The sequence below is a fragment of the Pseudomonas sp. genome (assembly GCF_049301935.1).
GTDB lineage: Bacteria > Pseudomonadota > Gammaproteobacteria > Pseudomonadales > Pseudomonadaceae > Aquipseudomonas.
In genome coordinates this window covers 1-56,737 of the sequence record NZ_JBAQLP010000099.1, presented here as the reverse complement: position 1 = coordinate 56,737, position 56,737 = coordinate 1, and the positions used below count along the sequence as shown (strand labels likewise).

Annotated in this window: 53 protein-coding genes and 2 pseudogenes (1 of these 55 cut by a window edge); 35 read left to right on the top strand and 20 right to left on the bottom strand. The window is 62.7% G+C overall.

The window, feature by feature from the left end; translation table 11 throughout:
• The 8 genes and pseudogenes from WA145_RS13320 to WA145_RS13285 all read left to right on the top strand — a co-directional run.
• Positions 1-242, top strand: the 3' portion of a protein-coding gene (locus WA145_RS13320; RefSeq protein ID WP_422582041.1) for an alkene reductase. 808 nt of this gene lie to the left of the window's left edge; the window shows 242 of its 1,050 coding nt (coding positions 809-1,050); its start codon lies beyond the left edge, outside the window; the stop codon is at positions 240-242.
• Between the two features lie 535 nt (positions 243-777).
• Positions 778-2,112 carry an imelysin family protein gene (locus tag WA145_RS13315; protein WP_422582040.1) on the top strand — a complete coding sequence of 445 codons (1,335 nt, stop codon included), beginning with the start codon at positions 778-780 and terminating at the stop codon, positions 2,110-2,112.
• Between the two features lie 278 nt (positions 2,113-2,390).
• Complete coding sequence (locus tag WA145_RS13310) at positions 2,391-3,806, top strand: di-heme oxidoredictase family protein (RefSeq protein ID WP_422582039.1); 1,416 nt, start codon at positions 2,391-2,393, stop codon at positions 3,804-3,806.
• Positions 3,807-3,816: 10 nt separating this feature from the next.
• On the top strand, positions 3,817-4,878 hold the full coding sequence (locus tag WA145_RS13305) for an imelysin family protein (protein ID WP_422582038.1): 1,062 nt from the start codon (positions 3,817-3,819) through the stop codon (positions 4,876-4,878).
• A 1-nt stretch (position 4,879) separates the two neighbouring features.
• A complete protein-coding gene (locus tag WA145_RS13300) occupies positions 4,880-5,974 on the top strand; it encodes a DUF1513 domain-containing protein (protein WP_422582037.1) in 1,095 nt (364 codons plus the stop codon).
• 192 nt (positions 5,975-6,166) lie between these two features.
• A pseudogene (locus WA145_RS13295) lies at positions 6,167-6,859 on the top strand (methyl-accepting chemotaxis protein); the annotation flags it as partial.
• A gap of 165 nt (positions 6,860-7,024) precedes the next feature.
• A complete protein-coding gene (locus WA145_RS13290; protein ID WP_422582057.1) occupies positions 7,025-7,792 on the top strand; it encodes a methyl-accepting chemotaxis protein in 768 nt (255 codons plus the stop codon).
• A gap of 171 nt (positions 7,793-7,963) precedes the next feature.
• On the top strand, positions 7,964-8,155 hold the full coding sequence (locus WA145_RS13285; protein ID WP_422582036.1) for a hypothetical protein: 192 nt from the start codon (positions 7,964-7,966) through the stop codon (positions 8,153-8,155).
• Positions 8,156-8,173: 18 nt separating this feature from the next.
• Here the strand turns inward: WA145_RS13285 and WA145_RS13280 are convergent, their stop codons facing one another.
• Positions 8,174-8,899 carry a hypothetical protein gene (locus tag WA145_RS13280; RefSeq protein WP_422582035.1) on the bottom strand — a complete coding sequence of 242 codons (726 nt, stop codon included), beginning with the start codon at positions 8,897-8,899 and terminating at the stop codon, positions 8,174-8,176.
• A gap of 312 nt (positions 8,900-9,211) precedes the next feature.
• Between WA145_RS13280 and WA145_RS13275 the strand changes: the two genes are divergently transcribed.
• From WA145_RS13275 to WA145_RS13265, 3 genes are all read left to right on the top strand, one after another.
• Positions 9,212-9,937 carry an endonuclease gene (locus tag WA145_RS13275; RefSeq protein WP_422582034.1) on the top strand — a complete coding sequence of 242 codons (726 nt, stop codon included), beginning with the start codon at positions 9,212-9,214 and terminating at the stop codon, positions 9,935-9,937.
• Positions 9,938-10,033: 96 nt separating this feature from the next.
• A complete protein-coding gene (locus tag WA145_RS13270) occupies positions 10,034-10,615 on the top strand; it encodes a DUF1415 domain-containing protein (RefSeq protein ID WP_422582033.1) in 582 nt (193 codons plus the stop codon).
• Positions 10,616-10,775: 160 nt separating this feature from the next.
• On the top strand, positions 10,776-11,132 hold the full coding sequence (locus WA145_RS13265; protein WP_422582032.1) for a hypothetical protein: 357 nt from the start codon (positions 10,776-10,778) through the stop codon (positions 11,130-11,132).
• Between the two features lie 69 nt (positions 11,133-11,201).
• Here the strand turns inward: WA145_RS13265 and WA145_RS13260 are convergent, their stop codons facing one another.
• A complete protein-coding gene (locus tag WA145_RS13260) occupies positions 11,202-13,385 on the bottom strand; it encodes a putative bifunctional diguanylate cyclase/phosphodiesterase (protein ID WP_422582031.1) in 2,184 nt (727 codons plus the stop codon).
• A gap of 382 nt (positions 13,386-13,767) precedes the next feature.
• Between WA145_RS13260 and WA145_RS13255 the strand changes: the two genes are divergently transcribed.
• The gene (locus tag WA145_RS13255; RefSeq protein WP_422582030.1) at positions 13,768-14,316 is read left to right on the top strand and encodes an REP-associated tyrosine transposase; all 549 of its coding nucleotides are present in this window, start codon (positions 13,768-13,770) and stop codon (positions 14,314-14,316) included.
• A 58-nt stretch (positions 14,317-14,374) separates the two neighbouring features.
• A complete protein-coding gene (locus tag WA145_RS13250) occupies positions 14,375-15,220 on the top strand; it encodes a DUF2971 domain-containing protein (protein ID WP_422582029.1) in 846 nt (281 codons plus the stop codon).
• 126 nt (positions 15,221-15,346) lie between these two features.
• Here the strand turns inward: WA145_RS13250 and WA145_RS13245 are convergent, their stop codons facing one another.
• The 3 genes from WA145_RS13245 to WA145_RS13235 form a co-directional block, all read right to left on the bottom strand.
• The gene (locus WA145_RS13245; protein ID WP_422582028.1) at positions 15,347-16,129 is read right to left on the bottom strand and encodes a gamma-glutamyl-gamma-aminobutyrate hydrolase family protein; all 783 of its coding nucleotides are present in this window, start codon (positions 16,127-16,129) and stop codon (positions 15,347-15,349) included.
• Between the two features lie 323 nt (positions 16,130-16,452).
• The gene (locus tag WA145_RS13240; protein WP_422582027.1) at positions 16,453-17,949 is read right to left on the bottom strand and encodes a CoA-acylating methylmalonate-semialdehyde dehydrogenase; all 1,497 of its coding nucleotides are present in this window, start codon (positions 17,947-17,949) and stop codon (positions 16,453-16,455) included.
• A 99-nt stretch (positions 17,950-18,048) separates the two neighbouring features.
• On the bottom strand, positions 18,049-19,395 hold the full coding sequence (locus WA145_RS13235) for an aspartate aminotransferase family protein (RefSeq protein WP_422582026.1): 1,347 nt from the start codon (positions 19,393-19,395) through the stop codon (positions 18,049-18,051).
• 137 nt (positions 19,396-19,532) lie between these two features.
• Between WA145_RS13235 and WA145_RS13230 the strand changes: the two genes are divergently transcribed.
• The 5 genes from WA145_RS13230 (at position 19,533) to WA145_RS13210 (ending at position 23,596) form a co-directional block, all read left to right on the top strand.
• Positions 19,533-20,450: a LysR family transcriptional regulator gene (locus tag WA145_RS13230; RefSeq protein WP_422582025.1), complete on the top strand. Its 918-nt coding sequence runs from the start codon at positions 19,533-19,535 to the stop codon at positions 20,448-20,450.
• Between the two features lie 168 nt (positions 20,451-20,618).
• Positions 20,619-21,290 carry a TetR/AcrR family transcriptional regulator gene (locus WA145_RS13225; RefSeq protein ID WP_422582024.1) on the top strand — a complete coding sequence of 224 codons (672 nt, stop codon included), beginning with the start codon at positions 20,619-20,621 and terminating at the stop codon, positions 21,288-21,290.
• The gene (locus WA145_RS13220; protein WP_422582023.1) at positions 21,290-21,874 is read left to right on the top strand and encodes an IMPACT family protein; all 585 of its coding nucleotides are present in this window, start codon (positions 21,290-21,292) and stop codon (positions 21,872-21,874) included. Before WA145_RS13225 ends, WA145_RS13220 begins: the two co-directional genes overlap by 1 nt.
• Before the next feature lie 159 nt (positions 21,875-22,033).
• A complete protein-coding gene (locus WA145_RS13215) occupies positions 22,034-22,492 on the top strand; it encodes an REP-associated tyrosine transposase (protein ID WP_422582056.1) in 459 nt (152 codons plus the stop codon).
• A 156-nt stretch (positions 22,493-22,648) separates the two neighbouring features.
• Entirely contained in the window at positions 22,649-23,596 is a 948-nt protein-coding gene (locus tag WA145_RS13210; protein ID WP_422582022.1) for an adenosine deaminase, read from the top strand.
• Positions 23,597-23,646: 50 nt separating this feature from the next.
• On the opposite strand, the gene WA145_RS13205 is transcribed toward WA145_RS13210, so the two are convergent.
• From WA145_RS13205 to WA145_RS13195, 3 genes are all read right to left on the bottom strand, one after another.
• Positions 23,647-24,114 (bottom strand): copper chaperone PCu(A)C, encoded by a 468-nt coding sequence (locus WA145_RS13205; RefSeq protein ID WP_422582021.1) that lies wholly within the window; start codon positions 24,112-24,114, stop codon positions 23,647-23,649.
• Positions 24,115-24,271: 157 nt separating this feature from the next.
• Positions 24,272-24,658, bottom strand: coding sequence for a DUF2946 domain-containing protein (locus tag WA145_RS13200; protein ID WP_422582020.1), 387 nt, complete (start codon positions 24,656-24,658; stop codon positions 24,272-24,274).
• A gap of 81 nt (positions 24,659-24,739) precedes the next feature.
• Positions 24,740-25,657 (bottom strand): LysR family transcriptional regulator, encoded by a 918-nt coding sequence (locus tag WA145_RS13195; RefSeq protein WP_422582019.1) that lies wholly within the window; start codon positions 25,655-25,657, stop codon positions 24,740-24,742.
• A gap of 80 nt (positions 25,658-25,737) precedes the next feature.
• Here WA145_RS13195 and WA145_RS13190 point away from each other — a divergent pair, with 80 nt between their 5' ends.
• The 3 genes from WA145_RS13190 to WA145_RS13180 all read left to right on the top strand — a co-directional run bounded on the left by WA145_RS13190 (position 25,738) and on the right by WA145_RS13180 (position 29,081).
• Positions 25,738-26,055 carry a putative quinol monooxygenase gene (locus WA145_RS13190; RefSeq protein WP_422582018.1) on the top strand — a complete coding sequence of 106 codons (318 nt, stop codon included), beginning with the start codon at positions 25,738-25,740 and terminating at the stop codon, positions 26,053-26,055.
• Between the two features lie 9 nt (positions 26,056-26,064).
• Positions 26,065-27,081, top strand: coding sequence for a zinc-binding alcohol dehydrogenase family protein (locus WA145_RS13185; protein WP_422582017.1), 1,017 nt, complete (start codon positions 26,065-26,067; stop codon positions 27,079-27,081).
• A 158-nt stretch (positions 27,082-27,239) separates the two neighbouring features.
• Positions 27,240-29,081 (top strand): PAS domain S-box protein, encoded by a 1,842-nt coding sequence (locus WA145_RS13180; protein ID WP_422582016.1) that lies wholly within the window; start codon positions 27,240-27,242, stop codon positions 29,079-29,081.
• Positions 29,082-29,362: 281 nt separating this feature from the next.
• Here WA145_RS13180 and WA145_RS13175 read toward each other — a convergent pair whose 3' ends face one another.
• The 3 genes from WA145_RS13175 to WA145_RS13165 form a co-directional block, all read right to left on the bottom strand.
• Positions 29,363-30,547 carry a multidrug effflux MFS transporter gene (locus tag WA145_RS13175; RefSeq protein ID WP_422582015.1) on the bottom strand — a complete coding sequence of 395 codons (1,185 nt, stop codon included), beginning with the start codon at positions 30,545-30,547 and terminating at the stop codon, positions 29,363-29,365.
• Positions 30,548-30,720: 173 nt separating this feature from the next.
• On the bottom strand, positions 30,721-33,837 hold the full coding sequence (locus WA145_RS13170) for an efflux RND transporter permease subunit (RefSeq protein ID WP_422582014.1): 3,117 nt from the start codon (positions 33,835-33,837) through the stop codon (positions 30,721-30,723).
• Between the two features lie 12 nt (positions 33,838-33,849).
• The gene (locus tag WA145_RS13165; RefSeq protein WP_422582013.1) at positions 33,850-34,989 is read right to left on the bottom strand and encodes an efflux RND transporter periplasmic adaptor subunit; all 1,140 of its coding nucleotides are present in this window, start codon (positions 34,987-34,989) and stop codon (positions 33,850-33,852) included.
• Between the two features lie 138 nt (positions 34,990-35,127).
• Here WA145_RS13165 and WA145_RS13160 point away from each other — a divergent pair, with 138 nt between their 5' ends.
• Positions 35,128-35,772, top strand: coding sequence for a TetR family transcriptional regulator (locus WA145_RS13160; protein WP_422582012.1), 645 nt, complete (start codon positions 35,128-35,130; stop codon positions 35,770-35,772).
• On the opposite strand, the gene WA145_RS13155 is transcribed toward WA145_RS13160, so the two are convergent.
• Entirely contained in the window at positions 35,759-35,971 is a 213-nt protein-coding gene (locus WA145_RS13155; RefSeq protein WP_422582011.1) for a heavy-metal-associated domain-containing protein, read from the bottom strand. The two genes, WA145_RS13160 and WA145_RS13155, sit on opposite strands and share 14 nt — an antisense overlap.
• A gap of 149 nt (positions 35,972-36,120) precedes the next feature.
• Here WA145_RS13155 and WA145_RS13150 point away from each other — a divergent pair, with 149 nt between their 5' ends.
• On the top strand, positions 36,121-38,502 hold the full coding sequence (locus tag WA145_RS13150) for a heavy metal translocating P-type ATPase (RefSeq protein WP_422582010.1): 2,382 nt from the start codon (positions 36,121-36,123) through the stop codon (positions 38,500-38,502).
• A 154-nt stretch (positions 38,503-38,656) separates the two neighbouring features.
• Entirely contained in the window at positions 38,657-39,055 is a 399-nt protein-coding gene (cueR, locus tag WA145_RS13145) for a Cu(I)-responsive transcriptional regulator (protein WP_422582009.1), read from the top strand.
• 117 nt (positions 39,056-39,172) lie between these two features.
• On the opposite strand, the gene WA145_RS13140 is transcribed toward cueR, so the two are convergent.
• Together WA145_RS13140 and tesB are read right to left on the bottom strand one after the other, a co-directional pair.
• A complete protein-coding gene (locus WA145_RS13140; protein ID WP_422582008.1) occupies positions 39,173-39,760 on the bottom strand; it encodes an HAD family hydrolase in 588 nt (195 codons plus the stop codon).
• Positions 39,757-40,626, bottom strand: a complete 870-nt coding sequence (gene tesB, locus WA145_RS13135; RefSeq protein WP_422582007.1) for an acyl-CoA thioesterase II — start codon at positions 40,624-40,626, stop codon at positions 39,757-39,759. The genes WA145_RS13140 and tesB overlap by 4 nt, the downstream gene beginning before the upstream one ends.
• A 184-nt stretch (positions 40,627-40,810) precedes the next feature.
• Between tesB and WA145_RS13130 the strand changes: the two genes are divergently transcribed.
• The 3 genes and pseudogenes from WA145_RS13130 to WA145_RS13120 all read left to right on the top strand — a co-directional run.
• Positions 40,811-41,731, top strand: a complete 921-nt coding sequence (locus tag WA145_RS13130; RefSeq protein WP_422582006.1) for a histone deacetylase — start codon at positions 40,811-40,813, stop codon at positions 41,729-41,731.
• Between the two features lie 58 nt (positions 41,732-41,789).
• Complete coding sequence (ampC, locus tag WA145_RS13125) at positions 41,790-42,956, top strand: class C beta-lactamase (protein WP_422582005.1); 1,167 nt, start codon at positions 41,790-41,792, stop codon at positions 42,954-42,956.
• 91 nt (positions 42,957-43,047) lie between these two features.
• Positions 43,048-43,179 (top strand): annotated as a pseudogene (locus WA145_RS13120) (histone deacetylase); the annotation flags it as partial.
• 71 nt (positions 43,180-43,250) lie between these two features.
• On the opposite strand, the gene WA145_RS13115 reads toward WA145_RS13120, so the two are convergent.
• The gene (locus WA145_RS13115) at positions 43,251-43,862 is read right to left on the bottom strand and encodes a TetR/AcrR family transcriptional regulator (protein ID WP_422582004.1); all 612 of its coding nucleotides are present in this window, start codon (positions 43,860-43,862) and stop codon (positions 43,251-43,253) included.
• A 142-nt stretch (positions 43,863-44,004) separates the two neighbouring features.
• On the opposite strand from WA145_RS13115, the gene WA145_RS13110 reads away from it, so the two are divergent.
• From WA145_RS13110 to WA145_RS13095, 4 genes are all read left to right on the top strand, one after another.
• Positions 44,005-44,556 carry a carboxymuconolactone decarboxylase family protein gene (locus WA145_RS13110; protein ID WP_422582003.1) on the top strand — a complete coding sequence of 184 codons (552 nt, stop codon included), beginning with the start codon at positions 44,005-44,007 and terminating at the stop codon, positions 44,554-44,556.
• An 84-nt stretch (positions 44,557-44,640) separates the two neighbouring features.
• Entirely contained in the window at positions 44,641-45,324 is a 684-nt protein-coding gene (locus WA145_RS13105; protein WP_422582002.1) for a haloacid dehalogenase type II, read from the top strand.
• A 73-nt stretch (positions 45,325-45,397) separates the two neighbouring features.
• Complete coding sequence (locus WA145_RS13100; protein ID WP_422582001.1) at positions 45,398-45,799, top strand: DoxX family protein; 402 nt, start codon at positions 45,398-45,400, stop codon at positions 45,797-45,799.
• Positions 45,800-45,907: 108 nt separating this feature from the next.
• Complete coding sequence (locus WA145_RS13095) at positions 45,908-46,750, top strand: DMT family transporter (RefSeq protein ID WP_422582000.1); 843 nt, start codon at positions 45,908-45,910, stop codon at positions 46,748-46,750.
• A gap of 14 nt (positions 46,751-46,764) precedes the next feature.
• Here the strand turns inward: WA145_RS13095 and WA145_RS13090 are convergent, their stop codons facing one another.
• Positions 46,765-47,898, bottom strand: a complete 1,134-nt coding sequence (locus tag WA145_RS13090; RefSeq protein ID WP_422581999.1) for an aminotransferase class V-fold PLP-dependent enzyme — start codon at positions 47,896-47,898, stop codon at positions 46,765-46,767.
• A 114-nt stretch (positions 47,899-48,012) separates the two neighbouring features.
• Between WA145_RS13090 and WA145_RS13085 the strand changes: the two genes are divergently transcribed.
• From WA145_RS13085 to WA145_RS13075, 3 genes are all read left to right on the top strand, one after another.
• Positions 48,013-49,260 (top strand): TIGR03862 family flavoprotein, encoded by a 1,248-nt coding sequence (locus WA145_RS13085; protein WP_422581998.1) that lies wholly within the window; start codon positions 48,013-48,015, stop codon positions 49,258-49,260.
• Positions 49,261-49,356: 96 nt separating this feature from the next.
• A complete protein-coding gene (locus WA145_RS13080; RefSeq protein ID WP_422581997.1) occupies positions 49,357-50,358 on the top strand; it encodes a response regulator in 1,002 nt (333 codons plus the stop codon).
• Positions 50,359-50,369: 11 nt separating this feature from the next.
• Positions 50,370-50,831 (top strand): PAS domain-containing protein, encoded by a 462-nt coding sequence (locus WA145_RS13075; RefSeq protein WP_422581996.1) that lies wholly within the window; start codon positions 50,370-50,372, stop codon positions 50,829-50,831.
• 2 nt (positions 50,832-50,833) lie between these two features.
• Here the strand turns inward: WA145_RS13075 and WA145_RS13070 are convergent, their stop codons facing one another.
• From WA145_RS13070 to WA145_RS13055, 4 genes are all read right to left on the bottom strand, one after another.
• Positions 50,834-52,174, bottom strand: a complete 1,341-nt coding sequence (locus tag WA145_RS13070; RefSeq protein ID WP_422581995.1) for a DEAD/DEAH box helicase — start codon at positions 52,172-52,174, stop codon at positions 50,834-50,836.
• Positions 52,175-52,322: 148 nt separating this feature from the next.
• Positions 52,323-53,417, bottom strand: a complete 1,095-nt coding sequence (gene zapE / locus WA145_RS13065) for a cell division protein ZapE (protein ID WP_422581994.1) — start codon at positions 53,415-53,417, stop codon at positions 52,323-52,325.
• A gap of 439 nt (positions 53,418-53,856) precedes the next feature.
• Positions 53,857-55,203, bottom strand: a complete 1,347-nt coding sequence (locus WA145_RS13060; RefSeq protein ID WP_422581993.1) for a tryptophan--tRNA ligase — start codon at positions 55,201-55,203, stop codon at positions 53,857-53,859.
• A gap of 145 nt (positions 55,204-55,348) precedes the next feature.
• Positions 55,349-55,978 carry an alpha/beta hydrolase gene (locus tag WA145_RS13055; RefSeq protein WP_422581992.1) on the bottom strand — a complete coding sequence of 210 codons (630 nt, stop codon included), beginning with the start codon at positions 55,976-55,978 and terminating at the stop codon, positions 55,349-55,351.
• A gap of 152 nt (positions 55,979-56,130) precedes the next feature.
• Between WA145_RS13055 and WA145_RS13050 the strand changes: the two genes are divergently transcribed.
• A complete protein-coding gene (locus WA145_RS13050) occupies positions 56,131-56,568 on the top strand; it encodes a YhcB family protein (RefSeq protein WP_422581991.1) in 438 nt (145 codons plus the stop codon).
• The last annotated feature ends 169 nt before the right edge of the window (positions 56,569-56,737 follow it).

The window sequence follows — 56,737 nt, the reverse complement described above, 5'->3', positions numbered from 1 at the left end:
TGTCGCCCAGCCTGAAGGAGGCCTTCGGCGGCGTGTTTATCGCCAACGAGCGGTTCAGCAAGGCGCAGGCCAATGCCTGGTTGCAAAGCGGTAAGGCCGATGCCGTGGCTTTCGGTATTCCGTTTATCGCCAACCCGGACCTGCCCGCGCGCCTGGCGCAGGATGCCGAGCTGAACACCCCACAGCCGGAAACCTTCTACGGCAAAGGCCCAGTCGGCTACCTCGACTACCCAACACTGTAACTCTGGGGTTTAACAGGCTGTTGAAAACTAGCTGCGTTGGCAATCCCGCGTTAAAAGCGGCCTCGGCAAGCCGCTTGCGGCTAACGCGCTTTAGCGCGGCCGAAGGGCGAACGCAGTGAGTCATGCTCATTTACAACGCGTAAACTGCGCTTTTTCGGCGCGTTGACCAGCCGTTGGCTGTGACTACGTAGCGTCTTGTCTTGCCTGCCTCGCCTGGTTTTTTTCAGCGGCCTATTAACCGATAAACCCATCGGCCAATCCAGCTGTGTGCAATCAGCTCGATTGGCCGACGTTATCTGTCGCGCAAAAATCAGTTACCACCCGCTTTGGCCATCAGCCCACGCCTGAGTGGTTCTTGAGGGTGGCTGTGCGGGCATTTTGACCCTACCGAATGGTCCGCTCGCAAACTTTGTCCAGGGCCCGCGGTGAAAAAGCTGCATTGACCCTTTGCGCAAAATGAAAATCTTTCGCATTATGTTTTGGTTTTTGTACCCGCTTGCGTGGGTACTTACTCTCACCAGCAAAGGATTTCGCCATGCTCCGTATGCCCCTGGCCTCTGCCAGCCTGCTTGCCATCGCCATTTCACTCGCCGGTTGCGGTGAAGATAAAACGCCTGCCAGCCAAGCCGCCGCACCTGCTGCCAGCAGCGTCAGCGCCCCGGCAGCGGCCACCAGCCAAGTCGATGCCGCCGCCGGCAAAGCCGTGGTCAGCCACTACGCCGACCTGGCCCTGGCCGTATTCAGCGACGCCGCCAGCACCGGCAAAACCCTGCAAGGCGCCATCGATGCCCTGCTCGCCAACCCGAATGACGACACCCTGAAAGCCGCCCGCGAAGCCTGGCTGGCTGCCCGCGTGCCCTACATGCAGACGGAAGTGTTCCGCTTCGGCAACGCCGTGGTCGACGACTGGGAAGGTCAGTTGAACGCCTGGCCGCTGGACGAAGGCCTGATCGACTATGTCGCCAAGGACTACCAGCACGCCCTGGGCAACCCTGGCGCACAAGCCAATATCATCGCCAACACCGAGCTGCAGGTCGGCGAAGACAAGCTCGACGTCACCACCATCACCCCGGAACTGCTGGCCAGCCTGAATGAACTGGGCGGCTCCGAAGCCAACGTTGCCACCGGCTACCACGCCATCGAATTCCTGCTCTGGGGCCAAGACCTGAATGGCAGCGGCCCGGGTGCCGGCGAGCGTCCAGCCAGCGACTTCGTCGTGGGTGAAGGCGCCACCGGCGGCAACAACGAGCGCCGCCGTGCCTTTATCAAAGCCGCCGCCGACCTGCTGGTCAGCGATCTCGATGCGATGGTTGTGCAGTGGCAAGCCGGCAACGCCGACAACTACCGCGCCACGCTGGAAGCCGAGTCGGCCGAAAACGGCCTGCGCAAGATGCTGTTTGGCATGGGCAGCCTATCCCTCGGCGAACTGGCCGGCGAGCGCATGAAAGTCGCGCTGGAAGCCAACTCCACCGAAGACGAGCACGACTGCTTCAGCGACAACACCCACAACTCGCACTTCTACAACGGCAAAGGTATTCGCAACGTCTACCTGGGCGAGTACAAGAAGATCGATGGCACCACCCTGACCGGCCCAAGCCTGTCGTCGCTGGTGGCCAAGGTTGACGCCGCCGCTGACAGCACCCTGAAAGCCGACCTCGAAGCCACCGAAGCCAAGCTGCAGGCTCTGGTCGACAGCGCGGGCAACGGCCAGCACTTCGATCAACTGATCGCCGCCGACAACGCCGAAGGCCAGCAGATCGTTCGTGACGCCATCGCCGCCCTGGTCAAGCAGACCGGCGCCATCGAGCAGGCAGCCGGCAAGCTGGGGATCAGTGATCTGAATCCGGATACCGCTGACCACAGCTTCTAACCGTGTAGGACTTGCTGCAACTCGCAAAGTCCGAATTGTTAGTGCATAGAAAGCCGCGACGCCTTAACGGAGTCGCGGCTTTTTATTTTATGGCTATGCAAGCAATGGGTAGGTTGGGTTGAGGAGCAACGCGACGAAGCCCAACGAGACAGGCCATGGGTAAAGGGCTTTTAATGCCTGCGACCTTTGACCGCCATCGATAATGCAAATCCGTCTTATTTAAAACGGGCCAGGCTGTTAAGATCGGCCGCCTGTTTTTCTGTTGCGGATGTCCTTTCATGTTTGCGCCGCATCGCATTGCGCTGTTATTGGCCTTGGGCCTGAGCCTGGCCGCCTGCGATAAAACTCCTCAGTTCAGCCAAGCCGAGCCCGGCGAAGCCCTGTCCGCCGGGAGCGCCACCGTGCGCAAGGCCGACCAGAATGCCTTTTCGCTGCCTTCGGCCAACCTGTCGCCGTCACGGCGTCTGGATTTCAGCGTCGGCAACAGCTTCTTTCGCAATCCCTGGGTCAGCGCGCCAGCCACCACCACCGCGCGTGACGGTCTCGGCCCGCTGTTCAACACCAACGCCTGCCAGAACTGCCATATCAAGGACGGCCGCGGCCATCCGCCGGCCGCCGATGCACAGAGCGCGGCGTCGATGCTGGTGCGCCTGTCGATACCGGCGGGCAGCGAACATGGCGAAATTATCCAGCGCCTCGGCGTGCTCGCCGAACCCACCTACGGCGGCCAGCTGCAGGATATGGCCAACCCGGGCGTCGCCCCCGAGGCCAAGGTGCGCGTCAGCTACAGCACGCAGCAGGTCAGCTTTGCCGATGGCACACAGGTCGAGCTGCGCACGCCCAGCCTGGACATCAGCCAGCTCGGCTACGGCGACCTGCATCCCGACACGCTGTTTTCCGCCCGCATCGCCCCGCCGATGATCGGCCTGGGCCTGCTCGAAGCCATTCCCGCAGCAGCCATCCTGGCCAATGCCGACCCGGATGACCGCAATGGTGATGGCATTTCCGGGCGCGCCAACCAGGTCTGGGACCGCGAGCAGCAACGCACAGTGCTCGGCCGTTTCGGCTGGAAGGCCGGCCAGCCCACACTCAACCAGCAGAATGCCGAAGCCTTTGCGGGCGACATGGGCCTGACCAGCACGCTGGTGGCGCATGACAACTGCACTGCGGCGCAGACCGACTGCCGCAGCGCCCCCCATGGCGGCGAGCACGAGGTCAGCGACAACATCCTCGCCAGCGTGCTGTTTTACACCCGTAACCTCGCTGTGCCGGCGCGGCGTGGCGCCGATACGCCGCAGGTGCTCGCCGGCAAAAACCTGTTCCACCAGGCCGGCTGCCAGGGCTGCCATACCCCGCAATTCACCACCGCGGCCGACGCCGCCGAGCCAGAACTGGCCAACCAACTGATTCGCCCCTACAGCGACCTGCTGCTGCATGACATGGGCGCAGGCCTGGCCGACCATCGCCCGGAATTTCTCGCCAGTGGCCATGAGTGGCGCACCCCGCCGCTGTGGGGCATCGGCCTGACCGAAACGGTCAACGGCCACACCCAGTTTCTGCATGACGGCCGCGCGCGCAACCTGCTGGAGGCCATTCTCTGGCACGGCGGTGAGGCCGAGGCGGCCAGGCAGCAGGTACTGACTTTCACTGCCGACGAGCGCGCCGCGCTGTTGGCTTTTCTGAATTCGTTGTAAGGAGCCGCAGATGATCCGCTCACCCCTCACGCTCGCCCTGCTCAGCCTCACGCTCTCCGCCTGCAGCCCCAGCGACCCGCAGCAGCAGGTCAGCCGCGCGCTCACCGATGGCGTGTTGCTGCCGATCTACAGCGCCTGGAGCGAAGCCGACCGCCAGTTGGCCGCCAGCGGCCAGGCCTTCTGCGCCGGCCAACAGAACCTCGCCGAAGCCCGCCAGGCCTTTGCCAGCGCGCAGAGCGCCTGGGCCGCCGTGCAACCAGCAGCGTTCGGCCCCTTGGCCGAAGGCAACCGCGCCTGGCAGGTGCAGTTCTGGCCGGACAAGAAGAACCTGGTGGCGCGCCAGGTCGAGGCGCTGGTCAACAGCAAGCCGGCGCTGACCCCGGCCGATCTGGATAAATCCAGCGTGGTGGTGCAAGGCCTGACCGCCTATGAATACCTGCTGTTCGATCCGGCCATTGACCTGAATGTCGCCGAGCAGAAAGCCCGCTACTGCCCGCTGATCATCGCCATTGGTCAGCACCAGCACGTGCTGGCCGCCGATGTGCTGAGCCAGTGGCAGGCCAAAGACGGCATGGCCGCGCTGCTCAAAGACTTCCCCAATGCGCGCTACGCCGAAGCCCCGGAAGCAGTGGCCGAACTGCTGCGCACCCAGGTCAGCGCCATCGATGGCCTGAAGAAGAAACTCGGCACGCCACTCGGCCGCCAGAGCAAAGGCCAGCCGCAGCCCTACCAGGCCGAAGCCTGGCGCAGCAAGGCTAGCCTGGCCAACCTCGCGGCCAGCCTGGCCAGCGCCGAGCGCATCTGGCTGGGGGCCGATCAGGATGGCATCCAGGCGCTGCTTGGTAGTGATCAGGACGAACTGAAACAACGCATCAACGCCGCCTACAGCGACACCCGCCAGCGCCTGGCCGCAGCCCAGCGCCCGCTCGGTGAGCTGCTTAGCGACGAAGCCGGCCGCACCGAGGTGAATGCCCTATACGACAGCCTGAATACCCTGCATCGCCTGCATGAATCCGAGCTGGCCAAGACCCTGGGTATCCAGCTGGGCTTTAACGCCCATGACGGCGACTGATATGCAGCGCAGAACCTTCCTCGGCCTGGGCACCGCCGCCCTGGCCGCCAGCGCTTTCGGCGGCTGGACATTAATGCACAGCGGCGCGCAACCGCTGCTGCTGTCGGCGCGCAACGACAGCGCCGGCAAGCACTTTGCGGTGGGCTACCGGCTGGATGGCAGCCAGGTGTTTGCCACCCAGGTCAACGAACGCTGCCACGATGTGATCGGCCACCCGTTTCTGCCGATGGCGCTCTTTGTCGGCCGCCGTCCGAGCACCCAGAGCTACCTGATCGACACCCGCGATGGCCGCCTACTGCACACCCTGAATTCGCCCAAGCAGCGCCACTTCTACGGCCACGCGGTGTTCCACAAGGACGGCGAATGGCTGTACGCCACCGAGAACGACACCTCCGATCCCGGCCGCGGCGTACTCGGCGTCTACCGCCTGCAAGGTGAACAGCTGCTACGCAGCAGCGAACTATCGACCCACGGCATCGGCCCGCACCAACTGCTCTGGCTGCCAGACGGCGAAACCCTGGCGGTGGCCAACGGCGGCATCCGCACCGAGGCCGATAGCCGGGTGGAGATGAACCTCGACGCCATGCAGTCCAGCCTGGTGCTGCTGCGCCGCGACGGCAGCCTGCTCAGCCAGGAACAGCTGCCGCAGCGAATGAATAGCGTGCGCCATATGGCTGTGGCCAGCGATGGCACCCTGGTGACCGGCCAGCAATATATGGGCGAGGTCGGCGATGTGGTGCCGCTGCTGGCAATCAAGCGTCCTGGCCAGCCCTTCCAGCACTTCCCGGTGGCCGACGCGCAGCGCCAGCTGATGAACCAGTACACCGCCAGCCTGGCGATCCATAGCGAGCTGCGCCTGCTGGCCTTGACCGCACCGCGCGGCAACCGCGTATTTATCTGGGACCTGGACAGTGCCGAGCTGCGCCTGGATGCGCCGCTGGCCGACTGCGCCGGCGTTGGCGCGGTGGCGGATGGCTTTGTGGTCAGCAGCGGCGTCGGCCGGTGCCGCCTGTACGACTGCCGTAGCACGCAGATCAGCAGCCAGCCCCTGCAACTGCCCGCCGGCCTCTGGGACAACCACCTGCGCCTGGTCTAAACACACCGCCCGTAAGCCCGTAACACACCTGCGACAGGTTAAAACGGCGCTGTCGCAGAGCCGATCTATACTGCTAGCCTGCCGCTGCTTCCAGGCACCTGGTCCAGGCGATACCGGGCGATCGGGATCTTCGCAGTGAGGGCGCATTCTGCGTCACTGGCATCCAGCCTCCCATCCACAGGGGTGTTACCCATGTTTCTGCAAAAATCCTTGCGCGCGCAAATTCTCGCCCTGCTCGGCGGCAGCCTGGCGCTGATTCTGGTCACGGCACTGGCCTGCTTCAGCTTCCTCTCCAGCGGTATGCAGGCTTACCGCGGCCTGCTTGAGGGCCCGCTGGAGGCCTCGGCACTGATCGATGAGACCAACCTGAACTTCAAAACCCAGGTACAGGAGTGGAAAAACGTCCTGTTGCGTGGCAGCGACAAAGCTCAGCTGGACAAATACTGGAGCCAGTTCGAGGCGCAGGAACGCAAGGTTCAGGACGCCCTGGGCACATTGAGCGAGCTGGCCGGTGCCGACCGCACGCTGAAAACCCAGGTCGATGCATTGCGCAGCGAACACCAGACGCTCGGGGCCAACTACCGCAAAGGCCGCGATGCCTTTGTTGCCGCCGGTGGCGACGCTGCGGTCGGCGATAAGGCCGTGTCCGGCATTGACCGCAACACCGCGCAGCAACTGGAAGCCCTGTCCAGCGAGCTGCACAAGCAGAGTCTGGAGCAGGCCAGCCTGATCAATGCCGCGGCCGAGCGCACCATCACCTTCGGCACCCTGCTGATGCTTGGCGCCACCGTGGTGATCGCGCTGTTCAGCCTGTGGCTGATCAACCGTAACCTGATCAACCCGATCCGCGAGCTGATCGAGCATATCGCCCAGCTTAGCCAGGGCAACTTCGGCCAGCATGTAGACGCTACCCGCCAGGACGAGCTGGGAAAACTCGCCGTGGCCGCAAACATCCTGCGCGATTTTCTCGCCGACACCTTTACCCGCTTGAAGCGCAGCACCGCTGATCTGGATATTGCCAGCGGCGAGCTCAACTCGATTGCCACCTTGATGGCCCAGGGCACCCGCGAGCAGTTCTCGCGCACCGACCAAGTCGCCACCGCCATGCATGAAATGTCCGCCACCTCCCAGGAAGTCGCCCGCCACGCCGCCGAAGCCGCCGGCGCGGCCGATGCCGCCGACACTGCCGCGCGCCAGGGTGAAATGGTGATGCAGGCGACCATCCAGACCATCACCGACATTCGCAGCGAAATCAGCAACACCTCGGAGGTGATTCGCCGCCTGGAAGCCGACAGCGGGCGCATCGGCAAGGTGCTGGAAGTGATTCGCGGCATCGCCGAGCAGACCAACCTGCTGGCGCTTAACGCCGCCATCGAGGCTGCCCGTGCCGGCGAGCAGGGCCGTGGCTTTGCCGTGGTGGCCGATGAAGTGCGCACCCTGGCGCAGCGTACTGCCGAATCCACGGCGGAAATCCACCAGATCATCGACACCGTGCAAACCGGTGCGGTGAATGCCGTGCGCGCCATCGAAAGCGGTCAGCAGCGCAGCGAGCAAGGCGTGACCCAGGTCACCGATGCCGGCGCTACGCTGCAGCTGATCACCCGCGCGGTGGAGGCAATTCGCGATATGAACCGGCAGATTGCCACCGCCGCCGAAGAGCAGACCTCGGTGGCCGAGGACATCTCGCGCAACCTCACCGAGATCACCGCCATCGCCACTGCCAATCAGGAGAACGTACAGCGCACCGAAAACGCCGGACAAAACCTGCATACCCTGTCCGGGCAACTCAATGAGGTCACCCAACGCCTGAGTGCCTGAAGCCGCGTAGAACCATCCGCCCAATGCCAGCCGATGCCGGCATTGGGCCTAAAAGGCTTTGCTCCATCAGCCGACGCAGTGCTAATCGCCTACGCAGGCTTCTTATCGAGCAAAAAGACTGATGCTTCTTACCAATGCAGGCCCTCACCTAGCCCGTTACCCGGAGCCACCATGCGCAGCCTTACCGCCCTTCTGTTGTCCACCAGCCTGCTACTGAGCGCCTGCGGCCTGGGCGAAACAGCCGCCACCACCAGCCTGCAAGCCGAACAGGCCGCACAACTGCAACAGCAGACCGAACAGCTCAAGCAACAGATCGAAGCAGCCAATGCACAGAGCGCCAAACGCCTGGAAGAGGCCTATTGAACAGCGGCGGCTACAGCACTACTGCACTGGCAGGAAGTGCAGAAATAACAGCCCCTGGGCATAACTCACGCCCATGCGCCGGTAGCGTTCATCCAGCACATCGGTGAGCAGGTCCAGGCGCGCGACGATCTTGCCGAACTCCACGGCATAGCTGAGGTTATGCCCCTCGGCGGAAATCTCGTTGGACAGCAGCCAGGGCTTGCCCCCGGCGTCCGTACGTTGCGCGAGCATCCAGCTGGCCTTCTCGAAATTACGCGCGGCGTTATGGATAAACTGTGGGTTCAGGGTATCGCTCAGGTAATACTCGGTGCGCCCGCCGTGAGCGGTAATCAGCATGCTCGCCAGCGAATAGATAAACGCCCCGACCCGGTCGCCCTGGTACTCGGCGCTCAGCGCATAGCCCAGCGCGGCGATATCGCTACGCCCGCCCAGTTGCGGCAGTGGTTGATCCAGCTCGATGGCGCGGTGTACCGCACGCTTGGCCGACTCGACATCGGCCAGGCCGGTTTTACGCCACTCGCGCGGGTTGCGCAGGTACAGCTTGTCCATCAAACGGTAGAGGCTGTTGAGGTTATTGCGCATGCCCAGGGTGGCCATCCGGTCGGCATGGCTCTGGAAGAACTCGCTGGGTTTGATCGGGCTGCGGTTGCTGACGATGGTCTGGTGGTCCTGGCGTGTTGAACAGCCGCTGACAACCAGCACCAGCACCAGCACCAGCACTACAGGCAATTGTCGCAACGCCACGGCGTGGACGCCCACCCAACCAGGGCACTTATGTAGCCATCGCCGGTGCTGCACGGTACTCATCAGAGGAGCTCACCCGCTGCGGTGTGATGGGGTAACGCTAGCAACAAAATCCAGATTGACCAGTTTTCCTCCCCGAATACATGACTTTCAGCACAATCAAGCACCTAGCTACATAAGCTCAGGTGGACTGCCAACAGAGGGCATCCTGTGTAACAGGTTGCTAACCGCTTATCAGGATGCCGTCGAAAGCCCCGTCGCAGAGCGCTTTAACCGGTATGATCCGCAGCTTTTTTGGCTGCCGAGTTACCCATGCTGCGTCTGCTTGTGCTGTTCTGCCTGTTAGCCACCCTGCCCGCCTTCGCCGATGCCCCGAAAACCTTTAGCGCCGCCAAAAAAATCGCCTGGCGGCTGTATGCCGAACGGCCCACCACCTTCTATTGCCAGTGCAGCTACAGCGGCAACCGGGTCGACCTCGACAGCTGCGGCTACAGCCCACGCAAACAGCTGCGCCGCGCGCAACGCCTGGAGTGGGAGCACGTAGTGCCGGCCTGGGTGATTGGCCATCAGCGTCAGTGCTGGCAGAACGGCGGCCGCAAGAACTGCGCGCGCAACGACGCCCGCTTCAAGGCCGCCGAAGCCGACCTGCATAACCTGGTGCCGAGCATCGGCGAAGTGAATGGCGACCGCTCCAACTACGCCCTCGGCATGCTCGGCGACAAGCCCACGCAGTACGGCGCCTGTCCGATGCTGGTCAACTTCAAGGCGAAAACCGCCATGCCGCCGATCCACGCTCGCGGCGCGGCAGCGCGTATCTATCTATATATGGTCGAGCGCTACCAGCTGCGCCTGTCCACGCTCGACCGACGCACCTACGAAGCCTGGAACCGCCAATACCCAATCAGCGAATGGGAGCGCTGGCGCAACCAGCAGGTCGGCTGCGTGATGGGCCACGGCAACCCTTATGTCGGCGCCATCGACCTCGGCCAATGCAGCCCGCTGCGCCGCGCCGGCAACCCGCAACAGCCTAGCGGCTAAGCCTCGCGACCCAGCCTTTGTCCAGCAGGTCCGAAGCACCCTGCACGGCGCTATTGGCGCTAAACTTCATGCCACACCAGCCCGAGCTCTTGCATCATGCCCAACCCCGCCACCCCGAGCGCCGCCAGCGCCATTGCCGAAACCCGCGCCTGGGTCGAGCGCGCCGTGATCGGCCTGAACCTCTGCCCATTCGCCAAAGCGGTGCAGGTCAAAGGCCAGGTTCGTTATGTGGTCTGCGCCAGCGCCGAAGCCGAAGCCCTGCTCGCGATGCTGATCGATGAACTGCAGCACCTGGCCAACTGCCCCGCGCAGCAAACCGACACCACCCTGCTGATCCACCCCGCGGCGCTCAGCGACTTTCTCGACTTCAATGATTTTCTCGCCGTGGTCGACGATACCCTCGACGAGCTCGGCTACAGCGGCACCCTGCAAGTGGCCAGCTTTCATCCGCAGTTCCAGTTTGCCGACACCGGCGTCAATGATGTCAGCAACGCCACCAACCGCTCGCCCTACCCGACCCTGCATATCCTCCGCGAAGCCAGCATCGACCGCGCCGTCGCCGCCTTCCCCGACCCGCAGGCGATCTTCGACGCCAATATCCAGACCCTGGAAGACCTCGGCGCAGACGGCTGGGCCGCCCTGCAGGCGCAGTGCCGCCAGGATGCAGAAGGCCGCTAAGGGCCGTAAAACCGCCTTACCTGCCGCTTTACTGGCTGCTACAGCGATGCTGCCGCTGGTCTTTTTTACACAGTCTTTACACGCGCGCCGGGAATACTGCGCAACGCGCAGTGTCGAAACTGCAAGCCGGACAAGACCGGTTTGCAGAGGAGTTTCGATCATGCTGTCGCGCATCCCCCTTATCACCAGCCTGGTGGCCAGCCTGATGCTGATCGCCCAGGCCCCGGCGCAGGCCTCCAACCGTGACGCAGCGATTGCCGGAGCCGTGGTGGGTGCGGTGATTGGCGGCGTTATCGTCAGCCAGAGCCGCCACGTAGAGGTCTACGCCCCGCCACCGCGTGAGTACTACCCGCCACCACCGGCCTATTACCCGCCAGTACGGGTGTACTACGAGCCCAGAGCGGTCTATTACCAGCCGGCCCCGGTGTATTACGTGCAGGAACGCCCGCGCCACAAACGCTGGCATGGGCACAAACACCACCGCCACCACGGCCGTGGCCATGGCTATCGCTGGTAAACCAAAGGGTCGCGCCTGCTGGCTCAGCACACAGCAGGCGCCGCGCATCTAACGAAGCGCTTGCTCCGACTACTCGCCAGCGACGGCCCGCTGACCCAGGTAACGACGGGTGAAGTCGGCGGCGCGCATCGGCCGGCCATACAGGTAGCCCTGGCCTTCGTCGCAGGCATAGTGGCGCATAAGCCTGGCCTGCTCGTGGGTCTCGATGCCCTCGGCAATCACTTCAAGCTGGAACCCGGCCGCCAGCCGGCTGACCGCCTCGATGATGGCCTCATCGCGCAGGCTGCGGTCGACTCCGCTGACGAAGGAACGGTCGATCTTCAAGCGGCTGACGGGATAATCCTTAAGCATGCTGAGCGACGCGAAACCGGTGCCAAAATCATCGAAGGCAACGCCCACGCCCAGGGCGCGCAGGTAATGCAGCGGCTGCATGATGCGCTGCTCGTTGCGCAGAATGGTGTTCTCGGTAATTTCCAGCTCCAGAGCGCTGGGCGGCAGATTGAATTCGGCCAGGATGGCCTCGACCATGCCTGCGAAATCACGGGTGCGAAACTGCGCCGCGAACAGGTTCACACCGATCCGAAAGTCGCTAAGGCCCATGCTGCGCCACTGCGCAGCCTGCTGGCAGGCCGTACGCAGAATCCACTCGCCCACCGGTATGGCCAACAGGCCGGCTTCCAGCACCGGCAAAAACGCCGCTGGCGCTGTCACGCCCTGGGTCGGATGGTTCCAGCGAATCAGCGCCTCGGCCCCACACAGCGAACCGTCGGCCAGGTTGACCTGCGGCTGGTAATACATCTCGAATTCCTGACGCTCCCAGGCCTGGCGCATCGACGAACTGATCGCGCCCTTGCGAGAGGCCGTTTGGCGCAATTCCGGGTTGAAGATATTCACCAGATGGCGGCCGTCGGACTTGGCCTGGTAAAGCGCCAGGTCGGCATTGCCCAGCAATTGCTCATCACTTTCACCGGTGCCGCAGTGGATCGCCACGCCCACACTCGCGCCGATGAAAATGGGCTGATCATCGAACTCGATCTGCTCCTCGATCACCCCAATCAGCTCCAGGCCCAAAGCCCGTGCCTGCTCGTGATCGGTGCTGCCGGTCACAAACACCACGAACTCGTCGCCGCCAAGCCGGCTGACCAACTGCTCCACCGGCACCGCACGGCGCAAGCGCGCCGCCACCACCTGCAACACGAAGTCACCGGCGCTATGCCCCAGGGTGTCGTTGACATCCTTGAAGCCATCCAGATCGATCAGCAGCAAGGTAGCCGGTTGTTGCGCGGCCAGCGCCTCCTGGATGCAGCGTTTAAGCCGCGCACGGTTGGCCAGCCCGGTCAGGTAATCGTGTTCTGCCGCATGCTTGAGCTGCTGCTCCAGCTCGGTGCGCGCGGTAATGTCACGGATGATCGCGCCAAAATAGCGCTCACCCTCCTCCTGCCACTGCGACAACGACAACTCGATGGGGAACTGCGAACCGTCGCGCCGCAGCGCCTGCACATTGACCGACGAACCAATCAGCCGCGGCGCGCCACCACCGACAACCCGTGCAACCCCGGCGGCGTGGGACCCGCGCATCGGTGCCGGGATGATCAAATCCAGCTTCTGGCCGATGGCCTCCTGCGCCGAGTAGCCGAACAGCGTCTCGGCTGCCTCGTTCCAGGAGGTGATCAGGTTGCGGCTGTTGGCGCAGATGATGCCGTCGGGTGAAGTGGCCGCAATATGCCGAAAGCGGCTGCGCACCTCATGGCCCTCACGCGCGAAACAGCGCTGGTCGATGTACTCGCTGAGTAGCGCAGCCAAGTCCTTGAGGATCTGCTCGTCGCGCACGGAAAAATCATGCCGCGGTTTCTGGTCGATCACACACAGGCTGCCCAGCGCATGACCGTCGGCCGTGAACAGCGGAAACCCCGCATAAAAGCGAATATGCGGTGCGCCCGTGACCAGTTCATTAGCGCTGAAGCGCTCATCCTGCTGGGCATCCGCCACAACAAACACCGTCTGTCCCATGATCGCGTGGGTACAGAAGGACAGCTCGCGGCTCATCTCGCAGACATCCAGCCCCACTCGCGCCTTGAAGAACTGATGGTCGCGGTGCACCAACGACACCAGGGCTATCGGCACATCGAAAATCCGCGCGGCCATCTGCACCACGCGATCAAACTCGCGCTCCGGCGCGGAGCCCATCAGTTCAAGCGCGTCCAGCGCACGTATGCGCGCGCCATCGTTAACCGGGCGTGGGTAATCGCTCATGTTCAAGGCCTGCGCAGAGAATGCCTTCACTCTAGTGTAAAAATCCCCCCGTGGCGCCCACTACCAGGTTCAGGCTGGCCATTCAGGTCGCCAGCAAACACCGCAACATGCTTTTTGCTTTTCAAACCGCGATCTCGCAAACGACGTCAAACGCCCCATCAGGAGGCCGAAACCTAGCGCAGCGCAGTAACAGCCGCAGGCTGGCCCGCAGGGCGAGCGCTGCGAGTCAACCATTAGACCGGGCAACATAGAAGCGGCAAGCACACACACATCGCCAAGCACGCCCCGTAGGATGGGTTGAGCAACGCGATACCCATCAACCAATCCCACATAAAACCGCTACTACACTCAGCCAACCGCGACTCTGCAAAGGACTGCAGCCATGACAGACTACCGCCGCGACCTCACCCCAGGCGCCAGCTGGTTCTTTACCCTCAACCTGGCCGACCGCCGCCAGACGCTACTAACCGAACAGATCGACCTGCTACGCAGTAGCTTTCGCAGCGTGATGCGCAGGCACCCGTGGCGGATCGACGCCATCGTGATCCTCCCGGACCACCTGCATGCGCTATGCACCTTACCCGCCGGCGATGCCGATTTCGCGGTGCGTTGGCGCCTGATCAAAACCGGGTTTTCCCGCGCCTTGCCCCATGGCGAGCGCATATCCTCCAGCCGCCAGCGCAAAGACGAACGCGGCATTTGGCAACGGCGTTATTGGGAACACCGCATTCGCGACCAGGTGGATTTCAACCGGCATATCGATTACATCCACCACAACCCGCGCAAGCATGGCCATGTGCAGCGTGTGGTCGATTGGCCGTGGTCGTCGTTTCACCGGTATGTGCGAGCGGGGTTATTGCCGGGGGATTGGGCGGGTGATGAGGAGACAAATGTGGGCGCTGGTGAGCGCTGCTGTGATGATTTCAGATAGCCATTATTGATGGGTATCGCTACGCTCAACCCATCCTACTAACTTGAAGGCCGTACATATGACGATTGCGCATCGAGCCCCCGGCAATCACCTATACCACTACACCTCAGCAAAAACAGCAACCCTAATTCTTGACAGTAGGAAATTGCTATTTGGATCAATGCAAAAGGTCAATGACCCTAAAGAATTTTCAGATTGGAGGCTAGAGCCGGTTCTGAACAGTGCTGATATTAAAAGCCGACAGGTTTCAATATTTAATAGAAAGATAAGCCATCGATGCAAAGAAATCACACAAGCATTATGTTTCTCCATGGACTCTTTGCACTCACGCAACAACGGCCATGCCTACTACAGGTCAGGCTGCCTTGGCCGAGGCTTTGGCAATTCTCCAATGTGGCATTTTTATGGGGAAAAACACAAAGGTGTTTGCTTTGCATTCAACAAGAACCTTCTATTAGAGCAGCTAAATTCAAAAACGCAGGGCAAGTTCTATCGACATGGCGAAATCTGTTATGACGATGAGTTTCTTCCTAATGATCATAACCACCCCTATCAATATGACTTAGACCGCCTACTTGAGATTGGACTAGAAAATTATTGCTACGAATTCTTAAAGCGCTCTCTAGAGTATATTTATTTCAAAAAACAGACCGCTTGGTCTTATGAAAACGAGTACAGAGCCATTGTAGTCAATGATAGCGCCAATAGATTCCCACTCGACTATGGAAGCTCCTTAGATTCAATTATATTTGGCGTTAATTGCAGCGATAAAACCAAGCTAGCAATCCGAAGCATAGCCGAGCCAAAAGGCGTACCATGCCACGATCTTATTGTTATAAACCACACATTACAACTCAACTTACAACCGGACTTTTCATCAATTTTCAAGGACGTTAAACAGTGACCTAATATGGACCAAGCAAAGTCCGCAAGATGGGTAGAGCGCAGCGATACCCATCAACTCTCAAAACAAAAGGCCCGTCAATCGACGAGCCTTTTGTTTAAATCACCACTCAGCACAGCACTCGGCTCAGACCAGCGCCGCCTCGCTGCGACGCTCAAGCTTCCGCCCCTGATACTCCCGCGCCGCCTGATGAAACGCCTCCAACAGCGCGTTGTAATCCGCCTTCTCCCAATAGCGATACTCGGGATGCCACTGCACCCCCACGGCAAACGCCTTGGCGCCAATCACGCTGACCGCCTCGATCTGCCCATCCTCGGCCACGGCTTCAATCTGTAGGCCCTCGCCCAGGCGATCAATCCCCTGACCGTGCAACGAGTTGACCTTGATCTGCCGCTCGCCGAGCACTGTGTGCAGCACGCCACCCTCGGTCAGGGCTACGTTGTGCATCGGGCCGTAGGCCACGTCATCCGCTACGTCCTTCACCTCACGGTGATCGAGACGCCCTGCAACCGCATGCACTTCACGGTGCAAGGTGCCGCCGAACAGCACGTTGAGTTCCTGCACGCCCCGGCAGATGCCGAGGAAGGGAATGCCGCGCTCCAGGCAGGCGCGCATCAGGCGCAACACAGTTTCATCACGGGGTTTGTCGGCCAGGCCGAGGCCGGGATGCTCGTCGCCGTAGAAGCTGGGGTGCACGTTGGAGAGTGAACCGCCAAACATGATGCCGCTGACGCTGTCGAGCACGGTGTCCATATCCAGGTCATCGCCAAAGGCCGGGATCATCAGCGGGAAGGCGCCGAAGCCGGTGACGGCGTGGATGTACTTCTCGCCGACCAGGTGAAACCAGCCGATATCACGGCTGGTCAGCTGCCAACGGCACAGGGGAAGGCCAATCAAGGGTTTGCTCATAGGGAGTCCTCTTCATAATTAATTGAAGTGGGCTGCCCTTGGGAGAGCGGGCTTGCGGGCCAGGAAACCCTGAACCCGCTCACCCAAGGGGTGCCGTAACCTGCGGTCACTGCACCAACGCCGCGCCCGCGCGGCTGGTTTGTTGCGTAAAGCGGTTGTGGCTTGATGGGTATCGCTGCGCTCAACCCATCCTACGGCGCTACTTGTGTAGGAGCGGGCTTGCCCGCGATTCGGTGGTGGCCTTGCTCGCGGCCAAGGCCGCTCCTACAGGTCGTCATCCACATCCAAAAAGGGGGCTGATCCTGCGATCAGCCCCCCGTTACTTAACCATTACTCGGGAAGGCGAACTGAGCCGCTTCGTGCGAGGCGCGCTGCGGCCAGCGCTGGGTGATGGCTTTTTTGCGGGTATAGAAGCGCACACCGTCCGGGCCGTAGGCGTGCAGGTCACCGAACAGCGAGCGCTTCCAGCCGCCGAAACTGTGGTAGCTGACCGGTACGGGCAGCGGTACGTTGACGCCGACCATGCCGACTTCGATTTCGTCGCAGAACAGCCGCGCCGCTTCACCATCGCGGGTGAAGATGCAGGTGCCGTTGCCGTATTCGTGGTCGTTGATCAGCTGCATGGCGGCTTCCAGGCTGCCGACGCGGACGATGCACAGCACCGGGCCGAAGATTTCGTCGGTGTAGATGGTCATCTCCGGGGTCACCTTGTCGAACAGCGTGCCGCCGACGAAATAACCATTTTCATGGCCGGCCACCACCAAATCGCGACCGTCGACTACCAGGCTTGCGCCCTGGGCCACACCGGCGTCGATATAGCCTTTGACCTTGTCACGCGCCGCGCCAGTCACCAGCGGGCCCATGTCCAGGCCGCAGGAGGTGCCGGCACCGATTTTCAGCGCTTTGATTTGCGGCACGATTTTCTCGACCAGGGCATCGGCGATCTGATCGCCTACGCACACGGCCACGGAGATGGCCATGCAGCGCTCGCCGCAGGAGCCGTAGGCGGCGCCCATCAGTGCGCTGACGGCGTTGTCCAGGTCGGCATCGGGCATCAGTACGGCGTGGTTCTTCGCGCCGCCCAGGGCCTGTACGCGCTTACCGCGCTTGGTGCCTTCGCTGTAGATGTATTCGGCAATCGGCGTCGAGCCGACAAAGCTCAGGGCCTTGACTTCCGGCGCTTCGATCAGCGCATCCACCGCTGCCTTGTCGCCGTGCACCACGTTGAGCACGCCTTTGGGCAGACCGGCCTCGATCAGCAGTTGGGCGATATACAGGGTGGAGCTGGGGTCACGCTCGGATGGCTTCAAGATAAAGCAGTTGCCGCAGACGATGGCCAGCGGGTACATCCACAGCGGCACCATGGCCGGGAAGTTGAACGGGGTGATGCCGGCCACAACGCCGATGGGCTGCATATCGCTCCAGGCGTCGATATTCGGGCCGACGTTGCGGCTGTACTCGCCCTTGAGGATTTCCGGAGCGGCGCAGGCGAATTCGACGTTTTCGATGCCGCGCTTGAGTTCACCGGCGGCGTCTTCCAGGGTTTTGCCGTGCTCTTCGCTGATCAGCTTGGCGATGGTCGCTTCGTGCTGTTCCAGCAGCTGCTTAAAGCGGAACATCACCTGGGCGCGCTTGGCCGGCGGGGTGTTGCGCCAGGCCGGGAAGGCGCTCTTGGCCGAGTCGATGGCCAGTTGCATGGTGGCGCGGTCGGCCAGGGCGACTTGCTTGGTGGCTGCGCCAGTGGACGGGTTGAACACGTCTGCGCTGCGGCCGGTGCCGGCGGTCAGTTCGCCGTGGATCAGGTGGTTAACGAGGGTCATGGCAGTTCCTTGGTAACAGATTTGTTGTTGTAGGAGCGGGCTTGCCCGCGATGCGTGGTGATCGCGGGCATGGCCCGCCCCTACGGAATAGTGTTTGGCTTAATCCAGGCTGTTCAGCACATCGCCAACGGCGTTGAACACGGAGTCCAGTTGCTCGGGCGTGGTGTTGAAGGTTGGCCCGAACTGCAGGGTGTCGCCGCCGAAGCGCACGTAGAAGCCGGCGTTCCACAGCTTGATGCCGGCCTCGAAGGGGCGGATCACCGGGTCGCCGTCACGCGGGGCGATCTGCAGCGCGCCGGCCAGGCCGCAGTTGCGGATGTCGACCACGTGCTTGCTGCCCTTGAGGCTGTGCAGCTTCTCTTCAAAGATCGGCGCCAGGGCAGCCGATTGCTCGATCAGGTGGTCGCGCTTGAGCAGTTCCAGGGTCGCCAGGCCGGCGGCGCAGGCTACCGGGTGGCCCGAGTAGGTGTAGCCGTGGCCGAACTCGACCATGTGCTCGGGAATCGCCTGGTTCATAAAGGTGTTGTAGATCTCGCTGGAGGCGATCACCGCGCCCAGTGGAATCGCGCCGTTGGTGATCTGCTTGGCGGTATTGATGATGTCCGGGGTAACGCCGAAGAATTCGGCACCGGTCCACTTGCCCATGCGCCCGTAGGCGGTGATCACTTCGTCGAAGATCAGCAGGATATTGTGCTGCGTACAAATCTCTCTCAGGCGCTGTAGGTAGCCAACCGGCGGCACGATCACGCCGGCAGAGCCGGACATCGGCTCGACTATCACCGCGGCGATGTTCGAGGCGTCGTGCAGTTCGATCAGCTTCAGCAGCTCGTTGGCCAGCTCCACGCCGCCGGTTGCGGCCATGCCCTTGGTGTAGGCCAGGTGCGCCTGCAGGGTGTGCGGCAGGTGGTCGGCGTCCATCATCTGGCCGAACATTTTGCGGTTGCCACCGATGCCGCCCAGCGAGGTACCGGCGATGTTTACGCCATGGTAGCCACGGGCGCGGCCGATAAATTTGCTTTTGCTCGGCTGACCTTTCAGGCGCCAGTAGGCGCGCGCCATCTTCACCGAGGTGTCGGCGCACTCGGAGCCGGAGTCGGTGTAGAACACATGGTCGAGGCCGGCCGGGGTCAGCTCGGTGATTTTCTCGGCCAGCTGATAGGACAGCGGGTGGCCGTACTGGAAGCCCGGCGCGTAATCGAGGGTGCCCAGCTGCTTGGCCACCGCTTCCTGAATTTCTTTGCGGTTATGCCCGGCACCGCAGGTCCACAGCCCGGACAGGCTGTCGAAGATGCGCCGGCCCTTGTCGTCGATGAAGTGGTTACCGTCAGCGCCGACGATCAACCGCGGGTCGCGCTTGAAGTTGCGGTTGGCGGAAAACGGCATCCAGTGCGCATCCAGCTTGAGCTGGCTGGCCAGGGACGGGACTTCGGTCTGCGGCATATTCATGGGGCGGCCTCGCAAGGAAGGGTGGTGTTCTTATAAGGAGAAGCTGTTGCCAGTAAAGGTGCCACGGGCTTAGAGTCAGAAAAACACGACTCTTCTTATCTTTAGTTCATCACTTACTAAACAATGAGCCCCAGCCAATGAGCACTCGCCGCCCCGACCCGCTGGCCCAGGTCAGTGACTTTGATATTCGCCTGCTCAAGCTGTTTCGCAGCGTGGTCGAATGCGGCGGTTTTTCTGCGGCGGAAAGCGCCTTAGGCATCGGCCGCTCGGCGATCAGCCAGCAGATGAGCGACCTGGAACAGCGCCTCGGCCTGCGCCTGTGCCAGCGCGGTCGCGCCGGCTTTGCCCTGACCGAAGAGGGCCGCGAGGTGTACCAGAGCACCCAGCAGTTGCTGGCGGCGCTGGAGAGTTTTCGCACCGAGGTCAACGGCCTGCACCAGCACCTGCGCGGCGAGCTGAATATCGGCCTGACCGACAACCTAGTGACGGTGCCGCATATGCGCATCACCAACGCCCTGGCGCGCCTGAAGGAGCGTGGCCCGGATGTGCATATCCATATCCGCATGACCCCGCCCAGCGAAGTGGAGCAGGGCGTGCTCGATGGCCGTCTGCATATTGGCGTGGTGCCGCAGGTGACGGCACTCTCCGGCCTGGACTACCAGGCGCTGTACGACGAACGTTCGCTGCTCTACTGCGCGGTCGGCCACCCGCTGTTCTATGTCGATGATCGGCAGCTGGAGGACGCGCGCCTGAACAGCCAGGAAGCCATCGCGCCGACCTTTCGCCTGCCGCCCGAGGTGCAGAGCCACTACCAGGCGCTCAATTGCACGGCCAGCGCCTCGGACCGCGAAGGCATGGCCTTTCTCATCCTCACCGGACGCTATATCGGTTACCTGCCTGATCACTACGCCCAGGCCTGGGTGCAGCAGGGCCGCCTGCGCGTGCTCAAGCCCGATAGCCGCTTCTATGACGTCAGCCTGGCCTCGGTGACGCGCAAGGGCCGGCGCCCGCACCTGGTGCTGGAGAGTTTTCTGGAGGCATTGGCTGAGGCTTGATGCGCGAGGCAGAAGCCAGTTCCCCGAACACTTGAACCTGCACAAAGACGGTGCAAACACCCGGCAAAATGGCGCTTATCGCGTTTTTCTGGCCCTTGCGCTTGTCACCCACGCGACACTGGGGTATCAGTGCAAACGTCCGAAAACCTGAGCACTGCGGAACCGCCCATGACTGTTGAAGTACTTGCCCACCGAACCGACCCGAGCACTAAACCCGCCGGGCGCATCCGGCAGAAAAACCAAGAAGCGATCATCAAGGCCGCCGAGGAAGAGTTCGCCCGTCACGGTTTCAAAGGCACCAGCATGAACACCATCGCGCAGACCGTTGGGCTGCCCAAGGCCAACCTGCACTACTACTTCAGCAACAAACTGGGCCTGTATCAGGCGGTGCTGAGCAATATCCTCGAACTCTGGGACAGCACCTTCAACACCCTGACCGTGGACGATGACCCGGCCACCGCGCTGGCCGCTTATATCCGCGCCAAGATGGATTTCTCCCGCCGCCAGCCAAAGGCCTCGCGCATCTACGCCATGGAAGTTATCAGCGGCGGCGAGCACCTGTCGCAGATACTCAATCAGGACTACCAGGCCTGGTTCCGCGGCCGCGCCGCGGTGTTCAAGGCCTGGAGCGCGGCAGGCAAGATGGACCCGGTCGATCCGGTACACCTGATCTTCCTGCTGTGGGGCAGCACCCAGCACTATGCCGACTTTGCCTCGCAGATCTGCCGCGTCACCGGCCGCTCGCGCCTGGTCAAGGCCGATTACGAAGAAGCCGCCGACCAGCTGATCGCCATCATCCTCAAGGGCTGTGGCCTGACGCCTCCCGTCAAAGACGCCTGATGCCCTTTTCCCTGCTCGGCCCTTGCGACTACCGCGAGGAGATTCGTAAAAGCCGCTTTATCGCCCTCGCCGCGCCGGTTACCAGCGCGGCCGAGGCGCAGGCGTTTATCACGGCGCACAGCGACGCCAGCGCCAGCCACAACTGCTGGGCCTGGAAGGTCGGTCAGCAGTACCGTTTCAGCGACGACGGCGAACCCGGCGGCACGGCGGGCCGGCCGATACTCGCAGCCATCGAGAGCCAGGAGATGGACCAGCTGGCGGTGCTGGTGATCCGCTTCTACGGCGGCATCCAGCTCGGCACCGGCGGCCTGGCTCGAGCTTACGGCGGCAGCGCCAATAAATGCCTGCAAGCCGCCCCGCGCATCGAGTTAATCGCCCGCGAGCAGTACCGCTGCCATTGCTTGTTCGCCGAGCTGCCACTGCTCAAGGCGCGCCTGGCGGAACTGGACTGCCTGCTGCTGCAGGAAGACTACGACGCCACGGGGGCCGACTTGCAGCTGGCGATCGCCGTGCCACGGGTGGCTGACTTGCAACGCCTGCTGGCGGATATCAGCCGTGGGCGCAGTGAACTGCGGCCGCAGTAGGTGAACTACGCTTCTGCATTGTGGCTGTGAGCCTGCAGCTGATTTCACGAATTATCGCGGGCAAGCCCGCTCCTACATGTGAGCGCGTGTTGAGCTGCTGCCCCCGTAGGAGCGGACTTGCCCGCGATCAATCTCATATACAGCACAAGAGGCAATGGAATGCCTGCAAAACCCCATGGCAGTAACCTGCGGCGCGGCCGCTATTCAGAGCCAGAGCGTATTTACCTGCTGACCACCACCCTGTTGCAGCGCCGTCCGCTGTTTAACGACTTTGCAGTGGCACGCTTACTGGTGGCAGAACTTCGCGCAGCCCATGAACAGCACAGGGTTACGTCTCTGGCCTGGGTGGTGATGCCCGATCACCTGCACTGGCTTGTACAACTGCAAGCAGGCTCGCTGGATGCACTGATGCGTCGCATAAAAAGTAACAGCGCACGGCAGATCAATCAGTACCTCGGCACACAGGGCCCGATTTGGCAGCCGGGTTATTACGACCGGGCGCTGCGTCAGGATGAAGACCTGCAATCAGCGGCTCGTTATATAGTCACCAATCCATTACGCGCCGGCCTGGGAAAGCGCATTGGCGATTACCCGTTATGGGATGCGCTGTGGCTGTGAGCCTGCGCCGGTCTTAGGATTTATCGCGGGCAAGCCCGCTCCTACAGGGGACAGCGGCGTTGCGCGGGCAAGGCGATTGAGCGCCCGGCGACTCGGCGAAATCCTGTCCTAGCGGTTAAACTTTGTCGCGACCACGCCTGCTAACGAGATCTGACCATGAACGACTGGCTCAACGCACTGCCCAAGGCCGAATTGCACCTGCACCTGGAAGGCTCGCTGGAGCCCGAGCTGCTGTTTGCCCTGGCCGAGCGCAACAAGATCAAATTACCCTGGAATGACGTCGAAGCGCTGCGCGGCGCCTATGCCTTCAACAACCTGCAGGAGTTTCTCGACCTGTATTACGCCGGGGCCGACGTGCTGCGCACCGAGCAGGACTTCTACGACCTGACCTGGGCCTATCTGCTCAAGTGCAAGGCGCAGAACGTGATCCACAGCGAACCGTTCTTCGACCCACAAACCCACACCGACCGCGGTATTCCCTTCGAGGTGGTGCTACGCGGGATCAAGCAGGCGCTGCGTGACGGCGAGCAGCAGCTGGGCATCAGCCACGGTTTGATCCTGAGCTTTCTGCGCCACCTGTCCGAAGAGGAAGCCTTCAAAACCCTGGAACAGGCCATGCCGTTTCGCGATGCCTTTATCGCCGTCGGCCTGGACAGCTCGGAGATGGGCCACCCGCCGCGCAAGTTTGCGCGGGTATTCGACAAGGCACGCAGCGAAGGTTTGCTGACGGTGGCCCATGCCGGTGAAGAAGGCCCGCCCGAATACATCTGGGAAGCGCTGGACCTGCTGAAGATCGAGCGTATCGACCACGGCGTGCGCGCCATCGAAGACGAGCGGCTGATGCAGCGCATCATCGACGAGCAGATCCCGCTGACCGTCTGCCCGCTGTCCAACATCAAGCTCTGCGTGTTCGACGACATGCGCCAGCACAATATCCTGCAGATGCTCGAACGCGGCGTGAAGGTCACGGTGAACTCGGACGACCCGGCCTACTTCGGCGGCTACGTCACCGAGAACTTCGCCGCCCTGCATGACAGCCTGGGCATGACCCAGGAGCAGGCCCAACGCCTGGCGCAGAATAGCCTGGATGCGCGCCTGGTTTAGCCCTCGGCACCAGACACTGGCCTAACGGCACAACCGCTAGGCCAGCACTATCAGTGGTGCGCCGCTTTCTGCTCGGGCGCATCCTTTTGCACCGCGACCTCCACCTCAACTGCACCGGCCTTCTCAAAGGTCAGGGTCAGCGGGAAGCGCTCGCCGTCCTTGGCCTGCTGCTGCAGGTTGAACAGCATGACGTGGTAGCCCATGGACGCAAACTTCACTGCGCCACCGACGGGAATCGCCACGTTCTGCACCTGCTGCATCTTCATCAAACCATCGGCGTGGATATGTTCATGCAGCTCGGCCTTGCCGGCGTGTGGGGTGCTGACACTGAGCAGGCGATCCACCTCCGCGCCCTGGTTGTGCAGCACAAAATAGACCGCTGCCGTCGGTGCGACGGCCGGCATTTCCCGCGACCAGGGGTGTTCGATATGCAGCTCGCCGGCACTGTATTCATGGGCGCTGGCGAACAGGCTCGGGCTCAGCAAGGCGGCAATCAGCAGAATCTTCTTCAACAGCATGGTGTTCCTCCGGTGGTGGACTGACTGTCCATAACAAGTGTTGTAACGCGAAGCCTTGGCGCGGGCCAAACCTGCGCCGGTTATGCCATTAAGACGGTGGCGCACAGCTAATCCGTACGAGGCAACGGCAGGAGTATCCGGGGCTTAGGCCCAATGGCTATGGAAGCGAAGGTGAGGCGCGGGGATTGGCCGAGGGCCAGAGGTAGCGGACAGGTCGCGGGGTAAAGAAGAACGTCAGCAGGGGGGCGCGATTGGGTGCCAGTAAGCCCAGCAGGCCGAAGAACGCCGCCAGGATGATCGCGCTGAAGGTGGAGTTCAGGGAGCAGCCGGAGCCGGTGGCGGGATTGGGCGCCACAACACCGGAGCCATCCAGGTCCGCCCCGGCGCCGAAATTGCCGTCGAAGGAGCAGTACTGGCTGCTAAGGCCGCTGAGCTGCAGACCGGCCATCTGCCCGTGACCAATACTGCAGACGAACGCACTGAACAGCACGCTGAAATACAGCATCCAGGCCAGCAGGCGGCGGTCAGTACGGATCATTTTCATGGGCGCGACTCTAGCATTGCTCTGGGGCGCATATGACGCAGCAGCACTGCGCTGGATTGCCGCAGTGCGCTGGCGGCAATCTTAGTGTGGCCAGGGCGCATCCGCCAACAACTCGGCACAGCGTGCTTGGACAAACTCGCGCAGCAGCAACACCGGTTTGCTCAGTTGCGCCCTATGCGCGCAGATCAGGTTGAGCGGTGTCGGCTCGCCGCGCAGTTCGGGTAGCAACACCTGAAGCCGCCCGGCACGCACATCACCGGCCACATCCAGCCAGGACTTGTACACCAGCCCAGCACCGCTGACTGCCCAGCGCCGCACCACATCGGCATCATCACTGACCCGGTCGCCTTTGACGCTGATGCCCTGCTCGCGCTTGCCATCGCTGAAGCGCCAACGGTCATGCAACCGCCCGCCGAGCATATAGAGCAGGCAATTGTGCCCCGCCAGCTCGTCCACCGAGTGCGGCTCGCCATGCTTGTGCAGGTACTGCGGCGCAGCACACAGCACACGCCGATTTAGCGCGGCCACCGGCAAGGCGACCAGGCTGGAATCCTCCGGCGCGCCGTAGCGCAGGGCGATGTCCACCGGCTCGCGAAACAGGTCGGCCACCCGGTCGCCCAGCAGCAGGCGCAGTTGCACCTGCGGGTGCATCTGCTGAAATTCATCCAGCCAGGGCAGCAGAATATTGCGGCCGAAATCCGAGGGGGCGGACAGCTGCAACGGCCCGCTGATGCCAACCTTGCTACCGGCCAGTTGCTGCCGGCCGTCGTCCAGGCTGTGCAAGGCCAGGCGCGCATGGCCGAGAAACAGCTCGCCCTCGGGTGTCAGGCGCAGGCTGCGGGTGGAGCGGCTAAACAGGCGCGCCTCCAGTTGCTGCTCCAGGCGCTTGAGCGCGGCGCTGGCCAGCGCCGGTGAAATATCCAGACGTCGCGCTGCCGCCGAGAGATTGCCCAGGTCAGCGGTGGTGACAAACAACTGCAAATCATCAACGCGCAGCATGGCGGCTCATTATCAAAAAAACATTGAAAGAGACTCTAGTAGCAGGCGGTTTTTCTCGTCAATCGAATAACCGAGCATGCATGGCACTTGAACCGGAGCCCAGCATGACCACGCCACTGACGTTGATTGCCACCCTCACCGCGCGCCCCGGCCAGGCCCAGGCGGTTGAAGCCGGCCTGCGCCAGCTGGTGCCACCCAGCCAGGCCGAAGCCGGTTGCCTGCAGTACAACCTGCACCGCCATCAGCAGCAGCCCAACCGCTTCATCATGGTTGAGCAATGGCAGGACGCCGCTGCCCTTAGCGCGCACCAGCAGACCGTACATTTTCTGCACTTTGGCGAAACCTGCGGCAGCCTGCTGGAGCAGGTCGATCATCAATTAATGCACCGTATTCTCTAAGGAGCCCTCATGAAAGCTGTCGCCTACTACCAGTCCCTGCCCGCCGACCACGCCGACGCCCTGCAGGATGTCGAACTGCCGGCGCCCACGCCCGGCCCGCGCGACCTGCTGGTCGAGGTCAAGGCCATTTCGGTCAACCCGGTGGACACCAAGATTCGCCGCAACGTCGCCCCTGAAGACGGCGCCGCCAAGGTGCTCGGCTGGGACGCCAGCGGCATCGTCAAGGCGGTGGGCAACGAGGTCAGCCTGTTCCAGCCCGGTGACCGGGTGTATTACGCCGGGGCGATCAACCGCGCCGGGGCCAACAGCGAGCTGCATGTGGTGGATGAGCGCATCGTCGGGCAGATGCCCAAGAGCCTGCCATTTGCCGAAGCCGCCGCCCTGCCGCTGACCGCGATCACCGCCTGGGAGCTGCTGTTCGAGCGTTTGCAGATCACTCAGGGCAACGCAGACCTGGGCCAGAGCCTGCTGATTGTCGGCGCAGCCGGTGGCGTCGGCTCGATCCTGGTGCAGCTGGCGCGCCAACTTACCGGCCTGACCGTGATCGGCACCGCCTCCCGCCCGCAAACCCAAGCCTGGGTCCGCGAGCTGGGCGCGCATCATGTGATCGACCACAGCCAGCCGCTGAGTGAAGAACTGCAACGCATCGGCATCCATCAGGTCACCCACGTCGCCAGCCTGACCCAGACCGACCAGCACTTCGCGCAACTGGTCGAAGCCCTGGTTCCACAAGGCCGCCTGGCGCTGATCGATGACCCGGCGCAGGCGCTGGACATCATGCAGCTCAAGCGCAAAAGCCTGTCGCTGCACTGGGAGCTGATGTTTACCCGCTCGCTGTTCGAAACGGCGGACATGATCGAGCAGCATCAGCTGCTGGATCGGGTGGCCGAACTGGTGGATGCCGGCACCCTGCGCACCACCCTGGGCGAGCACTTCGGCAGCATCAACGCGGCCAACCTGCGCCGTGCCCATGCGCTGCTGGAAAGCGGTACGGCCAAAGGCAAGATCGTTCTCGAAGGCTTTTAAAGCCGCTTAGCCACCCTGGCTCACGCGCTGCGTGGGCCGGGCAGCTTTTTTACCGCGCGCCCTGCATTCGACAAGGGGCCGGCTAGACTCAATGCATTGCCTGCTTGCAGGCACGCCCATTCAACTCTTGCAACATGACTAGCCATTGGCGGTGATGGATGCGACCCGATCTTCAAGGCCCACTGCGCCTGGCTGGCGTATATAGCCTGTTCAGCGCCCTGTGGATTTTCGGCAGTGACTATCTGTTGCATACGCTGGTCCGGGACAGCGAACTGGTGGCTGAGCTGCAAACCGGCAAAGGCCTGCTGTTTATTCTGCTGAGCACCGGGCTGATCTTCTTTGTCAGCCTGCGTGACCGCCAGGCGCAGCATCAACTGCTCGCGGCGCTCACCCACAACAGCCGCGTGCTGCAACAGGCGCAACGCAACGCCGGGCTAGGCAGCTGGGAATACCGCAATGGTTTCCACTGGAGCGACGAGGCCCTCTGCCTGTTCGGCCGCACTGTTGACAGCCAGCAGTGCAGCAGCGAACAGCTGCTCAGCTGGCTGCACCCCGCCGAACGCTGCGCCGTGCAACGCGCCCTGCGCGGCTTGCTGGAGAGCCGCAACACAATGCTGGTGAGTGCCCGCCTGCTGCAACCCCAGCAACAGCAAACCACTTGGCTGATGCTGCGCGGTGAAGTGGATGAGCAGGGGCGCGTCCTCGGTACCGTGCAAAACATCAGCGCACAGAAACGCGACGAAAGCGCCCTACGTGAAAGCGAGCAGCGTTTTCGCCAGCTGTTCGAGCAGACCCCGCGAATTGCCGTGCAAGGCTACGACCGCGACCGCCGGGTGATCTACTGGAACCAGGCCAGCACCCAGCTTTATGGCTATGCCCTGCATGAGGTGATGGGCCAGCGCCTGGAAGAGCTGATCGTTCCGCCCCAGGCACGCAGCAAGGTGGCCAGTGCGATCAACCTGTGGCAGCTCGGCGGCCCGCCAATCCCTGCCGCCGAGGTGCAGCTACAACGCAAGGACGGCAGCCTGGTGTGGGTCTATTCCAGCCACCTGATGCTGCGTAACAGCCTGGATCAGCTGGAGCTGTACTGCGTCGACATCGACCTCACCGAACAGAAGAAAATCGATAACGAACTGCAGGTCAGCGAGAGCCGCTACCGCTCGCTGGTCGAGCACCTCGGTGATGCGATTTTTATCACCAGCCCCGACGATCAACTGAGCTTCCTCAACCCGGCCTGGGAACGGATCAGCGGTTACCCGATCCACGAAAGCCTGGGCAAGCCATTGCAGCGTTTTATGCCGGAACTGGCTCAAGCCACGCTAAGCCAACGCCTGGAAGAATTGCGCAGCGGCAAGCTCGGCAGCCTGCGCCTGGAATGCCAGTTGCTCACCCGTAGCGGTCAGGCGCGGCGAGTTGAACTGCAGCTCAACCTGAGTCTGCCCGAGCACAGCCTGCACGGTAGCCTGCATGACCTGCATGAGCGCCACCAGGCCCAACAACTGCAACAGGCACGCAACGCAGTGCTCGACGAGCTGCTGGGTCTGTACCCGCTACGCAGCATTCTCAGCGGTATCAGCCAGCGCCTGGAAAGCCTGCAACCGCAGATGCGCGTGTCGATCATGCTACTCGATGAGCAACAGCGCCTGCATCTTGGCGCAGCCCCCAGCCTACCGGAGGCCTATTGCCGGGCCATCGACGGCAAGCGGGCCGCGCTGGAGGTTGGTTCATGCGGACACGCCGCCGTGAGCGGCGAACTGGTGATCGCCGAAGACCTCAGTCAGCATCCGTATTGGCGCGATTACCAGAGCGTCGCCCTGGCCGCCGGACTGCACGCCTGCTGGTCACTGCCGTTCAAGGATGACAACGGCCAGGTGCTGGGCACCTTCGGCATCTACTACCCGCAGCCCAGCCGGCCGAGCGCCGCCGATATTGCCCTGGTCACCGAATTCACCCGGTTGGCCGGGCTGGCCGTGCAATTCAGCGCCACGCAGGTGAGCTGATCAGACCAACGGCACGCCTGCCGTGATTGAATTGTTACAGGTCAATGAAAGTTCATATTGAGCGACTAGACTGGCTTTTCTTGCATAGGAGGCTCGGCGATGAACGTCATGATCCAACCGGTAAAAACAGCCGCAGGTTCAGGCTGGCAAGTAAGCTTTGGCAAGCAGAGTGTGACCTTTCGCAGTGAAAGCGAGGCCCGCCAGTTTGTCAGCACCCTGCAAGCGCGCCTGAGCGCGCCGCATAGGCTGCCATTCGAGCAACAGCGCGCCGTAAGTTAAGCCTATGCGCGGATCGCGCCGCGCTCGACCCAGCGGGTAAACAGGGAAAAGCTTACGGCCAACACCCCGCAAGCGAAGATCACCACGGCAATCGGCCAGGCGCTGCCGTCATGCAGCACGCCCACCAGGGCAGCGGCACTGGCGGCGATCACGAACTGCAGACTGCCGAGCAAGGCCGAGGCACTGCCGGCATGCCTGCCCTGCCCGGCCATGGCGCAAGCCGAGGCGTTGGGCAGCAGAATGCCCAGGCTGGCAATGCAGCCGAACAATGGCAGCAGCAGCGGCCACAAGGCGTGCGGCTTGGCCAGCGCCACCAGCAGCAGGGCCAGACCGCACGCCAGGTAGAACCACACGGTCTTGCCCAGCCAGTACGCCGGCCCATGCCGCGCCACCAGCCAGGCATTCAGCTGCGCCACCAGAATAAAGCCCAGGGCATTGCTGCCGAACAGCCAGCCGTAATGCTCGGCGGGGATGCCATACAGCTCGATAAACACGAACGGCGAGCCGGCGATATAGGCAAACATCCCGGCAATCGCACAGCCGCCGGTCATCGCATAGCCGAGAAACGGCAGGTCGGCGAACAGCCGCTTGTACTCCCCCAGCGCGCCGCGCAGGGGTGCCGGCGGCGCGTCCTTGGCCAGGGTTTCCGGCAGCCACTGAGCCACCGCCAGCAGGCAGATAAAGCTGAACAGCGTCAGGCAGATAAAGATCGACGGCCAGCCCAGCGTGCTGAGCAGCAGCCCACCGCCCAGCGGCGCGAGAATCGGCGCCAGGCCCATCACCAGCATCAGTTGGGAAAATACCTTGGCCGAGTTGATCGGGTCACACAGATCACGCACCACCGCCCGCGACACCACCATCCCCGCGCAACCGCCCAGGGCCTGCACAAAGCGCGCGGCAATCAGCCATTCCAGGCTCGGCGCCAGGGCGCAGGCCAACGACGCCAGACTGAACAGCATGACCCCGCCCAGCAGCGGCTTGCGTCGGCCAAAACGGTCGGCCAGCGGGCCATACACCAGTTGACCAATGGCCAGGCCGGCAAAGTAGGCCGCCAACGACAGCTGCACATGCTCCACATCGGTGGCGAAGGCGCGCGCCAGGGTCGGAAAGCTCGGCAGGTAAAAGTCGATAGCCAACGGGCCAAAGGCGCTTAACGCGCCGAGAATCAACAGCAGAGGTAACGGCATGGCGGTCCAAATAAGTTGTAGCCCGGATGCAATCCGGGGCATTCAGCGCCTGACCAACCGTTCCCGGATTACATCTGGACTACGGCCTGGCAGCATGGGTATCGCTATGCTCAACCCATCCTACGTCCTGGCGCGCCAAAGGCTCCCACCTGACCGAGCCTTTGCGCACACGCCTAACCCACCCTACGGCCTTTGCCGATTTTCTCTGCCAGCGATTCCACCAGCAGGTAGAACATCGGGATCAGGAAGATCGCCAGGAAAGTCGCCGCCATCATCCCACCGATCACCCCGGTGCCGATCGAGTGACGGCTGGCCGAGCCTGCGCCCGAGCTGATCGCCAGCGGCACAACGCCGAGAATAAACGCCAGCGAGGTCATGATGATCGGGCGAAAGCGCAGGCGTGAAGCCTCCAGCGCCGACTCGAAGATGCCCATACCCTGCTGCCTGCACAGCACGGCGAACTCGACGATGAGGATGGCGTTCTTCGCTGCCAGGCCGATCAGGGTGACCAGGCCGACCTGAAAGTACAGGTCGTTTTCGATGCCGCGCAGCCACACCGCGAGAATCGCGCCGAACACCGCAAACGGCACCGCAGTGACCACCGCCAGCGGCAGGGTCCAGCGCTCGTACTGCGCCGCGAGAATCAGGAACACCATGATCAGGCCGAAGACGAAGGCACTGCTGCCCGAGCCCTGCGAGGCTACTTCCTGGAAGGCCGAGCCGGTCCAGCCGATGCTGTAATCGCTGCCCAGCACCTCATCCGCCACCTCTTGAATCGCACTTAGGGCCTGGCCGGAGCTGAAGCCAGGCGCCGGCCCGCCGAGGATCTTCGCCGCCGGGTAGACGTTGAAGCGCGCGTAGGTATCCGGGCCGAGAATCCGCTCGACCTTGACCAGGCTGGCCAAGGACACCAGCTCGCCACTGGCCGCACGCACATAGACCTGGGACAGGTCTTCAGGCTTGCTGCGAAACTCCGCCTCGGCCTGCAGGCTGACCTGGAAGGTACGCCCATACAGGCTGAAATCGTTGACGTAGTAGCTGCCGAACGTCGCCTGCATGGCGGTGAACACATCATTCACCGAGACCCCCAGGGCGCGTGCCTTGATGCGATCCAGGTCGATAAAGTACTGCGGCACATTGGCGCTGAAGGTGCTCTGCACCCCGGCCAACTCAGGACGTTTGGCCGCAGCGGCGAGAAAGGCCTGAACCTTCTCGGCCAGCTGCGCGGTGCTACCGCCGCTGCGATCCTGGATATAGCCTTCGAAGCCGCCGGTGGTGCTCATGCCGGTAATCGGCGGCGGGTTGAAGCTCATCACCACACCATCCTTCTGCGCCGCGCCCATGCCCATAAATTCGCCGGTCAAGTTGCGCGCATCCAGCTCGGGGGTGGTGCGCTCGCTCCAGTCCTTCAGTGGCACGAAGCTCACCCCGGCGTTGCTGCGGGTACCAAAGGTCAGCACGTCGAAACCGGCGAAGGTCACCACGTCCTGCACCGCCGGGTGCGCCATCAGCTGCTGGGTCACCTCACCGGTCAGCTTTTCGGTACGGGTCAGCGAGGCGGCGGGCGGCAGGAAGTAGGCGTTGATCACATAGCCCTGGTCTTCGTTGGGCACCAGGGAACTGGGCACCCGGTTGAACAGCACCACCATCAGCGCAATCATCGCGCCGAACAGCAGCAGGCCGACCGCCGAACGTTTGAGGAAGAACCGCACCCCGGCGGTGTAGCCGCTGGTCAGCTTGTCGAAGACCCGGTTGAAGGCGCGGAACGGTGCGGCCGGTTCGTGGTGCCCAGGCTTGAGCAGCAAGGCGCACAGCGCCGGACTCAGGGTCAGGGCGACGATGCCGGAGATCACCACCGAAATGGCGATGGTGATGGCGAACTGTTTATACATCTCCCCGGCCAGGCCGCCGAGAAAGCCCACCGGCACGAATACTGCGCAGAGCACCAGAACGATGGCGATAATCGGCCCGGTCACTTCTTGCATGGCCTTGATGGTCGCCTCGCGCGGGCCGATCTTGTCGCTGGCCATCACCCGCTCGACGTTTTCGATCACCACAATGGCGTCGTCCACCACGATACCGATGGCCAGCACCATGCCGAACAGGGTCAGCAGGTTGATTGAGAAACCGAGCAGGTACATGCCGGCGAAGGTGCCGACCAGCGACACCGGAATCGCCAACAGCGGGATCAGCGTGGCGCGCCAGTTCTGCAGGAACAGAAACACCACCAGCACCACCAGGATCAGCGCTTCGAAGAAGGTCTTGATCACTTCGTCGATCGACACCTGGACGAATTTGGTGGTGTCGTACGGCACCTTGTAGGTCATGCCGCTGGGGAAGTTCTGCGACAGACGATCGAGCGTCTTGCTCACCGCGGCGGCAGTGTCCAGGGCATTCGCGCCGGGCTGCAGGTACACGCCAAACGCGGCGTTCTGCTGACCGTTGAGCGAGGTCATCAGCGAGTAGTCCTGGGCACCCAGCTCGATCCGCGCAACATCCTTGAGCAGCAGGCTGGCGCCGGTGTCGTCGGTACGCAAAATGACGTTTTCAAATTCTTGCGGGTCGGTGAAACGCCCCTGGGTGGTCACCGTGTAGGTGAAATCCTGTTCCTGCTTGAGCGGCTGCTGGCCGAAGCTGCCGGCGGCGAACTGCGAGTTCTGCTCACGGATCGAATTGACCACATCGGTGGGCGTCAGGTTGAACTGCGCCAGCTTGTCCGGGCGCAGCCAGATGCGCATCGAGTAGTCTTTCGAACCGAACTGGCTGACATCGCCCACGCCGGGCAGGCGCTTGAGTTCGTCGATCACATTGATCAGCGCGTAGTTGCTGATAAACACCGGGTCGCGCGAGCCATCCGGCGAGTACAGGGTGACAACCTGAAGAATGTCCGAAGACTTCTTCTGCACCTTGACGCCCTGCCGGCGCACTTCTTCCGGCAGTTTGGCCAGGGCGGCCTGCACCCGGTTGTTGACGTCGATGGTGGCCTGATCGGGGTCGCGGCCCACCTCGAAATACACCGACAGGCTCATGGCGTTGCCGCCGGAGTTGGACTGCTGGTAAATCATCCCTTCGACGCCGTTGATCGACTGCTCCAGCGGCGCGGCCACGGTTTCGGCAATCACCTGGGCGCTGGCCCCGGCGTAGCTGGCGCTGACCGACACCTGCGGCGGCAGGATCTGCGGGTACTGGGCGATCGGCAACGAGCGCATGGCCATCAGGCCGGCCAGCACGATGATGATCGAGATGACCGCGGCAAATACCGGACGGTCGATAAAGAAGCGTGAGATCACCGGGAACGCTCCTTAGGATTGGCTGGCAACTGGGGCGGCAACTTTGACCGGGCTGTCCGGACGCACCTTCGGCAGGCCCTCGACGATCACCCGCTCACCGGCACTGATGCCGGACACAATCACCCAACGGCCTTTGGCCGTATGCCCGGTGGTGACCTGACGCATACGCGCCACCCCGCCTTTATCCACCACGTAGACAAAGGTACCGCCAGGGCCCTGGGCAATCGCGCGCTCAGGCAGGGTCATGGCATTAGGGATGCTCAGGCCCAAAACCTGCACCCGCACAAACTGGCCGGGCAACAGCGTCTGATCCGGGTTAGGCACCACGGCGCGGGCGCTGACGGTACCGGTGCCACGATCCACCAGGCTGTCGGTGAAATCCACCTTGCCTTCCAGCGGGTAGACACTGCCGTCACCGAGCTTGATCTGCACGCTCATCTTGCCGTCTTCCGGCAGCACCAGGCTGCCGTTCTGCAAACCGCTGCGCACACTTTCCACATCGGAGTCCGGGGCGGCGAAGTTGACGTAGATCGGGTCCAGCTGGGTGATATTGCTCAGCAAGCTGGCATTCGGATCACCGGCCACCATCAAACTGCCTTCGGAAACGGTTTCCTTGCTGGTGATACCGGAAATCGGCGCTTTTACCGTGGTGTAGTCAAGGTCGATCTGCTTGGACTGCACCTCGGCCTCGGCGGCCTGGATATTGGCCTTGCTCTGCTCGAAGTTGGAGATGGCGTTATCCAGCTCGCTCTCGCTGGCAAAGCCCTTCTTCTGCAGCTCGCGGATGCGCTTGAGGTTACGCTCGGTCTGCCGGTAGCGCGCCTGCTCCTGCGCCAACGCACCCTTGGCGCGGCTCAGCGCGGCCTGGTAGGTGCGCGGGTCGATGCGGAACATCACCTGGCCTTGCTTGACCTGACTGCCTTCCAGATAGGTGCGTTCCTGCAGGATGCCACTGACCTGGGCGCGGACCTGCACTTCGCGGAAACCCGCAGTGCGCGCGGAATATTCCAGCTCCAGCGGCAGCGACTCGGCCTTGACGGTTTCCACCACCACTTCGGGTGCAGGCGGTGCATCGGCGGCATACAGGGGGGCAGCCAGGACGGCGAGCAACAGGGAACCGGCAGCAACCGGCAGATGACGGGGAAAAAACATGGATGTCTCCAAGAAAACGCAGGGCGCAACGTTTGAGACGAGCAATGCTAGTTACATACATAAGTGTTTGTAAATAGAACATTACCCTTAAGTTCATTACACTTCGTCCTGAGCCTAGCCAGAAATCCGCCTGCAGCCATGCGCCGAACCAAAGAAGACGCCGAGAAAACCCGCATCGCCCTCCTTGAGGCGGCCGAAACCCTGTTTCTGCAAAAAGGCGTGGCGCACACCAGCCTGGAGCACATTGCGCGGCACGCCGGGGTGACGCGCGGCGCGGTGTATTGGCACTTCGCCAATAAGGCTGACCTGTTCAACGCCATGCTCAATCAGGTACGCCTGCCGCCCGAACAACTGGCCGAACGCATGCGCGGCTGCCCGGCTCACGACCCGCTAATGACCCTGCGTGAGCTGTGTATCGAGGCCATCGAGAACCTCGCGCGCGATCAACAAAAGCGCCGTATCTTCACCATCTTGCTGCGCCGCTGTGAATTCACCGAAGAGCTGCGCGAGGCCGAAGAACGCCACGAAGCCTTTATCAACCTGTTTATCGCACTCTGCGAGCAACAGTTCAGCGCCCCGTCCGCCGCACCGCGTCTGCACTCTGGGCTCAGCCCGCGCCTGGCTGCGCGGGCTGTGCATGCGCTGATTGTCGGGCTGTTTCACGACTGGTCGCGCGACCCCAATCTGTTCGACCCGCTTAACGACGCCGCGCCGATGATCGATGCCTGCTTTCGCGGGCTGATCCGTGACTGGCCAAGCGCCGCAACGCCTACGCCAGGCTGACGCCGTAACCCTGCTCGACGATCGCCACCATCAGCTGATCCACCGCAACGCTGCTGCTCACCTGCACTTCGCCACCGGGAAATTTCACTTTTACATTCGCCGCCGGGTCGCAGGCCAACAGCGCCTCGGTGATGGTCTTGACGCAATGCTGGCAGGTCATGCCATCGACCCGGAATGTGTGAACCTGAGAAACCTGCATAAGCCACCTCCTGAATAAATAAACCGCCATGATAAGCGGACAGCTGCAGTGTTGGCCTTGCCATAAGGGCAAGGTCAAGTGAGAAATGGGCTTGACCTTATCCTTATGTCAAGGTTGATCCTATACTGGAACTCAATGGAGGACCACCCATGTCCAGCCTCACCACCTTCAACCTGCCCATTAGCGGCATGACCTGCACCAGCTGCGCCGGACGGGTCGAGCGCGCCTTGATCAAGGTGGCCGATGTCGCCAGCGTCAACATCAACCTGGCCAGTGAACAGGCGCGAGTCGAAGCGCCCGCCGGCAGCCTGGCACAGCTGGTCAATGCGGTCAGCGCGGCCGGTTATCAGGTGCCCAGCGAGCGCCTGGAGCTGAACCTGGAAGGCATGACCTGCGCCAGCTGCGCCGGGCGTATCGAACGCGCCCTGGCGCAGCAGCCGGGCGTACTCGCGGTCAGCGTCAACCTGGCCAGCGAACAGGCGCAGCTGCAGGTGCTGCGCGGTACTGATCACCATACTCTGCTGCAGGCCGTCAGCCAGGCGGGTTACCACGCCAGCCTGCTGGACGATGCAAGCCAGGCCCAACCAACGGCCGAGCCGCATTTGCAGCGCGAACGCTGGGCGCTGCTGCTGGCCATTGTGCTGACCCTACCGCTGGTCATCCCGATGCTTGCCGAACCCTTCGGCCTGCACTGGATGCTGCCGGCCTGGCTGCAGTTCGCCCTGGCCACGCCGGTGCAATTTATCTTCGGTGCGCGTTTCTACCGCGCCGCCTGGAGCGCCCTGCGCGCCCGCGCGGGAAATATGGATCAGCTGGTGGCCATCGGCACCAGCGCCGCCTACGGCCTGAGCCTGTATCAGTGGGCGGTAAGCCCCGCTGGCAGCATGCCGCATCTGTATTTCGAAGCCTCGGCGGTGATCATCAGCCTGATCCTGCTCGGCAAATACCTGGAGAGCCGTGCCAAACGTCAGACCAGCAGCGCCATCCGCGCCCTGCAGGCGCTGCGTCCGGAACGCGCCCTGCGCCTGCAAGAGGGCGGCGAGCAATGGGTGGCGCTGGGCGAGTTGCAATTGGGCGACTGCATTGTGGTCAAGCCCGGCGAACGTTTCCCGGTGGATGGGCGGGTCACGCACGGCCAGAGCCATGCCGACGAGGCGCTGATTAGCGGCGAGAGCCTGCCGCAGCCCAAACAACCGGGGGACAAGGTTACCGCGGGGGCGATCAACGGCGAAGGCCGCTTGCTGATCGAAACCACCGCCTTGGGCGCAGAAACCGTGCTGTCACGCATTATTCGCCTGGTCGAAGACGCCCAGGCGGCCAAGGCGCCGATCCAGAAGCTGGTGGATAAAGTCAGCCAGGTGTTTGTGCCCAGCGTGCTGCTGATCGCCCTGGCTACTCTGCTCGCCTGGCTGCTGCTGGGCGCCGGGATGGAAACCGCGCTGCTGAATGCCGTGGCGGTGCTGGTGATCGCCTGCCCCTGCGCCCTCGGCCTGGCCACGCCCACGGCGATCATGGCCGGCACCGGGGTGGCCGCGCGCCACGGCATCCTGATCAAGGACGCCGAAGCCCTGGAAATCGCCCATTCGGTCAGTCTGGTGGCGTTCGACAAAACCGGCACCCTCAGCTCCGGCGCGCCGCGTATCGCCCATCTGCGCGCAGTGGACGGCGACACCAACAAGCTGCTGCAACTGGCCGGTGCCTTGCAACGTGGCAGCGAACACCCGCTGGCCAAGGCGGTGCTGGACGCCTGCACAGAACAGCAGCTAGCCCTCGCCGAAGTCAGCCATAGCAAGGCGTTGGCCGGGCGCGGTATCGCCGGGCAGATCGGCGAACGGCAGCTAGCCCTGGGCAACAAGCGCCTGCTGGAAGAGCACTTCCTGCTGCCTGACGAACTGGCCGCCGACGCCCTGGCCTGGGAGGCCGAGGGGCGCACCCTGTCCTGGCTGCTGGAACTGGCGCCGCAACCGCAGGTGCTCGGCCTGTTCGCTTTTGGCGACACACTCAAGGCCAGCGCCTTGGATGCCATCGCCGCACTGAGCGCACGCGGCATCGAAAGCCATCTGCTCAGCGGCGACAACCCCGGCAGCGTCAAGGCGGTGGCCAAGGCCCTGGGTATCACGGCGGCACATGCCGAGGTGCTGCCGGCAGACAAGGCGGCGATCATCGCAGCACTTAGACAAGACGCGGTGGTGGCCATGGTCGGCGACGGCATCAACGATGCGCCAGCGCTGGCGGCTGCCGATGTCGGCATCGCCATGGGCAGCGGTACCGATGTGGCCATGCACGCTGCCGGCATCACCCTGATGCGCGGCGACCCGCGCCTGGTGGCCGACGCCCTGGATATCAGCCGGCGCACCTACAACAAGATCCGCCAGAACCTGTTCTGGGCCTTCGCCTATAACCTGATCGGCATCCCGCTGGCGGCCTTTGGTCTGCTCAACCCGATGCTGGCTGGCGCGGCCATGGCGCTCTCCAGCGTCAGCGTGGTGAGCAATGCCTTGCTGCTAAAAACCTGGAAACCTAAGCCATGACTCGTAGGATGGGGCGCACGCCCTTAGCCTGCTGCCACACAAGCAAAGGCGCCGCCATCATCGGTATAAGCCATGCAAGCGGCCACAGGCATAGACCGATGATGGGTATCGCTACGCTCAACGTCATCCTACGAACAACCTTTGCGAGACGAGTATGAATATCGGCCAAGCCGCCAAGCAAACCGGCCTGAGCGCCAAGATGATTCGCTACTACGAAAGCATCGACCTGCTGCCCGCTGCGGGTCGCTCAGGCAGCGGTTACCGCCAATACGGCCAGCAGGATTTGCATCGCCTGGCGTTTATCAAACGCTCGCGCGATCTGGGTTTTTCTCTGGAAGAAGTCAGCCAGCTACTGGCCCTGTGGCAGGACCGGCAACGCGCCAGCGCCGATGTGAAAGCCCTGGCCGCCGCGCATATCGCCGAGCTGGAGCGCAAGATCAGCGAACTCAGCGGCCTACGCGACACCCTCAAGGACTTGATGGACAACTGCCAGGGCAACGACCGCCCGGACTGCCCGATCCTCAAGGATCTGGAGTCCGGCTGCAGTCATTAACAGAGGCTGCGACTGGCCGTAGCCCGGATGCAATCCGGGCCATTGCCGGATACGCGCGCCCGCCATCCCGGATTGCGCTGCGCTTATCCAGGCTACACGACTGACTGCGTTCGTCGGCTACAACGACCGCTGCAACGCCCGGCAATCCAGGGCGAAATGGTCGGTCAGCTGCGGCCAGGGGTTTTCCGCCAGGTTGACCAGCACGCTGCGCGCCCCGGCCGCGCGAGCGCATTCCAGGTCGAAGCGGTAATCGCCAACCATCACCAGCTCGCTCGGCGCGACCTGCCAGGCCCGGGCAAAGTGCAGCAGACCACCCGGATCGGGCTTGGGCGGCGCCTCATCACGGCCGATCACGTCGGGTACGGCAAAGCAGTCATCCAGGCCGATGGCGCGCAGGGTCAGCAGCGCCAGCTCATGGGCATTGCGGGTGAGGATGCCGAGGCGACAGCCACGCCCGTGCAGCTCGCGCACCAGTTCAATCGCCCCGGGTGCCGGCTCGGCGCTCAGCGCCAGTTCACGCTCATGCTCCAGCAGCCAGGCATGCTTGGCCGCCGCCACTGCCTCAGGTAGCGAGGCCAGATGGCCGAGAATGTCGTCAGCCAGCGGAATATCCAGCGCCCGCTTGATGGCCTCGAAGTCGTGCACCGCCAGGGTCAGGGTGCCGTCCATATCGAACACCCAATGCTTCGCACTGCGAAGACTCATTTCCAATCCTCACGGATTCGGGTCAAGCCCTCTTGCGCTACCGAAGCGACCAGCTGGCCCTGGCGGTTGAAAATGCTGCCACGGGAGAAACCACGGGCGTTGCCAGCCCAGGGGCTGTCCATGCTGTAGAGCAGCCAGTCGTCCATGCGCAGGTTGCCATGGAACCACAGCGAGTGGTCGAGGCTGGCGACCTGCATAAACTTCTGCCACACGGAAACCCCGTGCGGCAACATCGAGGTGGTCAGCAGGTTGAAGTCGCTGGCGTAACCCAGCAGGTATTTGTGCAGCTGCGGATCATCCGGCAGCTCGCCTGCGGCGCGGAACCACACATGCTTGACCGGCTCGCTGGGTTTGGGGGCGAAGGGATTGCCGACTGTTACCGGGCGAATCTCGATCGGCTTGTCGCTCACCGCCCGCTCACGCATGCGCTCCGGCAGGGCATCGACCACCAGGCGCGCCAGCTCGGTTTCCGATTTCAGCTGTTCCGGCCCCGGTACTTCGGGCATCGCATTCTGATGGTGGAAGCCTTCTTCATCGAACTGAAAGGAAGCGCTGCAGGTGAAAATCGGCTTGCCCTTCTGAATCGCCGTCACCCGCCGCGTGCTGAAGCTGCCGCCATCACGCACCCGCTCAACCTGATAAACCACCGGCAGCGTGGCGTCACCCGGGCGCAGGAAATAACCGTGCATGGAATGCACATGCCGCGCAGGCTCCACCGTCTGACTGGCCGCCGAGACGCACTGACCGAGCACCTGGCCGCCATACAACTGGCGAAAGCCGAGGTCCTGGCTGACACCACGAAACAGATTCTCTTCGATGGTTTCCAGGGTCAGCAGGGCGACCAACTCATTCAACACCTGACTCATGCATGCTCTCCTGTTAACGCATCTGGCTGGGGGCGAGATGGTAAAGACTTTGCCAAGGCTTGTCGGCCCGACTGAACGATGGATGCGGACAATAATGGCAGCATTATGGCCAATCAGCAGCCGAGCTTGAGTGTCGGACAAACCTGCCGCCATACTTCGGGCTCTTTCGCCCGAGCCCGCCGCCATGCGCCTGCCGCTGGTCTACCACGACGATTACAGCCCGCCCTTCCCGGCCAATCACCGCTTCCCCATGGAGAAGTTCCGCTTGCTGCGTGATCACTTGATCGATAGCGGCCTGAGCACCGACGCCGAGCTGCTGCGCCCCGAGCTGTGCCCAACCGACGTACTCGCCCTGACCCACTGCCCGGCCTATATCCAACGCTTTGTCAGCGGCGAGCTGGCCCATGAAGAACAACGCCGCCTTGGCCTGCCCTGGAGCGCCGCCCTGGCCCAGCGCACCGTGCGCGCCGTGGGCGGCTCGCTGCTGGCGGCTGAACAGGCCCTGCAACATGGCCTGGCCTGTCACCTGGCCGGCGGCACCCACCACGCCCACTACGATCACCCGGCCGGCTTCTGCATCTTCAATGACCTGGCGGTGATCAGCCAGTATCTGCTGGCCAGCGGCAAGGTGCAGCGGGTGCTGATCTTCGACTGCGACGTGCACCAGGGCGACGGCAGCGCACGCCTGCTGGAAAACACCCCGCAGGCCGTCACCGTGTCGCTGCACTGCGAAAAGAATTACCCGGCGCGCAAGGCCGCCAGCGACTGGGACATTCCCCTGCCCAACGGCATGGGCGATGCCGACTACCTCAAGGTGGTGGACGACAGCCTCAACTACCTGCTGCCGATGTATCAGCCGGATATCGTGCTGTACGACGCTGGCGTCGACGTGCACAAAGACGACGCCCTCGGCTACCTCAACCTCACGGATGCCGGCATCGCTGCCCGTGACGAAGCCGTGCTTAACCACTGCCTGGGCCGCGATATCCCGGTAGTGGGTTTGATTGGCGGCGGCTACGACAAGGACCGTCACGCCCTGGCCCGGCGCCACGGCATCCTGCATCACAGCGCCGCCAAGGTTTGGCAGGCGCGCGGGCTGGGATAAAAGCGGCACAGGGCGCAGTCATATCGCCCATCACCACAACCAAGGAAGCACCCATCCCATGCACGGAAAGATCATCGCCCTGCTGGCCGCACTGGCATTCGGCAGCGCCACTGCCGCACCAGCAGCCGACACACTGCAGTCGCTGGTAGACGCCAGCGTCCGTCCGCTGATGGCGGAATACGACATTGCCGGCATGGCCGTGGCGCTCAGCCACAACGGCCAGGCGCACTACTTCAACTATGGCGTGGCGCGCCGGGACGACCCGCAAGCGGTAACCCGCGATACCCTGTTTGAAATCGGCTCGCTGAGTAAACCGCTCACCGCCACCCTCGCAGGTCTGGCGCAGGCGAACGGCAAGCTCAACCTCAGCGACAGCGCCGGCCAGCACTGGCCCGAGCTGCGCGGCAGCCCGCTGGAAAACGCCAGCCTGCTCAACCTCGGCACCTACACCGCCGGCGGGTTGCCGCTGCAGTTCCCTGATAACGTGACCGACCCAGCCAGCATGCTCGCCTACTACCGCCAGTGGCAGCCTGAATACGCGGCGGGCAACCACAGGCGCTACTCCAACCCCAGCATCGGCTTGCTCGGTTACCTCACCGCACGCAGCATGGGTCAACCCTTCCCCACACTGATGGAAGGCACGCTGTTCCCCGCGCTCGACATGCCACACAGCTATATCCAGGTGCCAGCCGCGCAGATGCCGCGCTATGCCTACGGCTACAGCAAAGACAATCAGCCGCTGCGCGTCTCGCCAGGGATGCTCGACGCCGAAGCCTACGGGGTAAAAACCAATGCCAAGGACATGTTGCGCTTTGTACAGGCCAACCTCAGCCCATCCGGCCTGGGCCCTGAACTGCAGCGCGCCATCGCCACCACCCAGACGGGCTTTTACCGCATCGGCGACATGACCCAGAGCCTCGGCTGGGAACGCTACCCCTACCCGATCAGCCTGGAGCGCCTGCAGGCCGGCAACTCGCCAGCGATGGTGCTGGAAGCACAAAAAGCCAGCCGCCTCGCAACGCCCAAATTCGAGCCGGGCAGCAGCCTATTTAACAAAACCGGCTCCACCGGCGGCTTCGGTGCCTACGTCGTGTTTGTCCCTAGCCAGCAACTGGGCCTGGTCATGCTGGCCAACAAGAACTACCCCAACTCCGCCAGAATCAAGGCGGCCTACACAATATTGGCCGCGCTGGATCAGCGTACGCAGGGCACAAGCACACCGTAGGATGGCGTTGAGCGCAGCGATACCCATAGGCAGGTATCGCTGTAACGTCTGGAGGATGATGGGTATCGCATTGCTCAACCCATCCTACGAACTGGGCCGCGATATCCCGGTAGTGGGTTTGATCGGCGGCGGCTACGGCAAGGACCGTCATGCCCTGGCCCGGCGCCACGGCATTCTGCATCACAGCGCCGCCAAGGTTTGGCAGGCGCGCGGGCTGGGTTAACAGCCCGGCCCAGGTACCACGGCGGCGGGCATAGGCACGCTATAACGGCGTCCACGGGGGTGAAGTGAGTGCTATGCACCAGGCACTGCGCGAAAGCCATCCAGCATGCTCGCCATGTCCTCGGCGAGCGCGGCAATCTGCGCGTCCGGTACCTCGCGCGTGGCAAAGGCACGCAGGCCCATGATCTGCGCTTGCAACAAACGGGCTAAGCGCTGGCAATCAACATCGGCACGTAACTCCCCAGCAGCCTTGGCCCGCGTCAGGGCGGCATACAGGCGCGCTTCAATCAGCGCCAGCAGGGCCTCCACCTTCGCCCGCAAAGCAGCATCTTCGGTATTTACCTCAAGCAGCGTTTTAACCAGCAAACACGCCTGCGTCGGGGCGTGTGCCGTGCCCATACAGCGGCCTGCAAGCGCCTGCAGGTAGCCCTTGAGCCCCTCGATAACACTCGGTGCACTGTCGAGTACCTGGGCAAACTCATCCCTGCCGCGGGCCGCGTAAGCATCCAGGGCCTCGCTGAACAAACCGCTTTTGCTGCCAAACGTGGCGTACAGACTGCCCGGGCGCATGTCCAGGGCCTCTTCAATATGCTTCATTGAGGAGGCGTAATAACCACGTGACCAGAACAGTTCCACGGCCCTGTGCAGGGCAACCTGTCGATCAAAACGAGCAGTGCGGGCCATCGTCAGCTCTCGGATAAAACGGCAGTTTAACCACCAGATTCAATTTTGAATGATCGCTCAATTTTGGCTTGATTGCCTGTAAATCTTCAATTACGGTGAGCGCCATAATTATTGAACGATCACTCAAATAAGGAGTTGCACCATGCGCTCTTTCACCCTGCACGACCACAACAGCGCACCCGAAGCAGCCAAAGCCCTACTGGAAAAATCACACAAAGCCTTTGGTCGAGTACCCGGCCTACATGCGGTGATGGCAGAATCACCTGAGCTGCTCAACGCCTATCAAGCGCTCCACGGCTTGTTTCTCAATAGCAGCTTCGACGCCGATGAGAAGACCGTGGTATGGCAAACCATCAACGTCGAGCATGCCTGCCATTACTGCGTACCGGCGCACACCGGCATCGCCAAGCTGATGAAGGTATCGGACGAGATCAACCATGCCCTACGCGACGAGACAGCACTGCCTACGCCCAGGCTGGAAGCCCTGCGCGACTTCACCCTGGCTATGCTGCGCCAGCGCGGCGAGCTAGAAGCCGGCCAACTGGAGGCGTTCTACGGCGCCGGTTTTACCCAGCAGAATGTACTGGAAGTGATTCTTGGCCTGAGCCAAAAAATCATCAGCAACTACACCAATCACATTGCGCAAACCCCCATCGATCAAGCCTTCCGAGGCTTTGCCTGGGAAAAAAAGTAGGTCAATGCTGATCCAGGTACAGCCCCTCGGGGCGTACCTGCGCTAACCAGATCCGCCATCTCTCCGCAAACAGAGGATGCTTATATGAACATGCACGGCGCCGTGGCCTTTGACATCTACGGAACACTGATTGACACCCAGGCAGTTCTGGCCCGTTTGACCGACTTGATCGGTGACAAGGCCCCCACTGTCTCGCGCCTGTGGCGGCAGAAACAACTGGAGTACAGCTTCCGTAGGGGGCTGATGGGGGATTATTGCGACTTCTCAGTGTGTACCCGCCAGGCCTTGGTGTTTGTCTGCCGTGAACAGCAGGTCGCCATCAGCGAGAACGCCGTCGAACAGGCCATGCAGGCTTATGCCGAACTGGATGCTTTTAGCGACGTACCCGCCGGCCTTGAAGCGCTGCGGCAGCAGGGCCGACAGCTGTATGCGTTCTCCAACGGTAGCCGTGCGGCCGTACAACACTTATTGCACCGAGCCGGCCTAGCTGACTTTTTTGCGGCGGTGGTGAGCGTCGAGGATGTGCGCTCGTTCAAGCCAGACCCCAAGGTTTATCAGCACTTGGTACGCAGCTGTGGCCTACCGGCCAAAGAGGTGTGCCTGGTCTCATCGAACGCCTTCGACATTCTCGGGGCCGCCCACGCCGGCTTGAGCACGGCCTGGTTACGCCGTGACCCGCAGGCTGTGTTTGATCCGTGGGAGGTTCAGCCCGACATTACCCTCGCCGATTTTAGCGCGTTGGCCAGCCAACTCGGGCCCGCCAAATAGCCATTCGTCGAGCACTTAATTCCTTCAACCTCTTGCCCATGTCTGACTGACGGCGGGGATACGGAGCCACTTGATGAAAAAAATCACCCTACTGTTACTGCGTGTCTCGCTGGGTTGGCTGCTGGTTATCTGGGGCGCCGACAAGCTGTTCAATGTGGAACACGGCCTGGCAGTGGCCAACAAGTTTTACTTTGGTTTTCTTGCGACACAGAGCGCACTGCAGATTGCCGGTGTGCTGCAGATTCTTATAGGCCTGGCCGTGGTGGTGGGTTGGGCCCGCCGCTGGGCGTATCCCGTACAGCTGCTGCTCAACAGCGCCTCACTGCTGGCGGTGTTTAAATCGGTACTGGATCCATGGGGTTGGTTCTTTACCGGCAGCAATGCCTTGTTCTATCCGTCGTTGATCATCTTCGCCGCCAGCCTGTTGCTGATTGCCTTTCGTGAGGATGACACCTGGGTGCTGGACAGGTCCTGACCACCGAGCCATGCACACCCGTCCACAACAGCAAGACTGCATCGGCAGCAATGCCGGTGCGGTGGCTGTTGTGCTTAGATGGCTAATTTCTGCTCCCGCTGGACACTGATGAGCACACGAACCCTACTGCTGACGGCACTGGCCATGCTGGCTTTTGCCGGCAATTCGCTGCTGTGCCGCCTGGCACTGCGCGACACCGACATCGATGCAGCCAGCTTTACCAGCCTGCGCCTTGCAGCAGGCGCTCTGACGCTGTGGCTGATCATGCGTTTGCGCATGACCAAGCGCATCAGCACCGGCAGCTGGCCCGCCGCTGCTGCGCTATTTGTGTATGCGGCCGGGTTTTCCTTCGCCTATATCAACCTGGATGCAGGCACAGGGGCCTTGATTCTGTTCGGCGCGGTACAACTGAGCATGTTTGCCTGGGGCCTGTACCGCGGCGAACGCCTAAGCCTCAACGGTTCCTGCGGCCTGCTGCTGGCATGCGCCGGGTTACTGGTATTGCTATTACCGGGAGCCAGCCGGCCGCCCACCGGCGCTGCACTGCTGATGCTTGTGGCGGGTGTAGCCTGGGGCGTTTACTCGCTACTGGGGCGCGGGGTGAACGACCCACTGGCCGCCACAACCGGCAACTTTCTGCGCGCCACGCCCTTGGCGCTGTTGCTCAGCGCCCTGTTTTTCGGCCAAGCCCGCTGGGACATGCCGGGGCTGGTGTATGCCCTGCTGTCGGGCGCGCTGACCTCCGGGATCGGCTATGCCATCTGGTACACCGCACTGCGCGGCCTGCAATCCTTTCAGGCCGCCTGCGTGCAGCTCAGCGTGCCCATTATTGCCGCACTGGCCGGCAGCCTGCTGCTCGACGAGGCACTGAGCGTGCGCCTGCTGATCAGCGCCGCCGCCGTACTCGGCGGTATCGCTTTGCTGCTCAATGCCCAGCATCGGCGCGCCTAGCCAGGGCGAATACGTTAGCCCGCCAATACCTTATCCAGCGCCTGCTCCAGCGTGGCTACGGTGCGCTCGATATTGCCCAGCTTATCCAGCCCGAACAGGCCCAGACGGAAGGTCTGAAAATCCGCCGGCTCGTCGCACTGCAGCGGCACGCCGGCAGCGATCTGCAGGCCCTGGGCGGCGAATTTGCTGCCGTTCTTGATGCTGGCATCGGTGGTGTAGCACACCACCACACCGGGGGCTTCGAAGCCTGGCGCGGCGACGCTGTTAAAACCCTTGCGGGTCAGCAGTGCGCGCGCGCGCTCGCCGAGTTCCTGCTGTTGCTGGCGCACGGTGGCAAAGCCGATGGCTTCGGCCTCACGCATGGCCTCGCGAAAACGCGCCAGGGCATCGCTGGGCATGGTCGCATGATAGGCATGGCCGCCCTGCTCGTAGGCCTGCATGATCTGCAGCCATTTTTTCAGGTCGCAGGCAAAGCTGCTGCTTTGCGTGGCTTCGACGCGGGCCTGGGCGGCTTCACTGAGCATGACCAGGGCGCAGCAGGGCGAGGCACTCCAGCCTTTTTGCGGGGCGCTGATCAGCACGTCGATACCGCAGGCCTGCATATCCACCCAGAGGGTGCCGGAGGCGATGCAATCGAGCACAAACAGGCCGCCAACCGCATGCACGGCATCCGCCACGGCGCGCAGGTAGCCGTCCGGCAGGATCATCCCGGAAGAGGTCTCCACATGCGGGGCGAACACCACCTGCGGTTTTTCCGCGGCGATAACCGCCAGCACATCGACCAGCCGCGGCGGCGAGAACGCGGCCTGGCTGCCCTCGGCGACCGGACGCGCCTTGAGCACAATCGACTCAGAAGGGATCTGGCCCATCTCGAAAATCTGCGTCCAGCGGTAGCTGAACCAGCCATTGCGCAGCACCAGGCACTTCTGCCCGGTGGCCAGCTGGCGCGCCACCGCTTCCATGCCGAAAGTGCCGCTACCGGGCACGATGGCCACCGCGTGGGCGTTGTAGACCTGTTTCAGGGTGCTGGAAATATCCTTCATCACGCCCTGGAACGACTGCGACATATGGTTGAGGGAGCGGTCGGTGTAGACCACCGAGTATTCGATCAGGCCATCGGGGTCGATGCTGGGATAGAGGTCAGACATATGCGGCTCCAGGCAGAAAAGTCGTGTCCCGACCGTGCCCGAAGCCGGGGCAAATAACAAGGTCGCGGCGGCCTCGGTTAGAATGCACGCCCTTAATTCCCGCCCGATATCGCCATGACCACTAACGCCCAACAGCCTGCCCCTCGCGTTGCCATTATCGGCGGCGGCCCCGCCGGGCTGATGGCGGCCGAGGTACTGGCCCAGGGCGGTGTGCAGGTCGAGCTGTACGACGGCATGCCCTCGGTGGGGCGCAAGTTCCTCCTGGCCGGGGTCGGCGGCATGAATATCACCCACTCCGAGGCCAAGCCGGCCTTTGTCGCCCGCTATGCTGCGCGCCAGAGCGAGGTGGCTGCACTGCTGCGGGACTTCGATGCCAACGCCCTGCGCGCCTGGATTCACGGCCTGGGCATCGACACCTTTGTCGGTACCTCGGGCCGGGTGTTCCCCAGCGATATGAAGGCCGCGCCGCTGCTGCGTGCCTGGCTTAAGCGCCTGCGCGAGTTGGGTGTACAGATCCATACCCGGCATCGCTGGCAGGGCTGGGATAACCACGGCGCGCTGCGGATTGCCTCGCCCGCCGGCGAACAATCGATAACGGCCGACGCCACCCTGCTGGCCCTGGGCGGCGGTAGCTGGGCGCGATTGGGTTCAGACGGTGCCTGGGCGGCGCTGCTGCAAGCGCGTGGCGTAACTATCGCGCCCTTGCAGGCGAGCAATTGTGGCTTCGATGTAGCGGCCTGGAGCCCGTTTCTGCGGGACAAGTTCGCCGGCGCGCCGCTGAAGAACATCAGCCTCCAACTGCCCGGTGAAACGCCACGCCTGGGCGAGTGCGTGCTGACCGCCAGCGGTATCGAAGGCAGCCTGGTGTATGCCCTGTCGGCGGCTATTCGCGAAGCGATCAACCAGCACGGCAGCGCCACTGTTTATCTCGACCTGCTGCCGCAGACGCCGCTGGCCAAGCTGCAGACGGCCCTGAGCAAACCACGCGGCTCGCAGTCGATGGCCAAGCATCTGCATCGCCAGGCCGGCATCGACGGGGTCAAGGCCGCCTTGCTGCGCGAACTGGCCAGCGCCGCTGCCTTCAATGACCCCGTGTTGCTGGCCAACGCGATCAAGGCCCTGCCGATCACCCTGATCCGCCCACGGCCACTGGATGAAGCCATCAGCACGGCCGGCGGCGTACCTTTCGAGCAACTGGACGGCAACCTGATGCTCAAGGCGCTACCCGGCACCTTCTGCGCTGGCGAGATGCTCGACTGGGAAGCGCCCACCGGTGGTTACCTGCTGACCGCCTGCTTTGCCAGCGGCCGGCGCGCCGCACAGGGGATGCTGGATTGGTTGCACAGCCCTAGGATGGGTTGAGCGCCGCGATACCCATGCGGCCTGGGCCAGCGACTATGCTTGCAGAAAACCGCCGCAGAACGACGCCCTTTCCACGCACACAGGTACCCTCTAGCCGTGATCCCTCTAGTGGTCTGCGACGACTCGAATATGGCGCGCAAGCAGTTGATCCGCGCCCTGCCGCCGGAATGGCCGGTGACCATCAGCCAGGCCACCAATGGCCAGGAAGCCCTGGCTGCGCTGCGTCAGGGGCTGGGCCAGGTGATGCTGCTGGACCTGACCATGCCGGTACTGGATGGCTACGAAACCCTCACCGCACTGCGCGCCGAAGGCCTGGCTTGCAAGGTGCTGGTGGTTTCCGGGGACGTGCAGGAGGAAGCCGTACGCCGGGTCAAGGCACTCGGCGCCCTGGCCTTTATCAAGAAGCCCGCCGACCCGGAAATCCTGCGCAGCACCCTGCTGGAGCTCGGCCTGTTCGACCCCAAGGCCACGCCTGGCGCCATCGCCCAGGCCGCGCTGCTCGATGAGCTGAAGGTGAATTTCCGCGATGCCCTGCGCGAGGTCAGCAACGTCGCCATGGGCCGCGCCGCCGCACTGCTGGCCAAGGCGCTCGGGGTCTTTGTGCAGTTGCCGGTGCCGCAGGTGAATATCTTCGAGGTCAGCGAACTGCATATGACCCTCACCGATGCCATGCGCGGCGAGCGCCTGAGCGCGACGTGCCAGGGCTTTATCGGCGACGGCATCGCCGGCGAGGCGCTGCTGCTGTTCCACGACTCGGAAGTGACCGATATGGCGCGCCTGCTCGACTGGCAGCCCAAGGACGATAGCGAGACCTCGGAAATGCTCCTGGATCTGGCCAGTATCCTGATCGGCGCCTGCCTGGCCGGGCTTGCCGAACAGATCGACGTGCGTTTCTCCCAGGGCCACCCCCTGCTGCTGGGCCAGCACGCCTCCATCGAGCGGCTGATTCATATCAACCAGCGCCGCTGGAAAAAGACCCTGGCGGTGGAAATCAGCTACAGCCTGGAGGCGCACAATATCCACTTCGACCTGCTGTTGCTGTTTACCGAAGACTCGATCCAGCGCCTGACCCACAAACTCAACTACCTGATGAAGTAGGCGGTACGCCCATGCCCGCGCAAATAGATATCCAGGAAGTGCACTGGTTGCTCGATATCGTGCAGTGCATCGACGTCGGGGTGATCGTCCTCGACCGCCAGTACCAGGTGGAAGTGTGGAACAGCTTTATGGAAAACCATTCGGGCCTGGGGCCGGATGAGGTGCAGGGCAAGACGCTGTTCAGCCTGTTCCCGGAAATCAACGAAACCTGGCTAAAACGCAAGGTCGATAGCGTGGTGCAACTGGGCACCCGCGCGTTCAGCCTGTGGGAGCAGCACCCCTACCTGATGCGCTTCAAGAACTACCAGCCGATCACCGGCCAGGAAGATTTTATGTACCAGAACGTCACCCTGCTGCCGCTGGCCGGCGGCCAGGGCGAGGCCGAACATATCTGTGTGGTGATCTACGACATGACCGCCGCCGCCACCCACAAGAAACAGCTGGAAGCCCTACAGGCCAGCAGCCGCGCCTAAGATTATTTAGCGAATTTTCCAGGCTTGCCCGCTTTCCCAGCAAAGCTCGGCACCTTGCGCACCGCCTTGACCGCCGGCGCGGCCGGCTCATCGGCCTCCATCCAGCGACCCAGGCTGCCGCCCTTGCCGCCGCCAACCACTTTCGGCTTCTTGGCCTTCTTCGGCTTTTTCACCACCTGGCCGCCGGGCAGGGTCTGCGGCACGCGGTGGTCGGGGATAAAGTCCGGCTCGTCGATACGTTGCAGCACCTGCTGGGTCAGGGTTTCGATGGCCGATAGCAGCTGCACTTCATCGGCGCAGACCAGCGACACCGCCTGCCCCACCGCGCCGGCGCGGCCGGTACGGCCGATACGGTGCACATAGTCTTCGGCGACGATCGGCAGGTCGAAGTTGACCACCAGCGGCATGTCGTCGATATCCAGGCCACGGGCCGCCACATCGGTGGCCACCAGCACCTTGACCTCGCCATCCTTGAAGCGCTGCAGGGCGCGCTGGCGGGTGGCCTGGGGCTTGTCGCCGTGGATCGAGTCGGCGCTGATGCCGTGGCGCTGCAGTTCGGCTTCCAGCTCGTCGACGCCCTTGCGGGTCTTGACGAAGACCAGGGCCTGGCTCCAGCGCTTGGCCTGATACAGATGGAGAAACAGCTCGCCCTTGCGCTTCTTGTCCACCGGAATCAGCCACTGCTTGACCGACTTGGCGGCGGCATTGCGCGGGCTGACCTCGATGCTTAGCGGGTCGTTGAGCATCTCGCCGGCCATGGCGCGGATCGCCTCGGAGAAGGTCGCGGAGAACAGCAGGGTCTGGCGCTTCTTCGGCAGTGCGCGAAACACATTCTGCAACTCGTTGGCAAAACCCAGGTCGAGCATGCGGTCGGCTTCGTCCAGCACCAGGGTCTGCACCTGGTTGAACTTCACCGCGTTCTGCCGATAGAGGTCGAGCAAGCGGCCGGGGGTGGCCACCAGCACGTCCAAACCCTTGCGCAGTTTCATCATCTGCGGGTTGATGCTGACCCCGCCATACACCGCATAACTGCGCAGCGGCAGGTGCTGACCGTAGGTGATAAAGCTCTGCAGCACCTGCTCGGCCAGCTCGCGAGTCGGCACCAGCACCAGCGCGCGCACCGAGTTGCTCGCCACCTGCGGGCCTTCCATCATCAGCCGTTGCAGCACCGGCAGGGCAAAACCGGCGGTCTTGCCGGTGCCGGTCTGCGCCGCGGCCATCAGATCGCGGCCTTGCAGGACCGGCACGATGGCCTGGGCCTGCACGGCGGTGGGGGTTTTGTAGTCGAGGCTGTCGAGGGTACGCAGCAGAGGCTCGATCAGGCCGAGGGAGGCAAACGTCATAGGGCTAACCGCTGAAATAAGTCGATGGTGCAGAGTTTATCCTGCCTGGGCACGCACGCTGCTCGTTGCTTTTGTAGGAGCGAGCTTGCTCGCGATGATCGAACGCAAGATCGCCAGCAAACTGGCTCCTACAGATGGTTTGCCACACTCAGGGCTTGTGCGGGCGCGCGAGAAACTCATGCGACTGCATTTCCAGCAGACGACTCAGCGTGCGCTGGAACTCGAAGGTCAGCCGGCCGCCGGTATAGAGGTCTTTCAGCTCCACTTCGGCGGAGATGATCAGCTTGACGTTGCGGTCGTAGAACTCGTCCACCAGGTTGATAAAGCGCCGCGCCATATCGTCCTTGGCGGTGCTCATCTGCTCAACGTTGGCCAGCAGCACGGCGTGGAAGATCTTGCCCAGCTCGATGTAGTCGTTCTGGCTACGCGGACCATCGCACAGCTCGCGGAACTCGAACCAGGCGACGTCGTCACCGACCTTGCGTGCCGTGATAGCGCGGTTCTCGATCATCAGCGGCTCGTTTTCCTGCACCGAGCAGTGTTCGGGCAGCAGGCTGAGGAAACTCTTCTGCAGGCTTTCCTCGGCCGCCGCATCCAGCGGCCAGTGGAACAGCTCGGCCTGCTCCAGGGCACGCAGGCGGTAATCGATGCCGCTGTCGACATTGACGATCTCGGTGTGCTGCTTGAGCAGGGCAATCGCCGGCAAGAAGCGCGCACGCTGTAAACCGTCCTTATACAGACCGTCCGGCACGATATTGGAGGTGGCGACCAGGCTCACGCCGTTCTTGAACAGCTCCTCCAGCAGGGTGGCGAGGATCATCGCGTCGGTAATATCGCTGACGAAGAACTCGTCGAAGCAGATCACCCGCGCTTCATCGGCGAAACGCTTGCCGATAATGGTCAGCGGGTTCTTCTCGCCCTTGAGGGTGCGCATTTCTTCATGCACGCGCTTCATAAAGCGGTGGAAGTGGGTGCGCACCTTGCGCTCGAACGGCAGCGCATCGAAGAAGGTATCCACCAGATAGGTCTTGCCGCGACCCACCCCGCCCCAGAAATACAAGCCCTTGACCGGCCCCTGGGGCTTTTTGCCGAACAGCTTGCCGAACACGCCGGAGCTGCCCTTGTCCGCAGCGACCAGGTCGTCATACAGGCGCTGCAGATGACGCACCGCAGTTTCCTGGGCGGCATCATGAAAAAACTCAGGGCGTTTGAGGTCAGCCTGGTAACGTTCTAGGGGCGTCATAATTCGTAAGAGCCTGTTCAAAGTCTGCTGCGCGTCGGGCCTGCTGCGTTAGAGGCAGGCTCGGAATGCCGCTTGCGGATAACGCGCTTCAGCGCGGCCCGAAGGGCGAGTGCAACGAGTAATGCTCATGTACACCAGTACACTCCGCTTGATTCGCTGCGCTCACCCTAGGGGCCAGCCGTTGGCTGTTACTACGCTGCGCTACGTTTCTCGCCTGTCTCTGCCTTGCATGCCTCTAGCTCGCGAGCCTTTGAGCAGGCTCTTAGTCGGGCAAGTAAAACGGGGGCGTTACTTTAGCGACGCCCCCGCGGCTTGGCAATCGGCCAGTACGGCTGGCGAGCGGAAATCCGATTAATGCAGCCGTAGGATGGGTTGAGCGCAGCGATACCCATGCTGCCTAGTGATGGGTATCGCAGGCTCAACCCATCCTACATTCCGCTCACTCCTGCGGGGCCAAGGCCTCATGCAGACGCTGGATCGCCGCCTGACAGGCGCTGCTGTCGGCGAATACCGGGCTGTGCGCCACGCACTCATCGTCCAGCCAGACGCCAAAGCCGCCGTCCTGCTCGCGGATATCCAATGCTTCGCCGGATTGCAGACGCTTGTTGACCAGGCCTGCCGCCTTGCCATCGGCAAAGGATTTGGACAGCAACAGCTGCTCGCCAGCGGCATCCAACAGGCGGAAGCGAAAACTGCCGTCGTCGTCGCGGAAGCTGACAAAGCGCGCGCTCTTGCCGGCTTTCTTCTTCTCACCCGCCGTGTTGACGGCCTGGCTACGGAAGGAGCGCAGGCCCACGGCTTCACGCAGCTCAGCGAGAAACGGCGTGGCAGTCTTGCGTGCCTTGGCGGCACCGGCCAGCAGGATGTCTTCCAGGGCCGCCGGCTTTTCGATCAGCGCGTGATAGCGCTCGCGCGCCTCGCCCAACTCGGCTTCCAGCAGGTTGCACAGCGCCTGCTTGGCTTCGCCCCAGGCCATACCGCCCTCCAGCGCAGCGCGGAAGTCCGCCTGCTGGGTGGGTGCGGCAAAGGCCTGATAGAGGGTAAACAGGTGCGAGCTGTCCGGGTCTTTCGGTTCACCCGGCAGCTTGGAGTCGGTCACCACGCGTGCAACGGCATCCTTGAGCTGCTTGGCGCTGCCGAACAACGGGATGGTGTTGTCGTAGCTCTTGCTCATCTTGCGCCCGTCGAGGCCGGGCAGAGTCGCCACATCTTCCTCGATCACCGCCTCGGGCAGGGTGAACAGCTCCTTGCCATTGCCGAACAGGTGGTTGAAGCGCTGGCCGATATCGCGGGCCATTTCCACGTGCTGGATCTGGTCACGGCCGACCGGCACCTTGTGCGCGTTGAACATCAGGATGTCCGCAGCCATCAGCACCGGATAGCTGAACAGACCCATGGTGATGCCGGCATCCGGGTCTTCGCCCTGCTCGACGTTCTTGTCCACCGAGGCCTTGTAGGCGTGGGCGCGGTTGAGCAGGCCCTTGCCGGCGACGCAGGTGAGCAACCAGCACAGCTCGGGAATCTCGGGGATATCCGACTGGCGATAGAAGGTTGCCTTATCGGTATCAAGGCCCAGCGCCAGCCAGGTGGCAGCGATTTCCAGGCGCGAGCGCTGGATGCGCGCCGGCTCATCGCACTTGATCAGCGCGTGGTAGTCGGCCAGAAAGTAGAACGAATCCGCATCGGCAGCGCGGCTGGCGACGATAGCCGGGCGAATCGCGCCCGCATAGTTGCCCAGGTGCGGCGTGCCGGTGGTGGTGATGCCGGTAAGGATACGAGTGGTCATATTCAAATTCGCTTTGCTTGAACCATCTTGCTGATCTTGCGAGCTAGAAGCTGGCTAGGCAAAAGCAGGCGAGGAAGCGGAGTGTACGGCTGTACATGAGCATTCCGAGCCTGATTTTAACGACGCCAGGTCGACGCGCAGCTGATCAGAGGCGAGGCAGCAGCAGATCTTTTAGGTCTGTAAGCTTGCCGTGAAAAAAGTGGCCGCATTCTGCCACTTTCAGCAGCTCATGGGCACGCCCGAGTGCCGCCGACCACTGGTAGACCAGCTGCGGGTCGATCACTTCGTCGTCTTCGGGCTGGATCAGAATCAGCGGGCAGTGGCTGGCTGGGGGCGTTTCGTCACTCAGGCGCTGCACCGCCGGGGCCACCATAAACAGCTTATCGAGCGTCACACCCTGGGCTTCCAGGCGCGCGCCCAACGCTGCGGCAACAAAGCCACCAAAGGAAAAGCCCAGCAGGGTCAACGGCAATTCGGGGTACTGCGCACGCAGCCAGTTGGCCACGGCTTCGGCGTCATCCACCTCGCCACTGGCCATATCGTGGCTGCCGGCGCTGGCGCCGACACCGCGGTAGTTAAAGCGCAACGTGGCCAAGCCACTGTCACGAGCGGTGCGTTGCAGGGTGGAGACCACCTTATTGAGCATGCTGCCGCCCTGCACCGGATTGGGGTGGCAGATCAGCGCCACGCCACGGGCGTCGGGGGTATCCAGCCACAAGGCTTCCAGTTGGCCGCAGGGGCCGGCAATCATCAGAGGGGTTTCGCGGGTGAGCAACACTGAACTCCGTGACCTCGCAGTGGGTCGACTCGTCTAGCTGACAGCCTGCGCCACACACAACACCGCAAACGTTTCGGCATTGCATTGCGGTATACAGCGCAGGTTCGAGCCGTTAACGTAAAGCAAAGCCGTTTAGAGAGGAAGGACTCGTGGAACAGACGCTCACCGCCTGGTTGCTACCCGCCATTACCCTGGTAGCCGGCATTGCCATTGGCTTCCTGATTGCCCGCCTGGCACCCAATGCGGCCCCAAGCCGCACCCAGCGCCAGCTGGATGAAATTCAAGAACGCTTCGATGCCTACCAGAGCGAGGTGGTGACTCATTTCAACACCACCGCCAATCTGGTGAAAAAGCTCAGCCAAACCCAACTCGACGTGCAACAGCACCTATCCGACGGGGCCAATCGCCTGGCATTCGACGAACTGACTCGCCAGCGCCTGCTCGCCACCCTGCATGCGGATGACAGCAGTGAAAAGCGCGAACGCATCAAGGCACCGGCACACCACGAAATGCCCAAGGACTACGCGCCGAAAAGCGCCGATGTTCCGGGTATGCTCGATGAAAGCTACGGCTTGAAGAACAAGTAACAGGCGCTTATTCGGTTGTTTCGGCGACCGAATAGGCACTAAGGAAACTCTGAAGAAGACTTCCTGATTTTGGCAAAATACCCGGATTCCAGCCGCTGAGTTTTCCGATGAAGCAGATGACCTTCGCCGACGCCGAATACGCAGGCAAGCGCAAGCAGACCCGCAAGGA

Bases quoted from the DNA above. Each gene is read 5' to 3' on its own strand.
- WA145_RS13155 (WP_422582011.1), bottom strand. From the start codon at position 35,971: ATGCAGGTTTCTCAGGTTCACACATTCCGGGTCGATGGCATGACCTGC.
- WA145_RS13265 (WP_422582032.1), top strand. From the start codon at position 10,776: ATGCTGTCGCGCATCCCCCTTATCACCAGCCTGGTGGCCAGCCTGATG.
- WA145_RS13180 (WP_422582016.1), top strand. From the start codon at position 27,240: ATGCGACCCGATCTTCAAGGCCCACTGCGCCTGGCTGGCGTATATAGC.
- WA145_RS13245 (WP_422582028.1), bottom strand. From the start codon at position 16,129: ATGAGCAAACCCTTGATTGGCCTTCCCCTGTGCCGTTGGCAGCTGACC.
- WA145_RS13185 (WP_422582017.1), top strand. From the start codon at position 26,065: ATGAAAGCTGTCGCCTACTACCAGTCCCTGCCCGCCGACCACGCCGAC.
- tesB (WP_422582007.1), bottom strand. From the start codon at position 40,626: ATGAGTCAGGTGTTGAATGAGTTGGTCGCCCTGCTGACCCTGGAAACC.
- WA145_RS13260 (WP_422582031.1), bottom strand. From the start codon at position 13,385: ATGAGCGATTACCCACGCCCGGTTAACGATGGCGCGCGCATACGTGCG.
- WA145_RS13230 (WP_422582025.1), top strand. From the start codon at position 19,533: ATGAGCACTCGCCGCCCCGACCCGCTGGCCCAGGTCAGTGACTTTGAT.
- WA145_RS13105 (WP_422582002.1), top strand. From the start codon at position 44,641: ATGAACATGCACGGCGCCGTGGCCTTTGACATCTACGGAACACTGATT.
- WA145_RS13215 (WP_422582056.1), top strand. From the start codon at position 22,034: ATGCCTGCAAAACCCCATGGCAGTAACCTGCGGCGCGGCCGCTATTCA.
- zapE (WP_422581994.1), bottom strand. From the start codon at position 53,417: ATGACGCCCCTAGAACGTTACCAGGCTGACCTCAAACGCCCTGAGTTT.
- WA145_RS13130 (WP_422582006.1), top strand. From the start codon at position 40,811: ATGCGCCTGCCGCTGGTCTACCACGACGATTACAGCCCGCCCTTCCCG.
- WA145_RS13270 (WP_422582033.1), top strand. From the start codon at position 10,034: ATGCCCAACCCCGCCACCCCGAGCGCCGCCAGCGCCATTGCCGAAACC.
- WA145_RS13165 (WP_422582013.1), bottom strand. From the start codon at position 34,989: ATGTTTTTTCCCCGTCATCTGCCGGTTGCTGCCGGTTCCCTGTTGCTC.
- WA145_RS13285 (WP_422582036.1), top strand. From the start codon at position 7,964: ATGCGCAGCCTTACCGCCCTTCTGTTGTCCACCAGCCTGCTACTGAGC.
- WA145_RS13070 (WP_422581995.1), bottom strand. From the start codon at position 52,174: ATGACGTTTGCCTCCCTCGGCCTGATCGAGCCTCTGCTGCGTACCCTC.
- WA145_RS13115 (WP_422582004.1), bottom strand. From the start codon at position 43,862: ATGGCCCGCACTGCTCGTTTTGATCGACAGGTTGCCCTGCACAGGGCC.
- WA145_RS13190 (WP_422582018.1), top strand. From the start codon at position 25,738: ATGGCACTTGAACCGGAGCCCAGCATGACCACGCCACTGACGTTGATT.
- WA145_RS13255 (WP_422582030.1), top strand. From the start codon at position 13,768: ATGACAGACTACCGCCGCGACCTCACCCCAGGCGCCAGCTGGTTCTTT.
- WA145_RS13210 (WP_422582022.1), top strand. From the start codon at position 22,649: ATGAACGACTGGCTCAACGCACTGCCCAAGGCCGAATTGCACCTGCAC.
- WA145_RS13110 (WP_422582003.1), top strand. From the start codon at position 44,005: ATGCGCTCTTTCACCCTGCACGACCACAACAGCGCACCCGAAGCAGCC.
- WA145_RS13290 (WP_422582057.1), top strand. From the start codon at position 7,025: ATGGCCCAGGGCACCCGCGAGCAGTTCTCGCGCACCGACCAAGTCGCC.
- WA145_RS13085 (WP_422581998.1), top strand. From the start codon at position 48,013: ATGACCACTAACGCCCAACAGCCTGCCCCTCGCGTTGCCATTATCGGC.
- ampC (WP_422582005.1), top strand. From the start codon at position 41,790: ATGCACGGAAAGATCATCGCCCTGCTGGCCGCACTGGCATTCGGCAGC.
- WA145_RS13200 (WP_422582020.1), bottom strand. From the start codon at position 24,658: ATGAAAATGATCCGTACTGACCGCCGCCTGCTGGCCTGGATGCTGTAT.
- cueR (WP_422582009.1), top strand. From the start codon at position 38,657: ATGAATATCGGCCAAGCCGCCAAGCAAACCGGCCTGAGCGCCAAGATG.
- WA145_RS13205 (WP_422582021.1), bottom strand. From the start codon at position 24,114: ATGCTGTTGAAGAAGATTCTGCTGATTGCCGCCTTGCTGAGCCCGAGC.
- WA145_RS13140 (WP_422582008.1), bottom strand. From the start codon at position 39,760: ATGAGTCTTCGCAGTGCGAAGCATTGGGTGTTCGATATGGACGGCACC.
- WA145_RS13300 (WP_422582037.1), top strand. From the start codon at position 4,880: ATGCAGCGCAGAACCTTCCTCGGCCTGGGCACCGCCGCCCTGGCCGCC.
- WA145_RS13075 (WP_422581996.1), top strand. From the start codon at position 50,370: ATGCCCGCGCAAATAGATATCCAGGAAGTGCACTGGTTGCTCGATATC.
- WA145_RS13235 (WP_422582026.1), bottom strand. From the start codon at position 19,395: ATGAATATGCCGCAGACCGAAGTCCCGTCCCTGGCCAGCCAGCTCAAG.
- WA145_RS13095 (WP_422582000.1), top strand. From the start codon at position 45,908: ATGAGCACACGAACCCTACTGCTGACGGCACTGGCCATGCTGGCTTTT.
- WA145_RS13220 (WP_422582023.1), top strand. From the start codon at position 21,290: ATGCCCTTTTCCCTGCTCGGCCCTTGCGACTACCGCGAGGAGATTCGT.
- WA145_RS13310 (WP_422582039.1), top strand. From the start codon at position 2,391: ATGTTTGCGCCGCATCGCATTGCGCTGTTATTGGCCTTGGGCCTGAGC.
- WA145_RS13090 (WP_422581999.1), bottom strand. From the start codon at position 47,898: ATGTCTGACCTCTATCCCAGCATCGACCCCGATGGCCTGATCGAATAC.
- WA145_RS13060 (WP_422581993.1), bottom strand. From the start codon at position 55,203: ATGACCACTCGTATCCTTACCGGCATCACCACCACCGGCACGCCGCAC.
- WA145_RS13195 (WP_422582019.1), bottom strand. From the start codon at position 25,657: ATGCTGCGCGTTGATGATTTGCAGTTGTTTGTCACCACCGCTGACCTG.
- WA145_RS13240 (WP_422582027.1), bottom strand. From the start codon at position 17,949: ATGACCCTCGTTAACCACCTGATCCACGGCGAACTGACCGCCGGCACC.
- WA145_RS13175 (WP_422582015.1), bottom strand. From the start codon at position 30,547: ATGCCGTTACCTCTGCTGTTGATTCTCGGCGCGTTAAGCGCCTTTGGC.
- WA145_RS13250 (WP_422582029.1), top strand. From the start codon at position 14,375: ATGACGATTGCGCATCGAGCCCCCGGCAATCACCTATACCACTACACC.
- WA145_RS13225 (WP_422582024.1), top strand. From the start codon at position 20,619: ATGACTGTTGAAGTACTTGCCCACCGAACCGACCCGAGCACTAAACCC.
- WA145_RS13305 (WP_422582038.1), top strand. From the start codon at position 3,817: ATGATCCGCTCACCCCTCACGCTCGCCCTGCTCAGCCTCACGCTCTCC.
- WA145_RS13315 (WP_422582040.1), top strand. From the start codon at position 778: ATGCTCCGTATGCCCCTGGCCTCTGCCAGCCTGCTTGCCATCGCCATT.
- WA145_RS13150 (WP_422582010.1), top strand. From the start codon at position 36,121: ATGTCCAGCCTCACCACCTTCAACCTGCCCATTAGCGGCATGACCTGC.
- WA145_RS13160 (WP_422582012.1), top strand. From the start codon at position 35,128: ATGCGCCGAACCAAAGAAGACGCCGAGAAAACCCGCATCGCCCTCCTT.
- WA145_RS13100 (WP_422582001.1), top strand. From the start codon at position 45,398: ATGAAAAAAATCACCCTACTGTTACTGCGTGTCTCGCTGGGTTGGCTG.
- WA145_RS13275 (WP_422582034.1), top strand. From the start codon at position 9,212: ATGCTGCGTCTGCTTGTGCTGTTCTGCCTGTTAGCCACCCTGCCCGCC.